51 protein-coding genes, 2 tRNA genes and 1 other RNA gene (1 of these 54 running past the window's edge) are annotated in these 57671 nt (G+C 63.3%); 20 read left to right on the top strand and 34 right to left on the bottom strand.

From position 1 onward, the window contains the following. Together sfsA and BM341_RS17185 are read right to left on the bottom strand one after the other, a co-directional pair. On the bottom strand, nucleotides 1-6 hold the 5' end (the start) of the coding sequence (gene sfsA, locus BM341_RS17190) for a DNA/RNA nuclease SfsA (protein WP_089797285.1). The gene continues 768 nt to the left of window position 1, outside the view; 6 of the gene's 774 nt are visible here — the first part of the coding sequence; it begins with the start codon at nucleotides 4-6; its stop codon lies off the left edge, out of view. A gap of 9 nt (nucleotides 7-15) precedes the next feature. Continuing rightward, complete coding sequence (locus BM341_RS17185; RefSeq protein WP_089797284.1) at nucleotides 16-1176, bottom strand: pyridoxal phosphate-dependent aminotransferase; 1161 nt, start codon at nucleotides 1174-1176, stop codon at nucleotides 16-18. Between the two features lie 219 nt (nucleotides 1177-1395). Here BM341_RS17185 and dksA point away from each other — a divergent pair, with 219 nt between their 5' ends. The 10 genes from dksA (at nucleotide 1396) to BM341_RS17140 (ending at nucleotide 13275) form a co-directional block, all read left to right on the top strand. Next, the gene (dksA, locus tag BM341_RS17180; RefSeq protein WP_089797283.1) at nucleotides 1396-1833 is read left to right on the top strand and encodes an RNA polymerase-binding protein DksA; all 438 of its coding nucleotides are present in this window, start codon (nucleotides 1396-1398) and stop codon (nucleotides 1831-1833) included. Nucleotides 1834-1923: 90 nt separating this feature from the next. After that, on the top strand, nucleotides 1924-2829 hold the full coding sequence (gene gluQRS, locus BM341_RS17175) for a tRNA glutamyl-Q(34) synthetase GluQRS (protein ID WP_089797282.1): 906 nt from the start codon (nucleotides 1924-1926) through the stop codon (nucleotides 2827-2829). Between the two features lie 45 nt (nucleotides 2830-2874). Then, a complete protein-coding gene (locus BM341_RS19290) occupies nucleotides 2875-3051 on the top strand; it encodes a hypothetical protein (protein ID WP_175507899.1) in 177 nt (58 codons plus the stop codon). Nucleotides 3052-3099: 48 nt separating this feature from the next. Further along, the gene (locus tag BM341_RS17170) at nucleotides 3100-6060 is read left to right on the top strand and encodes an ATP-binding protein (protein ID WP_089797281.1); all 2961 of its coding nucleotides are present in this window, start codon (nucleotides 3100-3102) and stop codon (nucleotides 6058-6060) included. Further along, complete coding sequence (locus tag BM341_RS17165; RefSeq protein ID WP_089797280.1) at nucleotides 6038-7426, top strand: sigma-54-dependent transcriptional regulator; 1389 nt, start codon at nucleotides 6038-6040, stop codon at nucleotides 7424-7426. Before BM341_RS17170 ends, BM341_RS17165 begins: the two co-directional genes overlap by 23 nt. An 863-nt stretch (nucleotides 7427-8289) precedes the next feature. Continuing rightward, nucleotides 8290-9684 (top strand): polynucleotide adenylyltransferase PcnB, encoded by a 1395-nt coding sequence (gene pcnB / locus BM341_RS17160; protein WP_089797279.1) that lies wholly within the window; start codon nucleotides 8290-8292, stop codon nucleotides 9682-9684. Next, nucleotides 9681-10175 carry a 2-amino-4-hydroxy-6-hydroxymethyldihydropteridine diphosphokinase gene (gene folK / locus BM341_RS17155; RefSeq protein ID WP_089797278.1) on the top strand — a complete coding sequence of 165 codons (495 nt, stop codon included), beginning with the start codon at nucleotides 9681-9683 and terminating at the stop codon, nucleotides 10173-10175. Before pcnB ends, folK begins: the two co-directional genes overlap by 4 nt. Nucleotides 10176-10285: 110 nt before the next feature. Beyond that, nucleotides 10286-11077, top strand: a complete 792-nt coding sequence (gene panB, locus BM341_RS17150) for a 3-methyl-2-oxobutanoate hydroxymethyltransferase (RefSeq protein ID WP_089797277.1) — start codon at nucleotides 10286-10288, stop codon at nucleotides 11075-11077. 27 nt (nucleotides 11078-11104) lie between these two features. Then, nucleotides 11105-11953, top strand: coding sequence for a pantoate--beta-alanine ligase (gene panC, locus BM341_RS17145; RefSeq protein WP_089797276.1), 849 nt, complete (start codon nucleotides 11105-11107; stop codon nucleotides 11951-11953). A 146-nt stretch (nucleotides 11954-12099) separates the two neighbouring features. Further along, on the top strand, nucleotides 12100-13275 hold the full coding sequence (locus BM341_RS17140; RefSeq protein ID WP_089797275.1) for an acetyl-CoA C-acetyltransferase: 1176 nt from the start codon (nucleotides 12100-12102) through the stop codon (nucleotides 13273-13275). Between the two features lie 178 nt (nucleotides 13276-13453). Here BM341_RS17140 and pnp read toward each other — a convergent pair whose 3' ends face one another. The 15 genes from pnp to rlmE all read right to left on the bottom strand — a co-directional run bounded on the left by pnp (nucleotide 13454) and on the right by rlmE (nucleotide 28920). After that, nucleotides 13454-15586 (bottom strand): polyribonucleotide nucleotidyltransferase, encoded by a 2133-nt coding sequence (pnp, locus tag BM341_RS17135; RefSeq protein WP_175507898.1) that lies wholly within the window; start codon nucleotides 15584-15586, stop codon nucleotides 13454-13456. A 224-nt stretch (nucleotides 15587-15810) separates the two neighbouring features. Next, on the bottom strand, nucleotides 15811-16080 hold the full coding sequence (gene rpsO, locus BM341_RS17130; RefSeq protein ID WP_089797273.1) for a 30S ribosomal protein S15: 270 nt from the start codon (nucleotides 16078-16080) through the stop codon (nucleotides 15811-15813). 79 nt (nucleotides 16081-16159) lie between these two features. After that, complete coding sequence (truB, locus tag BM341_RS17125; RefSeq protein ID WP_089797272.1) at nucleotides 16160-17077, bottom strand: tRNA pseudouridine(55) synthase TruB; 918 nt, start codon at nucleotides 17075-17077, stop codon at nucleotides 16160-16162. Beyond that, nucleotides 17077-17508, bottom strand: coding sequence for a 30S ribosome-binding factor RbfA (gene rbfA / locus BM341_RS17120; RefSeq protein ID WP_089797271.1), 432 nt, complete (start codon nucleotides 17506-17508; stop codon nucleotides 17077-17079). Before rbfA ends, truB begins: the two co-directional genes overlap by 1 nt. Nucleotides 17509-17526: 18 nt before the next feature. After that, nucleotides 17527-20055 carry a translation initiation factor IF-2 gene (gene infB / locus BM341_RS17115; RefSeq protein ID WP_089797270.1) on the bottom strand — a complete coding sequence of 843 codons (2529 nt, stop codon included), beginning with the start codon at nucleotides 20053-20055 and terminating at the stop codon, nucleotides 17527-17529. 90 nt (nucleotides 20056-20145) lie between these two features. After that, nucleotides 20146-21636 carry a transcription termination factor NusA gene (gene nusA / locus BM341_RS17110; protein WP_089797269.1) on the bottom strand — a complete coding sequence of 497 codons (1491 nt, stop codon included), beginning with the start codon at nucleotides 21634-21636 and terminating at the stop codon, nucleotides 20146-20148. Nucleotides 21637-21702: 66 nt separating this feature from the next. After that, a complete protein-coding gene (gene rimP, locus BM341_RS17105) occupies nucleotides 21703-22164 on the bottom strand; it encodes a ribosome maturation factor RimP (protein ID WP_089797268.1) in 462 nt (153 codons plus the stop codon). A gap of 229 nt (nucleotides 22165-22393) precedes the next feature. Next, nucleotides 22394-22470, bottom strand: a tRNA-Met gene (locus BM341_RS17100). Nucleotides 22471-22608: 138 nt separating this feature from the next. Continuing rightward, nucleotides 22609-22695, bottom strand: a tRNA-Leu gene (locus tag BM341_RS17095). A 28-nt stretch (nucleotides 22696-22723) separates the two neighbouring features. Continuing rightward, nucleotides 22724-23083: a preprotein translocase subunit SecG gene (gene secG, locus BM341_RS17090; protein WP_089797267.1), complete on the bottom strand. Its 360-nt coding sequence runs from the start codon at nucleotides 23081-23083 to the stop codon at nucleotides 22724-22726. Nucleotides 23084-23087: 4 nt separating this feature from the next. Then, complete coding sequence (gene tpiA / locus BM341_RS17085; protein WP_089797266.1) at nucleotides 23088-23837, bottom strand: triose-phosphate isomerase; 750 nt, start codon at nucleotides 23835-23837, stop codon at nucleotides 23088-23090. 90 nt (nucleotides 23838-23927) lie between these two features. Continuing rightward, the gene (glmM, locus tag BM341_RS17080) at nucleotides 23928-25277 is read right to left on the bottom strand and encodes a phosphoglucosamine mutase (RefSeq protein ID WP_089797265.1); all 1350 of its coding nucleotides are present in this window, start codon (nucleotides 25275-25277) and stop codon (nucleotides 23928-23930) included. Then, nucleotides 25270-26136, bottom strand: a complete 867-nt coding sequence (gene folP, locus BM341_RS17075; RefSeq protein WP_175507897.1) for a dihydropteroate synthase — start codon at nucleotides 26134-26136, stop codon at nucleotides 25270-25272. Before folP ends, glmM begins: the two co-directional genes overlap by 8 nt. Before the next feature lie 84 nt (nucleotides 26137-26220). After that, complete coding sequence (ftsH, locus tag BM341_RS17070) at nucleotides 26221-28194, bottom strand: ATP-dependent zinc metalloprotease FtsH (RefSeq protein WP_089797264.1); 1974 nt, start codon at nucleotides 28192-28194, stop codon at nucleotides 26221-26223. A gap of 111 nt (nucleotides 28195-28305) precedes the next feature. Continuing rightward, nucleotides 28306-28920, bottom strand: a complete 615-nt coding sequence (rlmE, locus tag BM341_RS17065; RefSeq protein WP_281246505.1) for a 23S rRNA (uridine(2552)-2'-O)-methyltransferase RlmE — start codon at nucleotides 28918-28920, stop codon at nucleotides 28306-28308. A gap of 252 nt (nucleotides 28921-29172) precedes the next feature. Here rlmE and yhbY point away from each other — a divergent pair, with 252 nt between their 5' ends. Next, nucleotides 29173-29499, top strand: coding sequence for a ribosome assembly RNA-binding protein YhbY (gene yhbY, locus BM341_RS17060; protein WP_089797296.1), 327 nt, complete (start codon nucleotides 29173-29175; stop codon nucleotides 29497-29499). A gap of 144 nt (nucleotides 29500-29643) precedes the next feature. On the opposite strand, the gene greA is transcribed toward yhbY, so the two are convergent. From greA to BM341_RS17030, 6 genes are all read right to left on the bottom strand, one after another. After that, a complete protein-coding gene (greA, locus tag BM341_RS17055; protein ID WP_089797263.1) occupies nucleotides 29644-30120 on the bottom strand; it encodes a transcription elongation factor GreA in 477 nt (158 codons plus the stop codon). Next, entirely contained in the window at nucleotides 30117-33347 is a 3231-nt protein-coding gene (gene carB, locus BM341_RS17050; RefSeq protein WP_089797262.1) for a carbamoyl-phosphate synthase large subunit, read from the bottom strand. Before carB ends, greA begins: the two co-directional genes overlap by 4 nt. Before the next feature lie 67 nt (nucleotides 33348-33414). Then, nucleotides 33415-34572 (bottom strand): glutamine-hydrolyzing carbamoyl-phosphate synthase small subunit, encoded by a 1158-nt coding sequence (carA, locus tag BM341_RS17045; protein ID WP_089797261.1) that lies wholly within the window; start codon nucleotides 34570-34572, stop codon nucleotides 33415-33417. A 351-nt stretch (nucleotides 34573-34923) separates the two neighbouring features. Then, complete coding sequence (gene dapB / locus BM341_RS17040) at nucleotides 34924-35730, bottom strand: 4-hydroxy-tetrahydrodipicolinate reductase (protein WP_089797260.1); 807 nt, start codon at nucleotides 35728-35730, stop codon at nucleotides 34924-34926. Between the two features lie 79 nt (nucleotides 35731-35809). After that, nucleotides 35810-36709: a DMT family transporter gene (locus BM341_RS17035; protein ID WP_245784313.1), complete on the bottom strand. Its 900-nt coding sequence runs from the start codon at nucleotides 36707-36709 to the stop codon at nucleotides 35810-35812. Further along, a complete protein-coding gene (locus tag BM341_RS17030) occupies nucleotides 36706-36984 on the bottom strand; it encodes a DUF2218 domain-containing protein (RefSeq protein ID WP_089797259.1) in 279 nt (92 codons plus the stop codon). The genes BM341_RS17035 and BM341_RS17030 overlap by 4 nt, the downstream gene beginning before the upstream one ends. A 185-nt stretch (nucleotides 36985-37169) precedes the next feature. On the opposite strand from BM341_RS17030, the gene corA reads away from it, so the two are divergent. Both corA and BM341_RS17020 read left to right on the top strand, forming a co-directional pair. Next, nucleotides 37170-38135: a magnesium/cobalt transporter CorA gene (corA, locus tag BM341_RS17025; protein WP_089797258.1), complete on the top strand. Its 966-nt coding sequence runs from the start codon at nucleotides 37170-37172 to the stop codon at nucleotides 38133-38135. A gap of 125 nt (nucleotides 38136-38260) precedes the next feature. Continuing rightward, a complete protein-coding gene (locus BM341_RS17020) occupies nucleotides 38261-39205 on the top strand; it encodes an HNH endonuclease (RefSeq protein WP_175507896.1) in 945 nt (314 codons plus the stop codon). Nucleotides 39206-39280: 75 nt separating this feature from the next. Here BM341_RS17020 and dnaJ read toward each other — a convergent pair whose 3' ends face one another. From dnaJ to grpE, 3 genes are all read right to left on the bottom strand, one after another. After that, on the bottom strand, nucleotides 39281-40432 hold the full coding sequence (gene dnaJ, locus BM341_RS17015; protein WP_089797256.1) for a molecular chaperone DnaJ: 1152 nt from the start codon (nucleotides 40430-40432) through the stop codon (nucleotides 39281-39283). Nucleotides 40433-40538: 106 nt separating this feature from the next. Continuing rightward, on the bottom strand, nucleotides 40539-42470 hold the full coding sequence (gene dnaK / locus BM341_RS17010) for a molecular chaperone DnaK (RefSeq protein WP_089797255.1): 1932 nt from the start codon (nucleotides 42468-42470) through the stop codon (nucleotides 40539-40541). Nucleotides 42471-42599: 129 nt separating this feature from the next. Beyond that, nucleotides 42600-43256, bottom strand: a complete 657-nt coding sequence (grpE, locus tag BM341_RS17005; RefSeq protein ID WP_089797254.1) for a nucleotide exchange factor GrpE — start codon at nucleotides 43254-43256, stop codon at nucleotides 42600-42602. A 258-nt stretch (nucleotides 43257-43514) separates the two neighbouring features. Here grpE and recN point away from each other — a divergent pair, with 258 nt between their 5' ends. Beyond that, a complete protein-coding gene (recN, locus tag BM341_RS17000; protein ID WP_089797253.1) occupies nucleotides 43515-45188 on the top strand; it encodes a DNA repair protein RecN in 1674 nt (557 codons plus the stop codon). 155 nt (nucleotides 45189-45343) lie between these two features. Here the strand turns inward: recN and fur are convergent, their stop codons facing one another. Further along, a complete protein-coding gene (gene fur / locus BM341_RS16995; RefSeq protein WP_089797252.1) occupies nucleotides 45344-45790 on the bottom strand; it encodes a ferric iron uptake transcriptional regulator in 447 nt (148 codons plus the stop codon). Nucleotides 45791-45862: 72 nt separating this feature from the next. On the opposite strand from fur, the gene BM341_RS16990 reads away from it, so the two are divergent. Beyond that, nucleotides 45863-46327 (top strand): outer membrane protein assembly factor BamE, encoded by a 465-nt coding sequence (locus BM341_RS16990; protein WP_089797251.1) that lies wholly within the window; start codon nucleotides 45863-45865, stop codon nucleotides 46325-46327. 42 nt (nucleotides 46328-46369) lie between these two features. On the opposite strand, the gene BM341_RS16985 is transcribed toward BM341_RS16990, so the two are convergent. Then, entirely contained in the window at nucleotides 46370-46675 is a 306-nt protein-coding gene (locus BM341_RS16985; protein ID WP_089797250.1) for an RnfH family protein, read from the bottom strand. Beyond that, entirely contained in the window at nucleotides 46665-47099 is a 435-nt protein-coding gene (locus BM341_RS16980; RefSeq protein ID WP_089797249.1) for a type II toxin-antitoxin system RatA family toxin, read from the bottom strand. Before BM341_RS16980 ends, BM341_RS16985 begins: the two co-directional genes overlap by 11 nt. Nucleotides 47100-47227: 128 nt before the next feature. On the opposite strand from BM341_RS16980, the gene smpB reads away from it, so the two are divergent. Further along, nucleotides 47228-47719: an SsrA-binding protein SmpB gene (gene smpB / locus BM341_RS16975; RefSeq protein WP_089797248.1), complete on the top strand. Its 492-nt coding sequence runs from the start codon at nucleotides 47228-47230 to the stop codon at nucleotides 47717-47719. Between the two features lie 111 nt (nucleotides 47720-47830). Next, nucleotides 47831-48210, top strand: a transfer-messenger RNA (tmRNA) gene (gene ssrA, locus BM341_RS16970). 341 nt (nucleotides 48211-48551) lie between these two features. Here ssrA and BM341_RS16965 read toward each other — a convergent pair. The 3 genes from BM341_RS16965 to BM341_RS16955 all read right to left on the bottom strand — a co-directional run bounded on the left by BM341_RS16965 (nucleotide 48552) and on the right by BM341_RS16955 (nucleotide 51547). Then, complete coding sequence (locus BM341_RS16965; RefSeq protein WP_089797247.1) at nucleotides 48552-49988, bottom strand: c-type cytochrome; 1437 nt, start codon at nucleotides 49986-49988, stop codon at nucleotides 48552-48554. After that, on the bottom strand, nucleotides 49985-51139 hold the full coding sequence (locus BM341_RS16960; protein WP_089797246.1) for a lipocalin-like domain-containing protein: 1155 nt from the start codon (nucleotides 51137-51139) through the stop codon (nucleotides 49985-49987). Before BM341_RS16960 ends, BM341_RS16965 begins: the two co-directional genes overlap by 4 nt. Before the next feature lie 159 nt (nucleotides 51140-51298). Then, nucleotides 51299-51547 carry a hypothetical protein gene (locus tag BM341_RS16955; protein ID WP_139233033.1) on the bottom strand — a complete coding sequence of 83 codons (249 nt, stop codon included), beginning with the start codon at nucleotides 51545-51547 and terminating at the stop codon, nucleotides 51299-51301. A 285-nt stretch (nucleotides 51548-51832) separates the two neighbouring features. On the opposite strand from BM341_RS16955, the gene BM341_RS16950 reads away from it, so the two are divergent. Next, a complete protein-coding gene (locus tag BM341_RS16950; RefSeq protein WP_089797244.1) occupies nucleotides 51833-53032 on the top strand; it encodes a saccharopine dehydrogenase family protein in 1200 nt (399 codons plus the stop codon). A 9-nt stretch (nucleotides 53033-53041) separates the two neighbouring features. After that, nucleotides 53042-54214 (top strand): carboxynorspermidine decarboxylase, encoded by a 1173-nt coding sequence (nspC, locus tag BM341_RS16945; protein WP_089797243.1) that lies wholly within the window; start codon nucleotides 53042-53044, stop codon nucleotides 54212-54214. 81 nt (nucleotides 54215-54295) lie between these two features. Here nspC and BM341_RS16940 read toward each other — a convergent pair whose 3' ends face one another. Continuing rightward, nucleotides 54296-55039 (bottom strand): sulfite exporter TauE/SafE family protein, encoded by a 744-nt coding sequence (locus BM341_RS16940; protein WP_089797242.1) that lies wholly within the window; start codon nucleotides 55037-55039, stop codon nucleotides 54296-54298. Nucleotides 55040-55163: 124 nt separating this feature from the next. Next, entirely contained in the window at nucleotides 55164-56165 is a 1002-nt protein-coding gene (gene gap / locus BM341_RS16935; protein ID WP_089797241.1) for a type I glyceraldehyde-3-phosphate dehydrogenase, read from the bottom strand. Between the two features lie 346 nt (nucleotides 56166-56511). Here gap and pyk point away from each other — a divergent pair. Further along, a partial coding sequence (gene pyk, locus BM341_RS16930) for a pyruvate kinase (RefSeq protein WP_139233032.1) occupies nucleotides 56512-57671 on the top strand: 1160 nt, incomplete at its 3' end.

Here is a 57671-nt window from a genome sequence, read left to right as displayed (position 1 = left end):
CTGCATCAGGGTTTCCTATTGGCGCGCCAGAAAACTCTCGAGTCGATCGACCGCTTCTTCCAGGCGCGCGATGCCGGTGGTGAAGGCGATGCGCACGTGATGCGCGCCACCCTCGAGGGCGAAATCGATCCCCGGGGTGATGGCGACGTTCTCTTCTTCCAGTAACCGCTCGCAGAAGGCCTGGCTGTCATGGCTGTAGCGCGAGATATCCAGCCACAGGTAGAACGCTCCCTGGGGCGCCAGTGACGGCGCCAGCCCCAGCCGCGCCAGTCCCGCCAGCAGCGCATCGCGACGCCGGCCGAGCTCGGCGCGCCGAGCTTCGAGAACCCCCCGGCACTCCGGGGTGAAGGCGGCCAGCGCCGCATGCTGCGCCGGGGTGGACGCGGCCAGGAAGATGTTCTGTGCCAGGCGGGTCAGCGGCTCTACCGCCGCTTCCGGCGCCAGCAACCAGCCCAGGCGCCAGCCGGTCATGCCGAAATACTTGGAGAAGCTGTTGACCACGAACGCGTCCGGGGTGATCGAGGCTACCGTCAGCGGCGCCAGATCATACGACAACCCCTGGTAGATCTCGTCGACCAGCAGCTCGCCATTGCGGTCGGCTACCGCCTCGACCACCGCGGATAGCGACTCGGCATCGAGCATGTGGCCGGTGGGATTGGAAGGCGTGGCCAGCATCGCCAGGCGGGTGTCGTCGCGCCAGTGGCGCGCTACCAGGCCGGCGTCCAGCTGCCAGCCGCTCTGCGGCCCTACAGGCACGGCATCGATCGAGGCGCCAGCCAGAGCCATGAAATGACGATTGCAGGGATAGTTGGGATCGGCCATCAGCACGCGATCGCCGGGGCCAGCCAATAATTGGCTTGCCAACAATAGCGCGCCCGAGGCACCCGGCGTGACGATAATACGGCCGGGGTCGACCCCCACGTCGAACTGCTCAGCGTAGTGGCCGGCGATGGCGCGGCGCAATGCCGGCAGGCCGGTTGCCGGGGTATAGCGGGTGTGCCCGGCCGCAAGTGCCGCCTGGCCGGCCGCCACCACCGGCTCGGGAGTGGGAAAGTCGGGCTCGCCCACTTCGAGATGGATCACGTCATGGCCGGCGGCTTCACGCGCCTGGGCGCTCGCCAGCAGGTTCATCACCCGGAAGGGGGCGATGCGCTCGACTCGCGAATGCCATGCCATGGCGGCCTCCTTGCGGTGTCATGACCGAGAAAGGGACAAGACGTCCGTCGCGCGGTCCAAAAGGTGTATGGTAACGACTTTCATTGTGCCAGCGCAGGACAAGGGACCTGAAGTGTTGCAAAACGTGTCCGTTTCCGATAAACAAGCATCCCTTTGGCGTGAGATACCGTGCATTGCGGCAGGTATTGATCAGCAGTCACCCAGTAACGAGGCAGTCCCATGCCAGTAGCCGACAAGAAAGTGGAAGCGCCCAAGAAATTCACCCCGTACGAGCCGGCGCAGGGTGAAGAGTACATGAACGAGCAACAGCTTGAGCACTTTCGACAGATTCTTCTGGGCTGGAAGCAGGAGCTCATGGAAGAGGTGGACCGCACCGTGCGTCACCTACAGGAAGAGGCGAACAATTACGCTGACCCGGCGGATCGCGCCACGCAGGAAGAGGGCTTCAGCCTGGAGCTGCGTACTCGCGACCGTGAGCGCAAGCTACTCAAGAAGATCAACGAGACGCTCGACAAGATCGACGAGGACGATTACGGCTTCTGTGAAGCCTGTGGTGTCGAGATCGGTATACGCCGGCTGGAAGCGCGCCCCACAGCGACCCTTTGTGTCGATTGCAAGACCCTGGCCGAGCTCAAGGAAAAGCAGCTGGGCGGTTGATCCCTCAATGCCGATGGCACCGCCGTGGCAACGCGACGGGCACCCCAGGGTGCCCGTTTGCATGTCCATCGCCCGTCTCGGGAGAAGCCTGTGACCGATTACCGCGGACGCTTTGCTCCGACCCCCTCCGGTCCGCTGCATTTCGGTTCCCTGGTCGCTGCCTTGGCGAGCTTCCTCGATGCCCGCCGGGCCGGGGGAGAGTGGTTGCTGCGCATCGAGGACATCGACCCGCCCCGCTGCCCGCCCGGAGCGGCCGAGACCATCATTGCCCAGCTCGAGGCCTTCGGCCTGCACTGGGACGGCCCGGTGCTCTGGCAACAGGGGCGCGAGGCTCACTATGCCCTCGCTCTCGAGCGTCTCGAGGGACTGGAGCTCGCCTACCCCTGCAGCTGCTCACGCCGCCAATGGCGCCAATACCCCGTTTATCCCGGCTGGTGTCGTAGTGGCGTTCGCGAGCCGGACAAACCCGTCGCCTGGCGACTGCGCAGCGATCTTGGCCGCCGCCCGGTGATCTGGCAGGACCGCCTGTTCGGTGAGCAGTGCTTCGATCCGGCGGCGTTGGGCGACGTGGTGCTCAAGCGCAAGGATGGTCTCTGGGCCTATCAGCTTGCCGTGGTGGTAGACGATGCCGATCAGGGCATTACCGATGTAGTGCGCGGTGCTGACCTGCTCGACAACACACCCTGGCAGCGTCAGCTGCAGCAGGCCCTGGACCTGCCCGAGCCGCGCTATCTGCATCTGCCGTTGATCATGGATGTAAACGATCAGAAACTCTCCAAACAGAACCTGGCCGCGCCGCTGCCGCTCGCGGATGCCAGGGTGCGCCCTCTGCTGCACCGTGCCTTGCTGGCCCTGGATCAGGCCCCGTCGCCTGCGCTTGCGGCGGCCCCGGTCAGCGAGCAACTCGACCAGGCCATCGCCGACTGGGACGTGGGACGCATCCAGCCCGAACGAAAACGCATAGCGATGGAGGGCGACACCGATTCGATGCGGTAAAAGCTTCGACCCATGCGAGGTCATAAGCCATAAAAGGAGAGTGCCTTGTACGTCTACCGCATCATGCTACTGCTGGTGTTTGGCGGCTATCTGCTCTCCCCGCTGCTGATGAGCGGCTGGGCCAGTCCCGGGGTGGCCTGGTATCGCCCCTTCGTGATCTGGGGCGTACTGATCGCCCTAACCCTCTGGCTGGAACAGAAGCGAAGGCTCGATGAACGCTAGCGCGAACCACTCAGGGATTAGAGGGACCGCCCCGCTGAGAGGCCCGCGATGACTCTCAGCCTGAGTGCCGTCATGCTGCTCGGCATCGGCTATCTGGGGCTACTCTTCCTGGGCGCCCTGGCGGTAGAGCGCGGCTGGGTTCCCGCTCGCATTTCCCGCCACCCGGCAGTCTATATCCTCGCCCTGGGCGTATACGCCAGTGCCTGGGCGACCTACGGCAGCCTGGAGCTTGCCGGTCGCGCGGGGTTCGGCTATCTGGCCTATTACTTGGGCGTGGCCGGTGCCTTCCTGCTCGCGCCGGTACTTCTGGTACCGATTCAGCGCCTGTCGCGCGCCTACCAACTGGCCTCGCTGGCCGATCTGTTTGCCTTTCGATTTCGTTCACGCTGGGTCGGCAGCCTGGTGACCCTCGTCAGTCTGTTGGCGGTGTTACCGCTACTGGCCCTGCAGGTCCAGACCCTGGGCGACACTATCTTCCTGATGACCGGCACCGGTGCGCCCTGGCTGTTTGCGCTCGTCTTCTGCGTGTTGATCGCGCTGTTCGCGATCGCCTTCGGTGCTCGCCATGCGCGTCTGCATGCTCGCCATGACACCCTGCTGGCGGCCATCGCCGTCGAGTCGTTGGTCAAGCTTGTCGCCATGCTGGTACTGGGGACCTATGCCCTTTTCGTGGTCTTCGATGGCCCCGCGGACCTGCAGGCCTGGCTTGATGGCCCCGGACGCAGCGTCCAGGCCGGGATCGAGCAGCTTGACCCGACACGATGGCGTACCCTGTTGCTGCTGTTCTTCGCTGCCGCCTTTCTGATGCCGCACATGTTTCACGTTACCTTCGCCGAAACCCTGTCGCGACGCACCCTGCTTCAGGCGGCCTGGTCATTGCCGTTGTTCCTGCTGCTCATGGCGCTACCAATTCCCTTGATCCTGTGGGGTACCCAACGGCTCGGGGAAGACGGCGCCGGCATTGGCGAGGCTTATTATGCCTTCGCGCTGTCGGACGCCGCATGGCTCCAGGGTACGGCCTTCATTGCCGGTCTGGCGGCGGCCAGCGGCACCATGATTGTTATTTCACTCGCCCTCTCGGGAATGATCCTCAACCACCTGGTACTGGTCGCCCTCCCGCCGGGCAAGCAGCTCGGCCTTTACCGTTGGCTGCGCTGGCTACGGCGGGGCCTCATCGCTGCGGTGATTCTCGGTGGCTGGCTCTTCTATCGCCTGGTGGGGGTCAAGCACGACCTGACTACCCTGGGCCTGGTGGCCTTCGTCGGCATGGCACAGTGCCTGCCGGGCATGCTGGCGCTGCTCTACTGGCCGGGCGCCAACCGCAAGGGCATGGTCAGCGGCCTGATCGTCGGTAGCCTGATCTGGCTGCTGGGCCTGTGGCCGCCCCTGGTCACCGCCCTTCCGGGGCTGATTTTGCTGCCGCCGGGTCTCGAGGAGCTCGCCGGCCAGGCGCCATGGTATCTCGTCACCCTGGTGTCGCTCACCGCCAATATCTTGACCTTGATCCTGGTATCACTGGCGACCCATACCTCGGCCGGCGAGCGCGCCGCCGCAGAGGCCTGCTCGGTCGACGCGGTCATCCGTCCCAAACGCTTTCCATTGATCGCCACCAGCGGCGAAGAATTCAAGCAGCAACTGGCCCGCGCCCTCGGCGAAGACATTGCCGAGCACGAGGTCGAGCGCGCGCTCACGGACCTGGGCCTCTCGCCGCAGGAGAGCCGTCCCTACGCGCTGCGGCGTCTGCGCGATCGTATCCAGGCCAACCTCTCCGGGCGGATGGGCCCGTCGGTGGCCCAGGACATCGTCGATCGCTTCCTGCCCTACCGCGGGGACGGGATAGCGGCCACCGAAGACATCCACTTCGTCGAGAGTCGCCTGGAAGCCTACCGAACCCGGCTCACCGGCCTCGCCCGCGAGCTCGACGGCCTGCGTCGCTACCACCGTCACACCCTGGCGCGCTTGCCGGTCGGTCTCTGCGCCTTCGGCGAGGACGGCGAGCTGCTGATGTGGAACGACGCCCTCGCCACCCTCACTGGCATTGACGGCGACAGCGTGATCGGCGCCCGCCGCGACAACCTGCCGGCGCCCTGGGGTGAACTGCTGGGTCGCATCCTCGCCGACCCCCATAGCCGCCTCTACAAGCAACCCGTCGAGCTTGCTGGTGAGTTGCGGCACCTGACGTTACACAAGGCCGAACTCGATGCCGGCGAGGACGGGCACGGTGGCAAGGTGGTGCTGATCGAAGATCACAGCGAGATGAAGTGGCTAGAGGACGAGCTCGTGCATGCGGCGCGTCTGGCCTCGATCGGCCAGCTGGCCGCCGGCGTCGCCCACGAGATCGGCAACCCCATCACGGGCATCTCTTCGCTGGCCCAGAACCTGCGCTACGACACCGACGATCCCCGGGTCCTGGAAACTGCCGGCCAGATCCAGCAACTGACCGAACGGGTCTCGCGCATCGTCGCCTCGCTGGTGGGTTTTGCCCACGGCGGGCGTCACGTCTCGGGGCATACGCTCAGTGCGGTCTCGATGGCCGACATCACCGACGAGGCGCTGCACTTGATCCATCTTGCCCGCTCGGGTGAGGATGTAGTGTTCGAGAATCGCTGCCTTGTCGAGCCGAGGGTCCTGGGCGACGCTCAGCGGCTACTGCAGGTGATGGTCAACTTGCTGGGTAACGCCCGCGATGCCAGCGCCGCGGGCGATCGGGTCATCATCGAGGCCGAACCAGCGGGGGAATGGCTGCAAGTCAGTGTCACCGACGAAGGTGAAGGAATCGACGACAGCGTTCGTGACCGTCTCTTCGAGCCCTTCACGACCACCAAACCCCCTGGCGAGGGCACCGGGCTCGGCATGGCGCTGGTCTACAGCATCATCGTCGAACACGGCGGAAAGATCGACATCAATTCCCCACCGCCAGGCCAGGCAACGGGCACGCAAATCTGCCTCTGGCTGCCCCTCAACCGACAGGAGGTTGCACACGCCGATGAGCCGGATTCTGATCGTTGAAGACGAAGCTATTATTCGCAGTGCCCTGAGGCGATTGCTCGAGCGCCACGATCATCGCATCAGTGAAGCCGGATCGGTGGCCGACGCTCTAGAACTCGACCCCCAGCGCTTCGACATGGTGATCAGCGACCTGCGCCTGCCTGGTGAACCCGGCACCGACCTGATCCGGCATGCCGACCCGGTACCGGTGTTGATCATGACCAGCTATGCCAGTATGCGCTCGGCCGTGGAGGCCCTGAAGCTCGGAGCCGTGGATTACATCGCCAAGCCCTTCGATCATGACGAACTCCTCGAAACGGTGGCCAGGGTGCTGCACCAGCAAGCCGACCGGCACAGCACCCCACCCGATATCACTCAGGCGAGCGGTAGCGCACAACCGATGATCGGTAATTGCGCCGCCATGCAGGTGGTCTATACCCGCATTCGCAAGACCGCACCCGCCGACGTGACCGTACTGATCCAAGGCGAATCAGGTACCGGCAAGGAGTTGGTGGCCCGCGCCATCCACCAGCAGAGCAAGCGCGCCATGGCGTCCTTGATCTGCGTAAACTGTGCGGCGATACCGGAAACACTGATCGAATCCGAACTGTTCGGCCACGAAAAAGGCGCCTTCACCGGCGCCAGCGCCGCCAGAACCGGCCTGGTGGAAGCGGCCGGAGGCGGTACTCTGTTTCTCGACGAGATCGGCGAGCTGCCGCTGGATGCCCAGGCCCGCCTGCTTCGTGTGCTCCAGGAAGGCGAGATCCGCCGGGTCGGCTCAGTGGAGACGCGTCATGTCGACGTGAGGCTGATCGCCGCTACCCATCGCGACCTGCGCGCGCTGTCGAAGACCGGCGAGTTCCGCCTCGATCTGTACTACCGCCTCAATGTCATGCAGATCGACCTGCCGCCACTGCGCGAGCGCGATGACGACATCCTCGAGATCGCCGATGTGCTGCTGGACAAGGCCTGCCATCGCCATGATCAGCCGGGACTCAGGCTTTCCCAGGCCGCGCGCCGCACCATCCATGACTATCCCTGGCCCGGCAATGTACGCGAGCTGGAAAACGCCCTGGAGCGCGGCGTCATCCTCGCCGAGGGTCATCTGATTCATCCCGACGATCTGGGCCTCGTGCCCCCTACGCGCTCCTTGAGCAAACCGTCAGCTGGCGGTCACGACCTCATGGATACCACCGAGCCGGCAAGTGATGACGAGGAGGATTTGTCACTTGAGGATTATTTCCAGCATTTCGTGCTGGAGCACCAGGATCAGATGAGTGAAACCGAGCTCGCACAGAAGCTCGGGATCAGCCGCAAGTGTCTCTGGGAGCGTCGCCAGCGGCTCGGCATTCCCCGCAAGAAAACACCTCGACGCACCGCCGGATGAGGCGATATGCGGCTTCGACCAAAGGGCAAGGGCCAACGACCGACCCCTCTAACAGCGTGACCCTCATGCCGTGGAGCCGACCTGCACCAACTGTTACCTTCTCACCCACCAGCCGCCCCATTCTGGCTCAAAGGGGGTAACACTCAGCGCTTCGGTGATGTGTAACCCGCCAGTAACCCAAGATAATATATTGTTTTTAAAAGAATAACCACTACCTGGCATACCCCCTGCAACTTAGTAGTCAAGAAAAACAAATCCACTTGTCTCTGTCTGCCGACAACAACAACCAGGCGGCCAACGTGACAAGGTCCGATTCGCAACAACAACAACAATGACCTCGGATAGCGATGCTACGGTAGCGAATGCCGGTCGGCTGCCCCTTGGGGTGATAATAACAATGACCGTTTCGCCAATCCTTCGGGCCTAATGACAACAAGACCTCGAAGCACCGGAGCCACCAGGACGCGACGCACTTCCTACGGCCACCAAAAAGAACAATTGCCGTCAATGTGCACTCCCGGCAACAACACCAACAACCCGGGGGAAAGGCATTACCTGTTGCCGTCGTGGTTGGATTATTGTTTTGAATACGAGGCGGTTGCCCTCGGGAGCACCAATAACGACAACAACACCGCTTGCCTGATATCCCTTGGTGACTGCGGTACGTATTCAAGGCGATGCGCCATCACGAAGAAGAATCAGCGGTAAGGATGCTGCAGACTTGCTTAGGGGAGACCATAAGGTCTCCCCTTTCTGTATTACACTCATGTCAACCCAGCACCACATTCTTACGACGCTTTGCAAGGTGTCGGGGGTCGGCTACACTCAACGCTTTTCCGTGACCCGCGAGTCGATATCGCCGCATGTTCAAAGGATTTACCCGCTTTCTGCAGGGTCCAGGTGAACGCCTGAAGTCCCTGTTCGATCCACAGACCGCTCCCGCCGTTAGCTCGGGGCCACGCCTCATACCCCGCGAAGACCATCCGGTATCGCGACAGCATTTCAGTGACGCCGCGCTCAAGGTCCTCTATCGCCTGCACAATGCTGGTCACCAGGCATTTCTGGTCGGCGGCTGCATCCGCGATTCGCTGCTCGGGCGCATGCCCAAGGACTTCGACGTGGCCACCGACGCCACGCCGGAACAGATTCGCGAGTTGTTTCGTAATTCGCGGATCATTGGTCGACGCTTTCGCATCGTGCACGTGCGCTTTGGCCGTGAAGTCATCGAGGTCACCACCTTCCGCGGCAAACCGGGCGACGACCATGGCGATCATATCGCCCAGCAGTCTGACGCGGGCCTGCTGCTGCGCGATAACGTCTGGGGCAATCTCGAGGAAGATGCGTTGCGGCGGGACTTTACCATCAATGCCCTCTACTACAGCATCGCCGATTACTCGATTCATGACTTTGCCGAGGGAGTGGAAGACATCCAGGCGCGCACCCTGCGTCTGATCGGAGACCCGGCCACCCGTTATCGCGAGGATCCCGTGCGCATGCTGCGGGCGGTTCGTTTCGCCGCCAAGCTCGATTTCGATCTCGATCCGGCGACCGAAGCCCCTATTCACGAACAAGCACACCTGTTGTTGCAGATTCCACCGGCGCGCCTGTTTGATGAAATACTCAAGCTGTTCATGGCTGGCCACGGGGTCGACACCTTCCACTTACTACGCGATTTCGGTCTATTCGCGATGCTGTTCCCCGAAGCCGACGAGGCCATGAACGAGCTGGCCTGGGCCGAGCGACTGGTCGAGCAGGCGCTGGCCAGCACCGACCGGCGCATCCGCGAGGAACGTCCGGTGACCCCGGCGTTCCTGTTTGCCGCGCTGCTCTGGGGGCCGGTGCAACAACGTCAGGCCATGCTGGAAAACGACGGCATGCCGCCGATTCCAGCCCTGCAGGCCGCTTCCCAGCAGGTTATCTCGCGCCAGTTGCAGCACATCTCGATTCCCAAGCGATTCAGTATGCCGATGCGCGATATCTGGGACCTGCAGCAACGCTTACCCCTGCGCCGTGGACGCCGCGTCTTCCAGACCCGCGAGCATCCGCGTTTCCGGGCCGCCTACGACCTGCTGTTGCTTCGTGAAGCCGCGGGCGAGCTGGAGCCAGGCCTGGGCGACTGGTGGACCGCCTTCCAAGATGCCGATGAACACGAGCAACGCCGCCTGCTGGGCAAGGTCGGTGCCGACCCCGCAGGCAGTGGCGCGCCTCGCAAGCGCCGCCGCCGTCGCAAGCCGCGAAGCCCCTCGAGCGAGACATGAGCGACCAGCGTGCCTGGATCGGCCTGGGCAGCAATCTCGATGACCCACTCGACCATGTCGTACGTGCCTTACAGGAAATCGATCGACTGCCCTTGACGCGGCGACTTGTCGCCTCGAGCTGCTACAAGAGCCGCCCAGTTGGCCCCGCGGATCAGCCCGATTTCATCAATGCCGTGGCCATGGTCGCCACGCGACTATCGCCCTTAGCACTGCTCGACCAGCTTCAGGCCGTAGAACAGCGTCATGGACGCGTACGCCAGCGCCACTGGGGACCGCGTACCCTTGACCTCGACCTGCTGCTTTTTGACGACTATCGATTGACGTGGCCCCGATTGACCCTGCCCCACCCAGAGCTCGCCTATCGTGCCTTCGTGCTGCTGCCACTGGCAGACGTCGCCCCCGAGCTGCGGCTTCCCGATGGCCGTTCAGTGGCTCGGTTGGCCGCCGCGCTGGGTGATCACGGCGTATCGCCGATGTTACCTGGCGCCTGAAAAACGCAGAACGTGTTACCTATCGACTCTTCGGGGCGGTTTGGGTAACAATCATGGGCACCACTCGGGCGGCAATCGACACCGACCGCCGACAACGACGAGAGCACGCCATGAAAACCGTCACCCTGAGCACGCTAAAAAGCTTGAAGCACGCCGGAGAGCCCTTTAGCTGCCTGACGGCCTACGATGCCTCATTCGCCCGCGCTGCCGGCGAGGCGGGCATCGAAGTCCTGCTGGTAGGCGACTCCCTGGGCATGGTCCTGCAGGGTCATGCCAGCACGCTCCCGGTGACCGTCGACGACATCTGCTACCACACGCGCTGCGTCGCCCGCGGCAAGACTGCCAGCCTGATGATGGTCGATCTTCCGTTCATGAGCAACGCCAGTCTCGAGCGCCTGCTTGAGGATGCCGGCGCGTTGATGCGCGCCGGCGCCGAGCTGGTCAAGGTCGAAGGTGAGGCCTGGATGGCCGAGGGCATCCGTGAACTGACCCGGCGTGGCGTTCCGGTCTGCGCCCATCTGGGCCTGACGCCTCAGTCGGTCTATCAGCTGGGGGGTTACAAGGTGCAGGGTCGCGAAGCCGAGCGGGCAACCCAGATCCTCGAGGATGCCCGTACCCTGGTGGAAGCCGGCGCTTCGGTAATACTGCTCGAGTGCGTGCCGGCAAGCCTGGGGCGCGCCGTGACCGAGGCACTGGACGTGCCGGTGATCGGCATCGGCGCGGGCAGCGATACCGATGGCCAGATTCTCGTCATGCACGACGTACTGGGCGTGACCCACGGTCGAACACCACGCTTCGTCAAGAACTTCATGGCCGAGGCCGCCGATATTCAGGGCGCGTTTCGCCGCTACCATGAAGACGTCAAGGCACGCCGCTTCCCCGCCGAAGAGCATAGTTTCTGACCACCGGTTCCCAGGAGATCCACCAGGATGCATACCCTGCGAGAGATCCCCGATCTGCGCACGACACTGAATCACTATCGCCGGCATGGCCAACGCATCGGGCTAGTGCCCACCATGGGCAACCTGCATGCCGGCCATCTGGCGCTGGTCGCGGCCGCCCGCGAGCGCTGCGATGTGGTGGTAACGACTATCTTTGTCAACCCACTACAATTCGGGCCGGGCGAAGACCTGGCGGCCTATCCGCGCACCCTGTCCGATGACCAGGCCCAGCTTGAGGCCGCCGGTTGCGACCTGCTGTTCGCCCCGGCGGTCGATGCCGTCTATCCTCGCCCTCTCGAAAGCCAGACGCGCATTCGCGTCCCCGAGATCAGCGAGGGCCTCTGTGGCGGCTCGCGGCCGGGACATTTCGATGGTGTCGCCACCATCGTCGCCATGCTCTTCAATCTGGTGCAGCCCGACCTGGCCTGCTTCGGCCAGAAGGATTATCAGCAGCTGGCGGTGATCCGACGCCTGGTCGCCGACCTGCACTTTCCAGTCGAAATAGTCGGAGTCCCCATTGTGCGCGCCGAGGACGGCCTGGCGCTTTCCTCTCGCAACGGCTATCTCGAGACACACCAGCGCATCATCGCACCACGGCTCTATTCGATCCTGTGCGAGCTACGCCAGCGCCTGGAGGACGGCGCCGATGTCGACTCGACGCTCGCTGAGGGACTGGCATGCCTCGAGGAGACCGGCTTCGTGCCCGATTACCTGGAATTGCGTGCCGAGGACCTAGGGCCGGTGACGGCGACTACGCACGACGCCATCCTGCTCGCCGCCGCCCGACTGGGTACGACGCGCCTGATCGATAACCAGCCCCTGGTATTGCCCCGCTGAGCGCAGCCTTGCATCGAGACCAGCGCTAGCGGCGAGAAAATTCCGTCTATTGCACGTATTCGCCATCTTGGGCATTGCCGCAGCAAGCCAGGGTCCCCTATGCTGAGATAACGCAAGTCCGCTATTCACGTTCAGGAGATTTTCCCATGCAAGAAGTGGTGATCGTTGCCGCGCGCCGCACGGCCGTCGGTGCCTTCGGTGGCTCCCTCGCCGGCATTCCCGCCAGCGACCTGGGCGCTCATGTCATCAAGGACATTCTCGCCAGCACCGGCGTTTCCGGTGATCAGGTCGACGAGGTCCTGCTCGGTCAGGTGCTGACCGCAGGGGTGGGTCAGAACCCCGCCCGCCAGGCTTCCATCAAGGGTGGCCTGCCGGATGCCGTGCCCGCCATGACCATCAACAAGGTCTGCGGATCGGGTCTCAAGGCCCTGCACCTGGCGACTCAAGCGATCCGCTGCGGCGATGCCGAGCTGATCCTTGCCGGCGGACAGGAGAACATGTCCGCCTCACCGCACGTGTTGCCCAACTCTCGCACCGGCCAGCGCATGGGCGACTGGAAGGCCATCGACACCATGGTCCACGACGGCTTGTGGGACGCCTTCAACCATTACCATATGGGCATCACCGCCGAGAACCTGGGCGAGAAGTACGGCATCAGCCGCGAGGAGATGGACGAGTTCGCCGCCGCGTCGCAGCAGAAAGCCGCCGCGGCCATCAAGGAAGGCAAGTTCAAGAGTCAGATCGTGCCGGTGGAGATTCCCCAGCGCAAGGGCGACCCGCTGGTCTTCGATACCGATGAGAATCCGCGTGAAGTGACCGCCGAGAAGCTTTCGGGCATGCGTCCGGCCTTCAAGAAAGACGGCAGCGTAACCGCCGGCAATGCCTCCGCCCTCAACGACGGCGCCGCGGTGGTGATGATCTGCTCGGCCGAGAAAGCCAAGGCCCTGGGACTCGAGCCGCTGGCGCGCATTGCTGCCTACAGCAACGCCGGCGTCGACCCCGCCATCATGGGCATCGGTCCGGCGCCGGCCACCCGCCTGTGTCTCAAGAAGGCCGGCTGGAGCCTTGACGACCTGGACCTGATCGAGGCCAACGAGGCATTCGCCGCCCAAGCCATTTCCGTCAACAAGGAACTCGGCTGGGATACGTCCAAGATCAACGTCAACGGCGGCGCCATTGCGCTTGGCCACCCGATCGGCGCCTCTGGCTGTCGTATCTTCGTCACCCTGCTGCATGAAATGATCGCTCGGGATGCCAAAAAGGGCCTGGCGACATTGTGTATCGGCGGCGGGCAGGGCGTGGCGCTGGCCATCGAGCGGTAAGCGCCTAGCGCCTAGCGCCTAGCGCCTAGCGCCTAGCGCCTAGCGCCTAGCGCCTAGCAGAAAGCGTGCCCCGGGATTGACTCCCGGGGCACGCCTTTTTTGAGTTTACTACACATAAAAAACCGCCGCCAGGGCAGGACCCTGGCGGCGGTTTTGCTTGCAGCTCGGCGCTCGGCGTTTATAACTCGGCGTCAGCCGCTTCGGCCTCGAAAGCGGCTTTCTCTTCCGGGGTCATCTCCTTGATGGTGAGCTTCACGCGGTTGCGGTTGTCGATGTCGAGTACCTTGACCACGACCTCGTCGCCCTCGTTGAGGAAGTCGCGCACATCGTTGACCCGCTCGGGGACGATCTGGGAGATGTGCACCAGGCCATCGGTGCCCGGCATGATATTGACGAAGGCGCCGAAATCGGCAATGCGCACCACCTTGCCGCGGTAGAGCTTGCCGATTTCCGCCTCGGCGGTGATTGCCAGCACGGTGTCGATGGCGCGCTTGGCAGCCGCCTTGTCCTCGGCGTAGATGCGCACGGTGCCGTTATCATCCAGATCAATCGAGGCACCGGTGTCCTCGCAAATCTTGCGGATGGTGGCGCCACCCTTGCCGATGACGTCGCGGATCTTCTCCGGGTCGATCTTGATGGTGGCCATCGATGGGGCGTTCTCGGAGACTTCGGCACGGCTCTGGGCGAGGACCGTATTCATCTGCTCGAGGATGTGCAGGCGCGCCTCATGGGCCTGCTGGAGCGCGACCTCCATGATTTCCTCGTTGATGCCCTCGATCTTGATGTCCATCTGCAGGGCGGTGACACCCTCGACGCTACCCGCGACCTTGAAGTCCATGTCGCCAAGATGATCTTCGTCACCAAGGATGTCGGTGAGGACGGCGAAGCCGTCATCGTCCTTGACCAACCCCATGGCGATGCCGGCCACCGGCGCCTTCATCGGCACGCCGGCGTCCATCAGCGCCAGTGACGAGCCGCACACCGAGGCCATGGAACTCGAGCCGTTGGACTCGGTAATTTCCGACACCACGCGGATGGTGTAGGGAAAGTCGGCTTCGTCGGGCAGCATCGCCTGCACGCCGCGGCGCGCCAGGCGGCCGTGGCCGATTTCGCGGCGCTTGGGACCGCCCATGAAACCGGCCTCGCCCACACTGTAGGGCGGGAAGTTGTAGTGCAACAGGAAGCGGTCCTTGCGCTCGCCTTCCAGCGACTCGATCAGCTGGGCATCGCGCAGCGTCCCGAGGGTGGCGATCACGATTGCCTGGGTCTCGCCGCGCGTGAAGATGGCCGAGCCATGGGTCTTGGGCAGGCTGCCGACTTCGATATCCAGCGGACGCACGGTCTTCAGGTCGCGCCCGTCGATCCGCGGCTCGCCCTTGACCACTCGCGAGCGTACGATGCGCTTCTCCAGCCCCGCGAAGGCGGCTTTTACCTCGTCGACATCAAACTTGCCCTCGCCTTCACCGGCCAGCTGCTCGACGGCCTCCGCCTTGAGTACTGAAAGGGCGTCCTGGCGGATCATCTTGTCGGTCAGGCGGTAAGCGTCGCCCACCTTGTCTTCGAAGGCTTCCGCTACCGCCGTCTTCAGGGCGGTATTCTCGACAGCAGGCTGCCAGTCCCACTTCGGCTTGCCGGCCTCGGCGGCGAGTTCCTTGATGGTCGAGATGGCGACCTGCATCTCTTGATGGGCGAAGAGCACCCCACCCAGCATCTCGTCCTCGAGCAGCTCCTTGGCCTCCGACTCGACCATCAGCACGGCCTTCTCGGTACCTGCCACCACCATGTTGAGTTCGGAGCCAGCGAGCTCCTCGACGGTGGGGTTGAGAAAGTAGCCCTTGTCGTCGTTGAAGCCGACGCGTGCCGCGGCAATCGGGCCATTGAAGGGCACGCCGGATATCATCAGCGCGGCGGAGGTGCCGAGCATCGCGGCGATGTCCGGGTCATGGTTGCGGTCGGTGGAGAGCACCGAGCAGACCACCTGTACCTCGTTCATGAATCCCTTGGGGAACAGCGGGCGAATCGGCCGATCGATCAGCCGCGAGGTCAGGGTTTCCTTCTCGGTGGGGCGTCCTTCGCGCTTGAAGAAGCCGCCGGGAATTTTGCCGACCGCGTATGTCTTTTCCTGATAGTGGACGGAGAGCGGGAAGAAGGGCTGTGCAGGGTTGGCCTCCTTCCTGGCGACCACGGTGCAAAGCACCACGGTGTCGTCCATGGTGACCATCACGGCACCGGTGGCCTGGCGGGCAATGCGCCCGGTTTCCAGGGTGACGGTGCTACGACCGTACTCAAATGTTTTCTTGACCGGATTCACGGCGACTTCCTTCAACTTTTCGATGTTTTGATCATTTCGGCTCGGCGACCATTTTAGGGGGTCATGGGCGGGAGAACCACCATATCGACGGATGGTAACTCATCGCGCCTTTTGCCCCAGAAACGAGAAACGGGCAGCCCCGCAGGGCTACCCGTTTCATCGTCGTCACTGGCGAAAAGGCCGGGGCCACGCAGCATAAGCGCAGAGGTGCCCCCTTTTTCAGCTTAGCGACGCAGGCTGAGGCGCTGGATAAGTGCCTGATAGCGCTCGAAGTCCTTGCGCTTCAGGTAATCCAGCAGCTTGCGACGCTGGTTAACCATACGGATCAGGCCACGACGCGAGTGGTGGTCCTGCTTGTTAGTCTTGAAGTGATCCTGCAGGCCGTTGATGTTGGCGCTCAGCAGAGCCACCTGAACTTCGGGGGATCCGGTATCGTTGTCGCCACGACCAAATTCGTTGACGATTTCGGCTTTCTGTTCAGCGGTCAGTGCCATCTGTCTCTCCAGTAAGCAATATGCCTGAGTGGTGAAAAGAGTGAGACCACGCATATTTGCAGTCTCGAACGTTTCTCCTTCAATCGACTGCCGTGTTGAGCAGTCGTTTCGGCGCCACCTCCTGTGGCCCCGTTACCGTGCCGAGGCCCAGAAAGACCTCGTCATGGTAGAGTCTCGCGATCTCGCCTACCGCCAGCCCGTCGGTGTCAACACCGGCCGGTTGGCCGTGGTTCAGTCGTCGGCCCGCCTCGCCGTCCACCTTGAGCGCTGGCAGATGCGCAACAAGGGCATCCACGGGCAGCAATGTCGCCTCGCGCTCGCCCTGGCCAGGCAGCTCCTCGAGTGTCTCGAGGCTCAACATGTCCGCGGCCTCGAAGGGCCCGGTTGCCAGGCGACGCAGCGCACTGATATAGCCGCCACAGCCCAAGGCACGGCCGAGATCCTCGGCCAGGGTACGGATATAGGTACCCTTGCTGCAACGCACCTCGAGCTCGAAGGCCTCGCCCTCGAAAGCGAGGAGGCGCGCATCATACACCGTCACGCGACGCGCTGCACGCGCTACCGTCTTGCCTTCCCGCGCCAGCTCGTAGAGCTTGCGCCCTTGGTGCTTGAGCGCCGAGTGCATGGGCGGCACCTGATCGATGTCGCCGCGAAAGCCTTCGAGCGCTGCCTCGATATCGGCCTCGACGAGAGGCGGCACCGCGAAGCGCTCGACCCGCTCGCCTTCGGCATCGCCGGTGTCGGTGAACGCCCCCAGTTCGACGCAGGCGCGATAAACCTTGTCGGCCTCCAGCAAATACGCCGAAAACTTGGTCGCCTCACCGAAGCAGACCGGCAACAACCCCGTCGCCATAGGGTCCAGCGTCCCGGTATGGCCGGCTTTCTGCGCCTGGAACAGGCGTCGCGCCTGTTGCAAGGCGTGGTTGCTCGACAGACCCTTGGGCTTGTCAAGCAGCAGAACACCATTCACAGGGAGGCCACGGCGACGACGCGCCATCAATCACGACCCTCCCGGTCATCCAACGCCTCGCCCGGCTCGTCCCGCGAGCCATCTTCGACGTCCTGACGCAGACGATCGCTTTGTACCGCTTCGTCGATCAGCGATGACAACCGCTGGCCGCGCACCACGCTCTCATCAAAGTGAAAGCGCAGTTCGGGCACATGGCGCAGCTTGACGCGCCGGGCGATCTGGCTGCGCAGGAAGCCGGCGGCCTGCTTGAGAACCTTGAGGTTCTCCTTGATCCGCGCGGCATCCTCCTCTCCCAGCAGCGTCACGTGAACGTCGGCATAGCCGAGATCACGGCTTACCTCGACGCCACTGACGGTGACCATGCCCAGGCGCGGGTCCTTGACCTCACGCTGGATGAGTACTGCCAGCTCCTTCTGGAGCTGATCAGCGACTCGGTCGGTACGCTTGAACTCGCGCATTAAGGCCTCCTCGAGCGGTTAGAGCGTGCGCTCGACCTTGATCTGATCGAAGACCTCGATCTTGTCGCCGACCTGGACATCGTTGTAGTTCTTCACGCCGATACCGCATTCCATGCCATTGCGCACTTCCTGGACGTCGTCCTTGAAGCGGCGCAGTGACTCGAGCTCGCCCTCGTAGATCACCACATCCTCGCGCAGCACGCGGATCTTCTTGTGGCGATGCACCGTGCCCTCGATCACCATACAGCCGGCGATGGCACCGATTTTCGGTGCGCGGAAGACGTCACGAACCTCGGCAATGCCGACGATCTCTTCCTTCCACTCCGGCGCCAGCATGCCGCTCATGGCCTGCTTGACCTCGTCGATCAGCTGGTAGATGACGCTGTAGTAGCGCAGATCCAGCCCTTCACGCTCGATGATCTCGCGGGCCGCGGCGTCGGCACGCACGTTGAAGCCGACCACGATGGCGTCACTGGCCAGCGCCAGGTTGGCGTCGGTACCGGTGATACCGCCCACGCCGGAAGATACCACGGCCACTTCCACCTCGTCGGTGGAGAGCTCTTCCAGTGCGCCCTTGATGGCTTCCAGCGAGCCCTGCACGTCGGCCTTGAGCACGATGTTGACCTTGGCGGCAACATCCTGCCCCATCTGGCTGAACATGTTCTCCAGCTTGGCCTTCTGCTGACGCGCCAGGCGCACCTCGCGGTACTTGCCCTGACGGAAGTTGGCGACCTCGCGGGCCTTCTTCTCGTCGGCCAGCACCATGAAGTCGTCACCCGCCTCGGGTGTACCGTCGAGCCCCTGGATCTCCACCGGCATGGACGGGCCGACCGCGTCGACCTGCTTGCCGAGTTCGTTGGTCAGGGCGCGCACGCGGCCATAATGGAGGCCGGCGAGCACGATGTCGCCCTTGCGCAGGGTACCGTTCTGGACCAGCACGGTGGCCACCGGACCGCGACCCTTGTCGAGACGCGACTCGACGACCACGCCCTTGCCGGGCGCTTCCGGAACGGCCTTTAGCTCGAGCACCTCAGACACCAACAGGATGGACTCCAGCAGGTTGTCGATGCCCTCGCCGGTGTGCGCGGAGACGTGGACGAACTGCGTATCACCGCCCCACTCTTCCGAGATCACGCCGTGCTGCGAGAGCTCGTTCTTGATCCGGTCCAGGTCGATACCCGGCTTGTCGATCTTGTTGATCGCCACCACCATGGGCACTTCGGCGGCCCGCGAGTGCTCGATGGCCTCGATGGTCTGGGGCATCACGCCGTCGTCGGCGGCCACCACCAGCACGACCACGTCGGTCGCCTTGGCACCGCGAGCACGCATGGCGGTGAACGCCGCGTGGCCTGGGGTATCCAGGAAGGTCACGCCACCATGGTCGTCTTCCACGTGATAGGCGCCGATGTGCTGGGTGATGCCACCGGCTTCCCCGGTCGCCACCTTGGCCTTGCGGATATGGTCGAGCAGTGACGTCTTGCCGTGGTCGACGTGACCCATGACCGTAACGACCGGCGAGCGGGTGATTTCCTCGCCCTCGTAGGAGATGCCCTCGAGCACCTCGGTCTCCAGCGCATCGTCCTTGACCAGCTTGGGCGTGTGGCCCATTTCCTCGACCACGATCGCCGCGGTGTCCTGATCGATGGTCTGGTTGATGGTCACCGCGGCGCCCATGGTGAACATGGCCTTGATGACTTCATTGGCCTTGATCGACATCTTGTCGGCCAGATCGGCGACGCTGATCGACTCGGGGATCGATACCTCGCGCACGATCGGCTGGGTCGGCTTCTGGAAGCCATGCTTGCCGCCGCTCTGGCCACCGCCACCACGACGACTGCCGCGGCGCTCGGCACGCTTGACCTTCTTGCCGCCTCCCCGGCGGCGCTCGTCGCGATCGCCACGCTCGTCTTCACGGTCGCTGCGCCCCTTCTTGCCGGCGCCCGCCTTGGTGGTCGCTTTCTTGACCGCGGCGCGGCGCACGTCGCTTCGGCCTTCCTTGGGCGGTGCCGGCGGTTCGCTGGGAGAGGGCGCGCTATCGTCCAACTCTGGCACCGGAATGTCCGGCTGGGTCACGGCCTTTTCGGCCTCGAGCTTGGCCGCAGCCTCGCGAGCCGATTCTTCAGCGGCGCGTGCCCGGGTCTCCTCGGCCTCACGAGAATCGCGCTCCTCCTGGGCCTGGCGCGAATCGGCCATGTCACCCACCAGCTGGCGAGGACCGGTTTCCTGCTCCGGCTCGGGCGCAGGCGCCTCCTCTTCGGCACGCTTGACGTAGGTACGCTTTTTGCGCACCTGTACCTCGATGGACTTGCCTCGCTCACCGGTCTTGATGCGGCTCTTGGTCTTGCGCGTCAGGGTAACGCGATTCCTCGCGCCCGGACCGCCACCATGGCTCTTGGTGAGATGGTCAAGCAATTGACGCTTGTCCTCCTCGGACACGGCGTCGCCTTCCGACTTGTGTTCAAGTCCGGCATCTTTCATCTGTTCGAGCAGGCGAGGCACATCACGCCCCACTTTTGCTGCAAAATCCTTAACGGTCATTTCTGACATTACGACCCTCCTCAGCCCGTGACCTAATACTGTTCGCAATCGAATGATTCATGATTCGAATGATTCGACATCGAGCTAGATGCTCTTGAATTATTCGCCTTCGAACCACGGCGCACGGGCAGTCATGATCAGTGCCGCGGCGCGCTCCTCGTCCATTCCTTCGATGTCCAGCAGATCATCGACGGATTGTTCGGCAAGATCTTCCATGGTGACGATCTTTCGGCTGGCCAGGATGTAGGCCAGGTGACGTTCCATGCCGTCCATTTCCAGCAGGTCGTCGGCCGGCTGGGCGCCATCGAGCTCCTCTTCGGAGGCGATGGCCAGGTTCAACAACTCATCCTTGGCGCGGGCGCGTAGCTCTTCGACCGTTGCTTCATCGAACTCTTCGATCTCAAGCATTTCTTCCACCGGCACATAGGCGACTTCCTCGATCGAGGTAAAGCCTTCCTCGACGAGCAAGCGCGCCACATCTTCGTCAACTTCCAAGTGCTGGATGAAGTGTTCGACCAGGCTGTCGATCTCCTGGTCGCGCTTGTCCTCCGCCTCGTCCTCGGTCATGACGTTGAGACGCCAGCCGGTAAGCTCAGAGGCCAGGCGAACGTTCTGACCGCTGCGGCCGATGGCCTGGGCCAGGTTGTCCTCGGCGACGGCCACGTCCATCGCATGGGCGTCCTCGTCGACGAGGATCGAGGCGACCTCTGCCGGTGCCATGGCGTTGATGACCAGCTGGGCGGGATTGTCATCCCACAGCACGATATCCACCCGTTCGTTCTGCAGCTCCGAGGAGACCGCCTGAACGCGCGAGCCACGCATGCCAACACAGGCACCGACCGGGTCGATGCGCCGGTCATTGGTCTTGACGGCGATCTTGGCCCGCGAACCCGGATCACGCGCCGCGCCCTTGATCTCGATGAGCTGCTCGGCGATTTCCGGCACCTCGATCATGAACAGCTCGATGATCAGCTCCGGACACGTGCGCGACAGGATCAGCTGGGCGCCGCGCGCTTCAGGGTCGACCTTGACCAGCAGGGCACGCACCCGCTCGTTCATGCGGTAGCGCTCGCCCGGGATCATCTCGCTGCGCGGCAGGAACGCCTCGGCGTTGTCGCCCAGATCGATGATCAGGCCATCACGCGTCGTCTTCTTGACGATACCGGCGACGAGCTCGCCTTCTCGCTCGGCGTAGATGCGAACGACTTCGGCTCGCTCTGCCTCGCGGACCTTCTGCACAATGACCTGCTTGGCGGTCTGGGCGGCGATCCGGCCGAAGGAAGCATTCTCGATACGCTCCTCGACGACATCACCCAGCCCCAGCGGCGGGTCGCGGCGCTGGGCATAGGAGAGCTTGATCTGGGCATCGGGGCCGTCGAAGTCGTCGTCCTCGATCACTTCCCAGCGGCGAAACGTCTCGTAGTCGCCCGTGCTGCGGTCGATGTGTACCCTAACGCTGGCTTCTTGATTCTCGAAGCGCTTGCGCGATGCGCTGGCAAGTGCCGCCTCGACGGCCTCGAAAATCACCTCGCGGGGCACGCCCTTCTCGTTGGAGATCGCATCAACGACCGTCAGTATTTCTCTACTCATGCCTTTGCCTCGCCAGAAAACCTGTCCTTGACCACCATCTTCATATGTCGACCCCGGGTGCTGAGCTCAATCATCGAAGCGGGGCACCAGACGCGCTTGATCGATGGTGTCGATGGGAAAGCAGTATTCTTCGCCGTCGAGTTGCAGCAGCACATCATCGCCCTCGACGCCGGCCAGCAACCCCTGGAATTTGCGTCGCCCATCGAAGGGAGTGCGCAGCTTGATGTTCACCTGGTGGCCGCGATAACGCGTGAAGTGGTCGAGCGTAAAGAGCGGCCGATCCATGCCCGGCGAAGACACCTCGAGGCGATATTCGCCATGGATGGGATCCTCGACATCGAGCACCGCGCTCACCTGGCGACTCACATCGGCGCAATCGTCGACCGTCACGCCATCGTCATGCTCGATGTAAATCACCAGCCGTGTGTGCTTGCCCTGGGACAGGTAATCGATGCCCCACAGCTCGAGGCCCATGGAAGTCACCACGGGCTCGATCAGCGCTTGCAGTGCCGCATCCTTGATTGCCACGGAAAAACTCCTACAGCCGTTGCATCAGGCACCTGGCCGGGAGTCAGAAGAGTCAGGTGGCTGATGGACATGGAACGGATCAACACCCGTCATGCCCTGCATCGCCGGGTTGTCTGCTAACAAAAAGCCCCTTCACAGGAAGGGGCTTTTACAAGAAACCTGTAGTACCTCTTCCTCTTCGGCGGCGCTATCTGACTTCGATGAGACCCGAAGACGCCTGCCAGGAAGATGGTAGCGGGGACCGGATTTGAACCGATGACCTTCGGGTTATGAGCCCGACGAGCTACCAGACTGCTCCACCCCGCATCAATCTAGGTCGAGGACTTTACGCCTGCCGGTGTTTCGCGTCAAGACGTATCGCACTCTATATTGCCTTATTGCCAATCCTGCTACTGACAATGCGATGGACGCTTCGACTGGCGTTGCCCCCATCGTTATATCGGGTGGTGCCGAAGGCGGGACTTGAACCCGCACGACCATAAGGTCACTACCCCCTCAAGATAGCGTGTCTACCAATTCCACCACTTCGGCATCAGGGAGGCTGGATTTCAGCAAGACCTCAGTCGCTGCTTTCCTCTAGCACTGGCGCGGTATTATCCACGTCGTCGCTGTCATCGTCAAGGGTTGGCACGCCCTGCTGACGCTCGACCAGCTCGGCATCTGGGATGCCTGCCTGGGGCGCGTCACCTGCCTGGCTGGCGAACCAGGCCAGGGCCAGCGACGTCACGAAGAACGCTACGGCAAGCACGCCGGTGAACTTGGCCAGAAAGCCGCCACTGCCGCGCGAACCGAACACGGTCTGGGAGGCGCCGCCCCCGAAGGCGGCACCGGCTTCGGCACCCTTGCCCTGCTGCAGCAGGATAAGCGCAACCAGGGCGATGGCAATCGCCACGTGGATCATGAGAATAGCAACTTGCATGGATTCAACCTGCTGACTGACAGATGGCTAGAAAATCGTCGACCTTGAGCGAAGCACCGCCCACCAGGCCGCCGTCGATGTCCGGCTGGGCAAGCAGCTCGGCGGCGTTGCTCGCCTTCATGCTGCCGCCATAGAGCAACTGCATGCCCTCGGCCAGGGGCGCCGAGTAACGCGCCAGGCGAGCGCGAATGACCTCATGCACGGCCTGCGCCTGCTCTGGTGAGGCCGTGCGTCCGGTGCCGATGGCCCACACCGGCTCGTAGGCGATCACCAGACGCTGGCGCTGATCCGCTTCGAGGGCGTCCAATACCGCCTCGAGCTGGCCGAGCACCACCGCCTCGGTCCGTTCGGCCTCCCGCTCCTCAAGGGTCTCGCCCAGGCACAGCATCGGCACCAGGCCTGCGGCAAGCGCGGCCCTGACGCGCGCCAGCACGGCCGTGTCGTCCTCATGGAATAATGCGCGCCGCTCCGAGTGCCCCACCAGGACATATTGCGCCCCGAGTTCGGCGAGCATATTGCCGCTCACCTCACCGGTAAAGGCGCCGGAGGGCTGATCGCTGAGGGTCTGGGCGCCCACTACCAACGGTCCCGCCTTGAACGCCTTGTTTGCCGCCTCGAGATAGGGAAAAGGCACCATCAGCGCCGCGCTCACTCCGCCCGGCAATGCGTCGCTGGTGACCTGGCGACCGAAGTGTTCGATCAGCTCCCGAGAGCCGTTCATCTTCCAGTTACCGGCGATCAATGGCGTGCGCATCGGGTGTCCTCTTTCAAGGTGGTGCGAAATGGTATAGGAGTGCTCTGGCCAAGACAACCACAGCCGCGGCCGGGCCGCCCAGGTCGGCTACTAGCTCAGCAACCCCTCGACCTCGCCTGCCAGGCGACGCGCCAGCCCATCCACATCAAGGTGAGCGCGACCCTCGACCATGACGCGAATCAACGGCTCGGTACCGGACGCCCTCAGCAACACCCGCCCTTGATCGCCGAGCTCCGACTCCACGGCGCTTACCGCTTGCTTGAGCGCGTCCTTTTCCAGCATCGCCTTGGCATCGCTGCCCGGCGTCAGGCGAACGTTGACGAGCACTTGCGGCGCTTTTTCCAGGCCCGACAGCAGGCGGCTGAGCGGCTTTTCCTCGCGCACCATGATCGCCAGCACCTGAAGCGCGGAGACGATGCCATCGCCGGTGGTCTGAACATGGCCGCAGACGATATGGCCCGACGACTCCCCGCCGAGCTGCCAGCCGTTCGAGGCCAGTCGCTCGATGACATAGCGATCGCCCACCTTGGCGCGCTCGAAGGGAACCTGTAAGGCCTCGAAGGCCGCCGCCAGCCCGAAGTTGCTCATCACGGTGCCGACCACGCCACCGCCCAACTGGCCACGGGAATGGCGATCGCAGGCGATCAGGTAAAGGATATCGTCGCCATCGATCTCGCGCCCGTCGGCATCCACCAGCAAAACCCGATCGCCGTCGCCATCGAAGGCCACCCCGAGATCGGCGCCTTGCTGGATCACCTCGGCCCGCAACCGCGCCGGATGCGTGGAGCCCACCTCCTGATTGATGTTGAAACCATCGGGGGTGGCGCCGATCACGCTGACTTCGGCACCCAGCTCACGAAACACGCTGGGTGCAATGTGGTAAGTCGCGCCGTTGGCGCAGTCGATCACCATGCGTAGACCATGCAGACTGAGCCGGTCGGGGATGGTCGACTTGCAGAATTCAATGTAGCGCCCGGCGGCGTCATTGACGCGCACCGCCTTGCCCAGGCGGTCAGCGGGAACGGTGGTCAGCGGCTCCTCGATCATGGCTTCGATTCTTGCCTCGACCGCATCGTCGAGCTTGACACCCTCGGCGGAGAAGAACTTGATGCCATTGTCGGCAAACGGGTTATGCGAGGCCGAGATGACGATGCCGGCATCAGCACGAAACGTGCGCGTCAGGTAAGCGATGCCCGGCGTGGGCATGGGGCCGAGCAGCATCACATCGACACCCGCTGCCGAAAGCCCGGCCTCCAGCGCCGACTCGAACATGTAACCGGAAATCCGCGTGTCCTTGCCGATCAGTACCCGGGCGCGCCCCGTCTCGCGCGCCAGCACTCGTCCCGTGGCCCAGCCCAGCTTGAGCATGAAATCCGCGGTAATCGGCGCCTCGCCCACGGTGCCGCGGATGCCGTCGGTGCCAAAATAACGTCTAGTCATGTTCGAAACCTTCCTTGAGTACCGCCCAGGTCATGTTCACTGCGTCCACCGTGGGACCGACATCGTGGACACGCAGGATTCTCGCTCCCCGCTCGACAGCCAGGGCCGACAGAGCCAGGCCGCCGGGGAGCCGCTCTTCGACCGGGCGTGCCAACACCTTGCCGATCATGCTCTTGCGTGACGTGCCGACCAGCAAGGGCAGTCCGAGACGCTCGAGACGCTCCATGCGGTTCAGCAGGCGCAAGTTATGCTCCACGGTCTTGCCGAAGCCGAAGCCAGGGTCCAGCAACAGACGCTCGCGACGCAGGCCCGCCGCTTCGCAAGCCGCGATACGCGCCTCGAGATAGTCGGCGACCGCTTCCTCCACGGGCCTATCATAGCGGGGCGCCTGCTGCATGTCGTGGGGCTCGCCTTGCCGATGCATCAGGCAGACCGGCAGGCCCGTCCCTATGGCGCCTTCCAACGCCCCGTCACGCTCCAGCGCACGGACATCATTGATCATTCCCGCGCCCAGCGAGGCACTCTCGCGCATCACCTCGGGGGCGCTGGTGTCCACCGACACCAAGGCGTCGAGTTCGCGAACCAGTGCTTCGACCACCGGCGCCACCCGGTCAAGCTCCTGTTGAGGGCTGATCGTCGCGGCGCCTGGACGGGTCGACTCGCCGCCCACGTCGATGATCGCGGCCCCCTCGGCGAGCATGCGCTCGGCATGACGCAAGGCGTCGTCGAGCACCAGGTGCTGCCCGCCGTCGGAGAACGAGTCGGGGGTCACGTTGAGTATTCCCATGACGCGTGGGTAGGAAATATCGAGGCGATGCCGCCCACACGGCAGGTGTATCGATGCGGTACTGGCCATCATGCTGCCTGAATCAAGGAATGAATGAACACCAGACGTGAGAAGGCGCCCCGCGGGGCGCCTGCCTGATACGCGCTACCTGAGATTTCAGCTGCCAGCCGGCCCCCCCAGCGGGTCGGAAGGCCGGCGGCGGGGGCCGTCGTCGTTCTCGTCGCCATCGGCCTGGCCGGGTGCCTCGGGTGCGGCCTGCGAGCCAGAGTCACCGGCCGAAGGCGCGCCACTGCTGGGGTCGTCCCAACCCTCGGGAGGGCGTGGATCACGCCCTTCCATGATGTCCTTGAGCTGGGTGGCGTCGATGGTTTCGTATTTCATCAGCGCCTCGGCCATGGCGTCCAGCTTGTCGCGGTTGTCCTCGAGGATCTGCTTCGCCTGGGCGTAGCAGCCATCGATGATCTTGCGGACTTCCTTGTCGAGGCGGGTGGTGGTTTCACCGGACTTGAGCTTGCCGCCCTGGCCGGGTCCGCCGAGGAACTGGTGTGACTCGTCCTCGTCGTACATGATCGGCCCCATTTCATCGGAGAGCCCCCACTTGGCGACCATGTTATGCGCAAGCTCGGTGGCACGCTTGATGTCGTTGGACGCCCCGGTGGTCACGCCGTTGGGTCCGAGCGTCATTTCCTCGGCGATACGGCCACCGAACAACGAGCAGATCTGACTGATGATCTGCTGACGCGACAGGCTGTAGCGATCGGCCTCGGGCAGGAACATGGTGACACCCAGCGCCCGGCCACGGGGAATGATGGTGACCTTGTAGACCGGGTCATGCTCCGGCACCACTAGCCCGATGATCGCGTGGCCCGACTCGTGGTAAGCGGTATTGAGCTTCTCCTTCTCGGTCATGACCATGGACTTGCGCTCGGCGCCCATCATGATCTTGTCCTTGGCGAGCTCGAGTTCATCCATGCCCACCAGGCGCTTGTTGCGACGCGCGGCGAACAGCGCAGCCTCGTTGACCAGGTTGGCCAGGTCGGCGCCGGAGAAACCAGGCGTGCCGCGGGCGATCAGCGAGGGCTTGACGTCATCGGCCAACGGTACCTTGCGCAGGTGCACGTTGAGGATATGCTCGCGCCCCCGCACATCGGGCAGTGCTACCACTACCTGGCGGTCGAAGCGGCCCGGGCGCAGCAGCGCCGGGTCGAGCACGTCGGGACGGTTGGTCGCGGCAATGACGATGATGCCTTCGTTGGCCTCGAAACCGTCCATCTCGACCAGCAGCTGGTTGAGGGTCTGCTCGCGCTCGTCGTTGCCGCCGCCCATGCCGGCGCCGCGTGAACGGCCCACGGCATCGATCTCGTCGATGAAGATGATGCAGGGCGCCTGCTTCTTGGCCTGTTCGAACATGTCACGCACACGCGAAGCACCGACACCCACGAACATCTCGACGAAATCGGAGCCCGAGATCGAGAAGAACGGTACCTTGGCCTCACCGGCAATCGACTTGGCCAGTAGCGTTTTACCGGTGCCGGGCGGGCCCACCATCAGCACGCCGCGCGGAATGGTGCCGCCCAGGCGCTGGAACTTGGTTGGGTCACGCAGGAAGTCGACAAGTTCCTCGACCTCCTCCTTGGCTTCGTCGCAGCCGGCCACGTCGGAGAACGTGGTCTTGATCTGATCCTGCGAGAGCAGCTTGGCCTTGGACTTGCCGAAGCTCATCGGCCCGCCCTTGCCAGTACCACCGCCTTGCATCTGACGCATGAAGAACATGAAGATGCCGAGAATCAGCAGAATCGGGAAGCTGGCAATCAGCAACCGCGTCCACAGGCTCTGCTGCTCGGGCTCTTTGCCGACGACGGTTACGTCGTTGGCAAGCAGGTCGTCCATGAGCTTGGGATCTTCCGCCGCCGGGCGGATCGTCTGGAACTGCGAGCCATCCGTGCGTTCACCACTGATGGTGTAGCCATCGATGGTGACACTGCGGACCTGCTGGTTCTGCACCTGCTCGACGAACTGAGAATAGTTCATCGTCTGCGGTGCGGTGTCGACGCTGAAGTTGTTGAACACCGTCAGCAGGACCGCCGCGATGACCAACCACAGAATCAAGTTCTTCGCCATGTCGTTCAAGGGAACACCCTCACTTCTGGAATCGTGTCGGCTGGTATGCTTATTGACTTCGACACTACATGAGCCGGTCGCGTTCAGCCACCGCCGACGTTGGATTGAGCGACTTGAGGTTCAGCCGCGAAAGCCTTCCGCCAACAAGTACACCTCCCGGGAGCGTGCTCGAGAGGCCTCGGGCTTGCGAGTCACCACGCGCGTAAAGCTGCCTCGAAGCGCCTTGAAGAAGGCATCGAACCCTTCGCCCTGAAACACCTTGGTCAAAAAACGACCACCCGGGGGCAGGGTCTGTTGCGCCAGGTCCAGGGCCAGTTCGGCAAGATGCATCGCCTGAGGTTGATCGATGGCTGCCATACCACTCATATTGGGGGCCATGTCGGACATCACAAGGTCTACCGGACGATCATTTAGGATCGTCAGGATCGCCTCGAGCGCCGCCTCTTCGGTAAAATCGCCTTGAACGAACTCGACGCCCGCCAGCGCATCCATCTCCAGGAGATCCGAAGCAACCACCAGGCCGTGCTCGCCTACCTTTTCCGCAGCCACCTGACTCCAACCGCCCGGCGCAGCACCCAGATCGATCACCGTCATGCCGGGCCGGAAGAGCCGATCCTTCTCGTCCAGCGCCAGCAACTTGTAGCTGGCGCGGCTGCGATAGCCATCCTGCCAGCGCTGCTGCACATAACGATCATCGAAGTGCTCCTTCATCCAGGCGGCACTGGTCTTGCTCACCGGCTTGCGGTCAGCACGCTTGTCGGCGCGGCGGCCCGCGTCCTGTCGAGAAGAAGGGGGTGTGGCCACGGCATTACCTGCGAAAAAACGAGGAAAAGAACGAACAGGTGGTCGGGCAGATGGTGAAGACGACAATCAATGGTGACCTTCAAACCCGGTAGCGGCAAGACATCCGAAGCATCACGCCTTTCGTCCGACGGTGTTTCGCCTTACCATGGGCGGCTGCGCGCAACCGGGAAGACGCAAGATACCATGAGCTTGTCACAGGCACAAAAGAAAGCATTTCGCAGCATCGGGCACCATCTCGACCCCGTGGTCACGGTCTCCGAGAACGGCGCGTCCGAGGGCGTACTGGCCGAACTCGAGCGGGCACTCAGCGACCACGAGCTTATCAAGGTCAAGCTGGCCCTGCCGGAGCGCGACGATCGCCGCGCCATGCTCGACGAGCTGGTCAAGACGAGTGGCGCCGAGACCATACAGACCATCGGCAAGATGGCACTGCTCTATCGGCGCAATCCGCAGGCCAATCCGAAGCTCTCCAACATCAAGCGATTCGAGGAGCATCACGGACGGCGTTAGAACGCCGAGCGCCGAGCAGGAAGATGGCAAACACCCAGGAGAAATCCAGAAAAAACCCGCCAAGTATGTTTCCCGGCGGGTTTTCTCGTTTTCTACCTCGACACCTGCCGCCCGTTACTGACCTGCTAGGCGCTGACCGAAGGGCTACAGGTGCTCGACGCTGCCGACCTCGTATTCGACTTCTCCGCCCGGGGTCCTGACCACCACCACGTCGCCTTCTTCCTTGCCGATCAGGGCACGGGCGATGGGGGATGTGACCGAGATACGGCCGGACTTGATGTCGGCCTCGTCCTCGCCGACGATGCGGTAGGTCACCTCGTCATCGGACTCCAGGTTGATCAGCTCCACGGTCACGCCAAAGATCACCTTGCCGGTCTTGGGCAGCTTGGTGACATCGATGACCTGGGCGCTCGAGAGCTTGCCCTCGATCTCCTGGATGCGGCCCTCGATGAAGCCTTGCTGTTCACGGGCTGCATGGTATTCGGCATTCTCCTTCAAGTCGCCATGCTCGCGAGCCTCGGCGATGGCAGCGATCACCTTGGGCCGAGCCTCGCTCTTGAGGTGCTCCAGCTCGTCTCGCAGGCGCTTCTCGCCGGCGACGGTCATCGGGACCTTGTTCATTGCGTTGCTCCTGCATGCAGTTCCTGTAACCGCCGCACGGTAATGGCATTGCCATACTCGAGCGCCATGCAAACGGCATTGGCCCCTGCCAGCGTCGTGGCATAGGGAACCTTGCGGGCGAGTGCAGTGCGACGGATCACCGAGGAGTCGTTGATGGCCTGGCGGCCCTCGGTCGTGTTGACGATATAGGCGACCTCGTCGTTCTTGAGCAGATCGACGATATGCGGACGGCCTTCATAAACCTTGTTAACGACCTCTACCGGCAGACCGGCCGCTTCGAGTGCCGCCACCGTGCCGCGAGTCGCACATAGGGTGAACCCCAATGTTAGCAGAGATCGGGCCACCTCGAGAACTCCGTCCTTGTCGGGATCGCGTACCGAGAGAAACGCCTTGCGCGCACCAGTCAGCGGCGGAATCGCCTCCCCGGCGCCCAGCTGCGCCTTGTAGAACGCCTCGGCGAAGGTCTCGCCACTACCCATCACCTCACCGGTCGACTTCATTTCCGGCGACAGGATCGGGTCGACCCCTGGGAACTTGTTGAACGGGAACACCGCCTCCTTGACGCTGAAGAAATGCGGCACGATCTCACGCTCGAAGCCTTGATCGGCCAGGGTCTTGCCGGCCATGCAGCGTGCGGCGATCTGGGCCAACGAGATGCCGATGCACTTGGAGACGAAAGGCACGGTGCGCGAGGCGCGCGGATTGACCTCGATGATGTAGACCTCGCCATCCTGCCAGGCCAGTTGCACGTTCATCAGGCCCTTGACGCCGAGCTCCACGGCCATCTGCCTGACCTGGCTGCGCATCTCGTCCTGCACGTGCGCCGGCAAGGAGTAGGGCGGCAGAGAACAGGCGGAATCGCCGGAGTGCACGCCGGCCTGCTCAATGTGCTGCATGATGCCTCCGATCACCACCTGCGTCCCGTCGCTGACCGCGTCGATGTCGATCTCGACGGCCGCATTGAGGAAGTGGTCGAGCAGCACCGGCGAGTCGTTGGAGACCTTGACCGCATGGGTCATGTAATTCTCGAGCTCGGAGGCGTCATAGACGATCTCCATGGCCCGACCGCCCAAGACGTAGCTCGGGCGCACCACCAGCGGGTAGCCGATCGCCTCGGCCTTGGCGAAGGCCTCTTCAAAGCTGCGCGCCGTGGCATTGGGGGGCTGCTTGAGGCCCAGCTTGTCGATCATATGCTGGAAGCGCTCACGGTCCTCGGCGCGGTCGATGGCGTCCGGCGTGGTGCCGATGATCGGCACCCCGGCGGCCTCGAGCTCGCGCGCCAGCTTGAGCGGCGTCTGGCCGCCGAACTGCACGATCACCCCGACCGGCTGCTCCTTGTCGGCGATCTCGAGCACGTCTTCAAGCGTCACCGGCTCGAAGTAGAGGCGATCGGAGATGTCGTAGTCGGTGGAGACGGTTTCCGGGTTGCAGTTGACCATGATGGTTTCATAACCATCCTCACGCATCGCCAGCGCCGCATGCACGCAGCAATAGTCGAACTCGATGCCCTGGCCGATGCGGTTGGGCCCGCCGCCCAGCACCATGATCTTCTGGCGGTCACTGACCTCGGCCTCGCACTCCTCCTCGTAGGTGGAATACATATAGGCGGTATCCGAGGCAAACTCGGCGGCACAGGTATCGACGCGCTTGTAGACCGGGCGGATGCCGAACCGCTGGCGGGTCTTGCGAAACTCCTTCTCGGCGACCCCCAGCAGGCTCGCCAGGCGCGCATCGCTGAAGCCCTTGCGCTTCAGGCGATAGAGCTCCGTGGCGCTGAAGTCGGACAGCGACCGCTTGGCCACGGCCTGTTCGGTCAGCACCAGATCCTCGATCTGCACCAGGTACCAGGGATCGATATTGGTCAGCGTGAAGACCTCGTCGACGCTCATGCCGGCGCGCAGGGCATCGGCAATGAAGAAGATACGCTCGGCACCGGCGGCCTGAAGCTCGCCCTGGATAACCGCCATGTTGTCAGGCGTGAAGTCGGTAATAATCGGATCAAGGCCATCGTTACCGGTTTCCAGCCCACGCAGCGCTTTCTGCAGCGACTCCTGGAAGGTACGACCAATCGCCATCACCTCGCCCACCGACTTCATCTGCGTCGTCAGCCGATCGTTGGCCTGTGGGAATTTCTCGAAGGTGAAGCGCGGAATCTTGGTAACCACATAGTCGATGGAGGGCTCAAACGACGCTGGCGTACGCCCACCGGTAATATCGTTCTGAAGCTCATCCAGGGTATAGCCGATGGCTAGCTTGGCAGCGATCTTGGCGATCGGAAAACCAGTCGCCTTTGAAGCCAGCGCCGAGGAGCGCGATACCCGCGGGTTCATCTCGATGACCACCAAGCGGCCGGTCTCGGGATCCATGCCAAACTGCACGTTGGAGCCGCCGGTCTCGACGCCGATCTCGCGCAACACCGCGAGGCTGGCGTCACGCATGATCTGATACTCTTTATCGGTCAGCGTCTGGGCCGGCGCCACGGTGATGGAGTCACCGGTGTGCACGCCCATGGGGTCGAAGTTTTCAATCGCGCAGACGATGATGCAGTTGTCGTGCTTGTCGCGCACGACCTCCATCTCGTATTCCTTCCAACCCAGCAGCGACTCGTCGATCAGCAACTCGTGGTTGTTGGAGAGCTCGAAACCGCGCGTACAAATCTCCTCGAACTCTTCCTTGTTGTACGCCACGCCGCCGCCGGAGCCGCCCATGGTATAGGAGGGGCGAATAATGGTGGGAAAGCCGAGTTCCGCCTGAATCTCCCACGCCTCGTCCATGGAGTGCGCGACTTTCGCCTTCGGGCACTCAAGACCGATACGCTTCATGGCCTGATCGAACAGATCGCGGTCTTCGGCCATATTAATCGCATCGGCGTTGGCACCGATCATCTCCACGCCGTACTTTGCCAGCACGCCATGCTTTTCCAGTTCAAGCGCGCAGTTCAGCGCCGTCTGACCGCCCATGGTCGGCAGCACCGCATCGGGGCGCTCGGCTTCGATGATCTTTTCCACCGTCTGCCAGGTGATCGGCTCAATGTAGGTGGCATCAGCCATGGCCGGGTCGGTCATGATGGTCGCCGGATTGGAGTTGACCAGGATGACTCGGTACCCCTCCTCGCGCAGTGCCTTGCAGGCCTGGGCGCCGGAGTAGTCGAATTCGCACGCCTGTCCGATGACGATCGGACCGGCGCCGATGATCAGGATGCTCTGGATGTCGGTACGCTTGGGCATGGGACTTTCCGCAAAATAAGGGTGACGAATGACGACGGTTCTCGGGGCAATGTTCCCGGGGCAATGCCTAGCGACGGGCCTTCATCATGTCGATAAAGCGGTCGAACAGCGGCGCCACATCGCGCGGACCCGGGCTCGCCTCGGGGTGTCCCTGGAAGCTGAAGGCCGGGCGGTCGGTGCGCTCGATGCCCTGCAAGGTGCCGTCGAACAGTGAACGGTGCGTGGCACGCACGTTGGCCGGCAAGCTGGCCTCGTCGGCGGCGAAGCCGTGGTTCTGACTAGTGATCATCACGCGGCCAGTATCGAGGTCCAGCACCGGATGGTTGGCGCCATGGTGGCCGTGGCTCATCTTCACCGACCTGGCGCCACTGGCCAGCGCCAGCAGCTGATGCCCCAAGCAGATGCCGAAGACCGGAATCTCGGTTTCGAGGATTTCCCGGATCGCCGTGATCGCATAGTCGCAGGGCTCGGGGTCGCCGGGGCCGTTGGCCAGGAAGACGCCATCCGGTTGCATCGCCAGCACGTCGCTGGCCGGCGTCTGGGCCGGCACCACGGTCAGGCGACAGCCGCGGGAGGCGAGCATGCGCAGGATGTTGCGCTTGGTACCGTAGTCGTAGGCCACCACGTGATAGGGCCGCTCGGCCTTTCCATCAGGGCCGGCCGCGTCGGCGTAGCCCTCGCCCAGCGTCCATTCGCCTTCGTGCCATTCATAGGGCGTCTGACAGGACACCACCTTGGCGAGATCCATACCCTTGAGACCCGGAAAGGCCCGCGCGGCGGCCAGGGCACGCTCGGCGGCGTCATCGCCTTCGGCGTCGCTGCCGGCCAGGATCGCCCCGTTCTGAGCACCCTTGTCGCGTAGGATGCGCGTCAGGCGGCGCGTGTCGATATCGGCGATGCCCAGTACATTCTGGCTCTTGAGGTAATCGCTGAGCGATTGCTCGGAGCGAAAACTGCTGACGACCAGCGGCAGGTCGCGAATCACCAGGCCGGCGGCGGCGATGCCGTCGGACTCGACGTCCTCGGCATTGATGCCGGTATTACCGATATGCGGATAGGTGAGGGTGACGATCTGTCGTGTGTAGGAGGGATCGGTGAGGATTTCCTGATAGCCGGTCATGGCCGTATTGAACACTACCTCACCGCTCGTTTGCCCATCGGCGCCAATGGCCGTGCCGTGGAATAGGCTGCCATCTTCCAAGGCCAGTATCGCGGGTCTGTTCAACGCAAGGTCCTCCCATGTTCATCTCGGAATGCGGCGTTGGCTGGGGCTGAGCTTCGTGGCTGCTGTTGGCCGCCCCGCGGATGGCCGTCCCGCAAAAAAGCGGGACGAACCCGATTAAGACCGGTTTCATCCCGCTTATTGTCATTCGCTCGGAATGCCTGGGCCGAAGTAACAAGCGCTCGTGAGGGCTTTCACCCAAGCACCCGGCCAAAATTTTTGAAATGTTACAGGATTCGCCGCCCCGCGGCTACCCTCTCAGCCGCCAATATCAAGGCCGGGTAGCCCTTCAGCCCCATGCCTCTCATCTAGGGTTTCTCAGCCACGGCTTGCCGAACCCGGCTGCAAGCCCGGTCACTTCAAGTCCAGCACATCCAGCATGTCGTAGCGGCCATTGTCCCGGTCGGCCAGCCAGCGCGCGGCACGCACCGCACCCTTGGCGAAGGTCATGCGGCTACTGGCCTTGTGGGTGATCTCGATGCGCTCGCCCTCGGTGGCGAACATCACGGTGTGCTCGCCGACGATGTCGCCGGCCCGCACGGTCGAAAAGCCGATCTCATCCGCGCGGCGCGGCCCACACTGGCCCACCCGCTCGAAGACGCCATGCTCCTTGAGGCTGCGACCCAGCGAATCGGCTACCACCTCACCCATCTTCAACGCCGTGCCGGAGGGCGCGTCGACTTTGTGGCGATGGTGCGCCTCGATCACCTCGATATCGTAGCCCTCGTCGCCCAGCGCCTTCGCTGCGGTTTCCAGCAGCTTCAGCGTCAGATTGACGCCAACGCTCATGTTGGGCGCAAACATCATCGGCAGCCTGTCGCGGTAGCCATCGAGCTCATCGAGCTCGGCATCGCTGAGTCCGGTCGTGCCGATGACGATGCGCTTGCCGTGCTCGGCGCAGAACGCCAGGTTGGCAAGCGTCACCTGCGGCGCGGTGAAGTCGATCAGCACGTCGAAGTCGTCAACGATCACCGCCAGCGACTCCACGGCGCCGACGCCCAGCTTGCCGAGGCCGGCCAGTTCGCCGAGGTCGGCGCCGACAAGCGAGCTACCCGGCTCGACGACGCCGCCGGCCAGCGTCGTGCCGGCATCCTGCGCTACGGCGTTGACCAGAGTGCGGCCCATGCGGCCGGCGACACCGACAATGGCGATACGAGTCATGCGGGCTCCTGTGAAGCAGGTGTGGCGAAAGAGGAAAATGACAAGGGCGAGAGTATAGCAGAGGGTTCAGCGCAGCCGTTCAGTCGGCCCCACGCCGCATCAGCAGCGCCATGGCCGCAAGCACCAGCAAGCTCCCCGGCAGCCACGCCCAGCCGATACGCGACGGCGCCTGGATGAACAGCAGCAGCATGGAGACGAAGGGCACCAGATAGCCGTAGGCGGTGACCGCTCCCGGCGAAAGGACTGCGGTTGCCCGCTGCAGCAGCCAGAAGGTCAGAGCGGTGGAAAAGACCCCGAGATACACCAGCAGCAGCAGGTCCTGCCAGCGCATCGTCGCCAGCGGCCCGACCGGCTCGAGGACCAGCCCCAGCAGCCCGATCAGCAAGCCGCCGAGCCCCAGGCTCCAGAAGGTTCGCACCGCTGCCGAGTCGGGCAGCCGGCCGGTGACCAGCCCCCATTTGCTCAGCACGGGGTACAGGGCCGTGGACACACAGCCGAGAAAGAACACGCCCTCGCCGATGCCGAAGCGCAGCCCGCCGCCCTGCTCCAGCGACTCGGCGACCGCCAGCCCCAGCGCCCCCGCCGCGCCCAACAGCAAGATCCCCGGCAGGCGCCAGGCCAACGGCTCGACCCCGAAGCCCAGCCCCAGGCCATAGCTCAGCAAGGGTACCGTCACGAAGAGCGTGGACATGGAAACGGCAGTGGCATGATGCGCGGCCCAGAACATGGCGCCGAAAAATCCCGCCAGGCAAAGCCCCATCGCGCCGTAGAGCGGCACGACGCGCAAAGCCGGCACAAAGCTCGGCGAGCGATGTGCCAACCACCAGAGCCCGCCACAGGCGATGGCGAAACGCAGCGCAGTGAGCTGCAGCGGCGGCAGCTCGCTCATCAAGCCCACGGCCGGAAACGACAGCCCTACCAGCACCGCCCATAGCAGCATGCCCAGGTGAGCGGCATGCGGCGAAGCGCTGACCCTCACGTCTCCCAGACGATCTCCAGTGACACCCCCGACAGCCCCTCCAGCGTCGCATTCACCTTGCCCTCGAGCCGATCCAGGGTCTCGACATCCAGCGACTCGACGGCCACGATTAACCGGTCCGGCTCGGCCTGCAGCAGGCAACTGCCCTCATCGAAGGTAATACGCGCCTGCGTCTCGTCGCGATCGACCGGTTGGACACTCGCCCAATCCCGGCATAGGCGATCGACCAGCCCCTGGGCATCCTCGGCAGGAATTTCGGCTCGTGAAATCGGCATGGGACTCTCCGCTCAGTTGGGGTGAATGCTCAGAGTAGGACGACGCTACCCCAGAACGCCAGCCTGCCGACACGCCTCGCCTCTCTCACTGCGCATGCCGACCGTGTGGAAGGGGACGGCAGGTGGGGAGCCTCAGGGTCTATGCTCTTCCACAGGGCTCAATCACCCAGCGGGAGAACTCGGCAATGATCGTCAACTGCGTGGCCTACGAGAAGGGACGCCGCTTACAGGACATCCAGACCCACGAGATCGTCGACTATCTGGGGGCACCGGACCGTTTCGTGTGGGTGGCGCTGCACAACCCGGACGAGGAGGAGATGGCCACCTTCCAGAAGGTGTTTGATCTGCATGAACTGGCCGTGGAGGACGCTCTTAACGGACATCAGCGCCCCAAGGTCGAGGAGTACGGCGAAGCGCTGTTCATGGTCATGCACATGATTACGATGTGCGACGATCAACTGGAGACTGGCCAGGTGGCGGTGTTTGCAGGGCCGGGTTATGTGCTGTCGGTGCGCCTTCATCCGGGCCGGGGCTTCGCCGAGGTACGTCAGCGCTGCGAACACGAGCCGAAGCTGCTGCGCCATGGGCCGGCGTTCGTGCTTTATGCCCTGATGGACACCATCGTCGACCGCTACTTTCCAGTCATCGAGGCGCTGCAGGCCGAACTCGAGAGCATCGAGGACGAGATTTTCGTCAGGGGCACGGCCCGCCGGAGCCTGGAGCGGCTCTACAAACTCAAGCGCCAGACCATGAAGCTCAAGCATGCCGCCATGCCCCTGGGCGAGGCTACGGCGCACCTGTTCGGCGGCCGGGTACCGGCGCTGTGCCGCAAGACCCGCGAATACTTCCGGGATGTCTACGACCACCTGCATCGCATCGAGTCGGCGGTGGATACCATCCGCGAGATGACCATCACCGCGATCCAGGTCAACCTCTCGATGGTGGCCATCGACGAGGGCGAGGTCCACAAGCGCCTGGCGGCCTGGGCGGCCATCTTCGCGGTAGCCACGATCCTCGCCGGCATCTGGGGCATGAACTTCGTCCACATGCCGGAACTGGACTGGCGACTCGGCTACCCCCTGGCCCTGCTGGTGATGGGAGGCACCTGCGGCCTGCTGTACCAACGTTTCCGGCGCGCCGGATGGCTGTAGCAAGGGTTGTCACCTGCACGACAGTATGTGAGTGATATAGGACGAACGCTCGCCTGTGCAGTATGGCATGGCAGACCGGAGTGCCATTGGGGCTGCGGGAACAGGAAACGCGAGAAGGATTAGAGATGGATACGCGGCTTGGCTGCCTGGTACAGCTCAAGGTCGATCAGAGTACGGGGCGGCCCGCGCCACACCAGCCATGCCTGCTGCTGGCAATCATCTGCGAGATTCAGGCGGGCCATATCGCTTCTCCACGAATCTTGATCAATACTCGCCTGATCGCCCGTTACCACGATATTTTCGAGACGGTGACGGGAGAGCGGCACCGAGCCCGTCCATGGATGCCGATGTGGGCGCTGAGAAACCGGGAAGGCCCCACTGGCAAGCTCTGGCGACCCGATTACGTCCAGGCTGTGCAAGAAGTTGCCGACCAGATGGGGCAGCCGAAATCCATGAATCAGCTCGAACAACGCTTTGGGGCTGCCCAGCTTGATCCGGCCCTGTTCTCGGCAATGAAGGACTCCACCACAGCCCGGGAAGCCTGTGCGCTGCTGGCCAACCGGTACCTGTCCACGGACGAGGATGCCTATGCGCTACTCCAGGCATATCTTGAGACGGCATTTGCCTGTGGAGAATACGAGAAGGCGCCCGAAAGCCTGACCGGAACTGTTCGGGAAGCCAGCCAGCAGTATGCCCGCTCTGCTGCCTTTCGAACCCTCGTGCTGGATGCCTATGACTATCGCTGCGCGGCTAGCCGGCGACGCTTCATTACCCCGGACTTTCGCTTCCTAGTCGAGGCCGCCCATCTGATGCCCTTCGCCACGAGCCGCGACGATCGCCCCGGCAACGGCCTGGCCCTGACGCCGGACCTGCACTGGGCGATGGACAACCACTTGATCGCACCCGGCACGGATCGAAACTGGCACGTCAGCCCTATGGTCGATGCGCTGATGGAGGACAACCAATGGCTTTGGCGGCTGGACAAGCAGCCATTGGTGCTGCCAAGAGATGAGCGTTTCCATCCTCATGAAGATGGCCTGGCATGGCGAATGGACCACCTGCAGCGCTGATCGGCAAAGCCAGAACGCGAAAGGGCCCCAGCATCGCATGATGCCGGGGCCCTTTCATTGCCGCGCGAACTCGCCTTACGGCTTCATGTCCTCGAAGAACCGCTTCACGCCGTCGAAGAAATTGCTCTTCTTCGGCGAGTGGCTGTTGCTGCCGCTCAGGCTGTCCTGGAACTCGCGCAGCAGGTTCTTCTGGTGCTCGCTGAGCTTGACCGGAGTCTCGATGACCACCTTGCACAGCAGATCGCCCGGCAGGCCGCCGCGTACCGGCTTGATGCCCTTGCCCTTGAGCCGGAACACCTTGCCGGTCTGGGTTTCCGGCGGAATCTTCAGCTTGACCCGACCGTCGAGCGTCGGCACTTCGAGCTCACCGCCGAGCGCGGCATCGACGAAGTTGATCGGCACCTCGCACTGCAGGTGACGGCCATCACGCTGGAAAATGTCGTGCGGCTTGATGTTGGCCTGCACGTAGAGATCCCCCGGCGGGCCACCGTTGATGCCGGCTTCGCCCTCGCCGTTGAGGCGGATGCGATCACCGGTATCGACGCCCGCCGGAATCTTCACCGAGAGCGTGCGCGTCTCGCGTACCCGGCCTTCGCCATTACACTTGTGGCACGGCACCTTGATGTGCTGTCCGCTGCCGTGACAGGTCGGACAGGTCTGCTGCACGGCGAAGAAGCCCTGCTGCATGCGCACCTGGCCCATGCCATTACAGGTCGGGCAGGTTTCCTTCGAGGAACCCGGCTCGGCGCCCTCGCCATCGCAGCGCTCGCATTCCACATGACGCGGCACGCGGATGTCCACAGTCGTACCGGCCACCGCGCTTTCGAGGTCGAGCTCGAGGTTATAGCGAAGATCGCTGCCTCGTGCCGGCGCATTGGGGTGCCGGCGCCCGCCGCCACCGCCGAAGATATCGCCGAAAACGTCGCCGAAGATGTCGCTGAAGCCACCGGCTCCCGCGCCGGCGCCACCGAAGCCACCGCCGCCGAAACCGCCGGCCTGGCCTTCAACGCCGGCATGACCGAACTGGTCGTAGGCGGCCCGCTTCTCCTCGTCACTCAGAATCTCGTAGGCTTCGGAGACCTCACGGAATTTCGCCGCCGCCGTATCGTCGTCGGGGTTGCGGTCGGGGTGGTATTTCTGGGCGAAGCGCCGATAGGCCTTCTTGATGTCTTTCTGGTCGGCCCCACGCTCGACGCCCAGCACCTCGTAATAATCGCGTTTGGACATGGGTCCATGCGCCTCCTGGTCTACGCAGTTAACGCCCTGGCCGCGGAAACGGCAACGCGGGAGTCAGGCCCCCGCGCTACCGTCGTCCAAGGCATGGCCGTGGCGGTTATTGCTTTTTCTGGTCGTCGTTGACTTCTTCGTACTCAGCGTCGACCACATCATCTTCCTGCTTGGCGCCGGCCTCCTGGCCTTCGCCACCGCCCTGCTGGGCCGCCTCGGCCTGGGCCGCGTACATCTTCTGGGCCAGGTTGCCGGAGGCCTCGGTCAGCTTGTCAAGCTTGGCCTGGATATCGTCCTTGTCATCCCCCTTGATGGCCTCTTCGAGCTCCTTGGCGGCGCTCTCGATGGCCTCTTTCTCTTCCTCGCTGGCGTGCTCGCCGGCTTCCTGCACGGTTTTGCGGGCGGCATGGACCATGCCGTCGGCCTGGTTACGCAGCTGCACCAGCTCCTCGAACTTCTTGTCCTCGTCGGCGTGCGCCTCGGCGTCCTGGACCATCTGCTCGATCTCGTCCTCGGACAGACCGCTGGAGGCCTTGATGACGATCGACTGTTCCTTGCCGGTCGCCTTGTCCTTGGCCGAGACGTTAAGGATGCCGTTGGCGTCAAGATCGAAGGCGACCTCGATCTGCGGCACGCCGCGCGGTGCCGGCGGAATGTCGGCCAGGTCGAAGCGACCCAACGACTTGTTGCCGCTCGACTGCTTGCGCTCGCCCTGCAGCACGTGAATGGTCACGGCCGTCTGGTTGTCATCCGCGGTCGAGAAGGTCTGGGTCTTCTTGGTCGGGATGGTGGTGTTCTTCTCGATCAGCGGGGTCATCACGCCACCCAGCGTCTCGATACCCAGCGTCAGCGGAGTGACGTCGAGCAGCAGCACGTCCTTGACGTCACCGCCCAGCACGCCGCCCTGAATCGCAGCACCCACGGCCACGGCTTCATCCGGGTTGACGTCCTTGCGCGCTTCCTTGCCGAAGAAGTCGGCCACGCTCTTCTGCACCATGGGCATGCGCGTCTGGCCGCCGACCAGGATCACGTCGTCGATCTCGGAGGCGGACAGGCCGGCATCGGCCAGCGCGGTCTTGCACGGCCCCATGGAGCGCTTGACCAGCTCCTCCACCAGCGACTCCAGCTTGGCCCGGGTCACCTTGACGTTCAGGTGCTTGGGGCCGGTGTTGTCGGCGGTGATGTAGGGCAGATTGACGTCAGTCTGCTGAGCGCTGGACAGCTCAATCTTGGCCTTCTCGGCGGCTTCCTTGAGGCGCTGCATGGCCAGGTTGTCGCCGGACAGGTCGATGCCGCTGTCGGACTTAAACTGAGCGACCAGGTAGTTGATCAGCTGCATGTCGAAGTCTTCGCCACCCAGGAAGGTGTCGCCGTTGGTGGCCAGCACCTCGAACTGGGTTTCGCCGTCGACATCGGCCACTTCGATGATGGAAATATCGAAGGTACCGCCACCCAGGTCATAGACCGCGATGGTCTTGTCGCCGCGCGACTTGTCCATGCCGTAGGCCAGCGCAGCCGCGGTCGGCTCGTTGATGATGCGCTTGACCTCAAGACCGGCGATGCGGCCGGCATCCTTGGTGGCCTGGCGCTGGGAATCGTTGAAGTAGGCCGGCACGGTAATCACCGCCTCGGTGACTTCCTCACCCAGGTAGTCTTCCGCGGTCTTCTTCATCTTCTTGAGAATTTCCGCGCTGACCTGCGGCGGTGCCAGCTTCTTGCCCTTCACTTCCACCCAGGCGTCGCCATTGTCGGCCTCGGTGATCTTGTAGGGCACCATCTTGATGTCCTTCTGAACGACGTCGTCCTTGAAACGACGCCCGATCAGACGCTTGATGGCGTAAACCGTGTTATGCGGGTTGGTGACCGCCTGGCGCTTGGCCGCCTGGCCGACCAAGGTTTCGTTATCCTCGGTGTAGGCAATGATGGACGGCGTGGTGCGAGCGCCTTCGGCGTTCTCGATCACCTTCGCGCTGTCGCCATCAAGCACGGCCACGCAAGAGTTGGTGGTCCCCAGGTCAATACCAATGATGCGTCCCATAGGAGCTCCTCAAAAGTCGTTTCAGTGTTACCGGAAATTGTGTTCTGCGGTATTTACCGCGGAGTTGTCGTGTATCTGGGGGGCCGCCGTCAGCTTTTCAAGGCCTGCGACCCGCAATTATTGATTCCCTCAGCTCGCCGCCTGGCTGACGACGACCATCGCCGGGCGTACCAGACGTCCGTTGAGCAGGTAGCCCTTCTGCATCACATCCATGACGCTGTTGGGCTCGAGGTCCGGATTGGGAACCATCGCCATGGCCTCGTGATACTGCGGATCGAAGGGCTCGCCATGGGGCTCCACGGGCTCGACGCCGAACTTGCCCAGCACATCGAGTTGCAGCTTGAGCGTCATCGACACGCCTTCGCGGTGTGCGTCGCTGGCGCCGTCTTCCATGGCCTCGAGTGCCTTTTCGAGGCTGTCGACGACCGGCAGCAGTTCCTTGACGAACTTCTCGAGGGCGAACTTGCGCGCCTTGTCGGCTTCCTGCTCGGCGCGGCGGCGCACGTTCTGCGCCTCGGCGGCAGCGCGCAGCGATTGATCCTTGGCCTCGGCCAGGCTCTGCTCAAGCTCCTCGACCCGCGCGGCCAGCACTTCGGCCTCGGGGTTGTCGACCGTCTCGTCGGGCTCGAGACTCTCGGTCGGCTCGGCGATCTCTTCGGCCTCGTCGGCGCCTTCGATCGCCGCGTCCTGCTCAACCTCATCGGGCTTGCGGTCGGCCTGCGGCTCGTCTTCCCGCTCCTGGCGGGCGAGTTCCTCATCCAGTGGGGTCTGGGGATCGTTGGCCATATACATCTCCTGAAATGCGCATATCGGGTTATCAGTGCGGCCATCGCGCCGCTGCATAAACCATAAACATTGCCGATCGATGGGCGTGCCACCGAAGAACATGGGTCTGTCGAGGTATATGGGGCTGGTGGCGTCGATCTCAAGCCGTCATCGCGCGACGCCTTGACCTCGTGCATTGCTGGCGGCCATCGACTACTGTATAAAAAACCAATACCGAAATGCACAGGCCGCCATTCCGGGCAGCCTTCGGGAGTGATCATGCTGACAGAGCTTTCCCTTCGCGATTTCGCCATCGTCGACCACCTCGAGCTGGATCTTTCCGGCGGCATGACCGCCATCACCGGCGAAACGGGCGCCGGCAAGTCGATTCTGCTTGGCGCGCTGGGCCTGTGTCTCGGCGAGCGCGCCGATGCCGGCAGCGTGCGCCACGGCCGCGAGCGAGCCGATCTGACCGCCCGCTTCGACCTTGGACAGCTGCCGGCCGCCCGTGCCTGGCTCGAGGCGCGCGAGCTGCCCGCGGATGATTGCCTGCTGCGCCGCGTGCTCACCAAGTCGGGGCGCTCCAAGGCCTGGATCAACGGCCAGCCGGCGACCATCGCCGACCTCAAGGCGTTGGGCGAGCGGCTCATCGAGATACATAGCCAGCATGCCCATCAGGCACTGCTGCGCGAAGAGACCCACCTGCGCTTGCTCGACGACTTCGCCGGTCAGCGCCAGGCGGTGGCCGCCCTGGGCGACACTTTCCGCCGCTGGCAGGCCACACGACGGCGCCTCAAGCGTCTGGCCGAGGACGGCGACGAACTGAACGCCCGGCGGCAACTGCTGCGCTACCAGGTCGATGAACTCGACCAGCTGGCGCTCGCCGAGGGAGAACTCAAGGCGCTGGAAAACGAGCAGGAGGAGCTCGCTCATGCCGAGGAGCGGCTGCGCGAAACGCAGTTCGCCGCCGAATGCTGCGACCACGACGACGGCGGTGCCATGACGCTGCTCAACCAGGCGATCAGTCGATTGACGGCCCTGCCGGGGAGCGACCGCGGCCGCCTCGCCGATTGCCTGGGCATGCTCGGCGAGGCGCGCATTCAGGTCGAAGAGGCAGCACGCGAGCTCAATCACCTCGCGGGCGTCACGGAACTCGACCCCGAGCGCCTGGCGTGGGTCGAGGAACGGCTGAGCGAGGTACATCGCATCGCGCGCAAGCATCATGTGATGCCCGAGGAGTTGACCACGCTGCATCAGCGGTTGCAGAAAAGCCTCGAGGGGCTCGAAGGCAACGACGGCGACCTGGAAACCCTGGCCGCCGAGGCGGAATCCCTGCGTGACTCCTGGAAAGAGCAGGCCCGCACGATCGGTGAGGCACGCCGCCAGGCCGCGCCGCGCTTCGCCAAGGCCGTCCAGGAGCAGCTGACCTTTCTGGCGATGGCCAAGGCACGCTTCGAAGTCGAGATTCAGGAACGCGACACCCCGGCGCCCGAAGGGCTCGAGACGGTACGCCTGTTGATCAGCGCCAACCCCGGCCAGCCGACACGGCCGTTGTCCAAGGTCGCCTCTGGCGGCGAGCTTTCCCGGATCAGCCTGGCCATCCAGGTCGTGGCAGCGCGTCATTCGACCATTCCGACCCTGGTCTTCGACGAGGTGGACGTGGGGGTGTCGGGTGCGACGGCCGAGATCGTCGGCCAGCTGCTGCGCCGCCTCGGCGAACAAGGCCAGGTGCTGACCGTGACCCACCTGCCCCAGGTAGCGGCACAGGCCCACCAGCACCTGCATATCGAGAAGCAGGCCGAGAAAGACACCACGCTAACCCGCATGGCACTGCTCGACGAGGCCGGGCGGGTCAGCGAGCTGGCGCGTATGCTGGGCGGCGTGAATCTTTCCGATCGCACGCTCGCCCATGCCCGGGAGATGCTGGACGCCAGCCAACACCCCCACCATTGACGCTGCCGTCCCATTCCACAGACGATAGCTTGAGCCGACGACACTCGTTGAACGTTACTTACGAAAAGACTTCGAAACGACTTTTGCTAAACGACAGCGGCCCCGATCGATGATCGGGGCCGCTGACAGTCAGGCGGGCAGCAATTCTGGCTACGTCACTTCTTCTGGATGCCTTCCTGGCGCGTTGCCCGTGAGCCGGACGGCCGCACATAGAGCACCAGGGCATGGTCAACCAACTCGAAGCCATGCTCTTCGGCGAGTTCCTGCTGGCGCCGCTCGATGGTTTCATCGAAGAACTCGATGATCTCACCGCTTTCCAGGCACACCATGTGATCATGGTGCTCTTCCTGGGAGATTTCGAAGACCGCGTGACCGCCATCGAAATTGTGCCGCACCACCAGACCCGCCGACTCGAACTGAGTCAGCACGCGATAGACGGTGGCCAGGCCAACATCTTCACCCGCTTCGAGAAGCGACTTGTAGACGTCCTCGGCACTCAGGTGGTGCTGTCCCGGTGCATTCTCGAGAATCTGAAGTATCTTGACGCGCGGCAGGGTCACCTTGAGACCGGCCTTGCGCAGTTCATGGTTCTTGTCGGCCATGGTCGCTCTTCGCAGTATCGGGTAGGGTCGGGTATGATCGACCGAATCCACGATAGTGAAGAACGGGCGCAAATGCAAAAGCTGACTGGAATCATCACCCTGTCTGCCGTCCTGCTGCTCAGCAGCGGCTGCAGTTACTTCGGTGTCTACAAGCGTGACTTGCCACAGGGCAATCTGGTGACCACCAACATGGTTAGCCAGCTGCAAACCGGCATGAGCCGCGACCAAGTGGTCGACGTCATGGGACGCCCGCTTCTCGAGGCGCCCTTCGACGCCAACGAGTGGGACTATGTGTTTCGACTCGATAAGGCCTATGACGAGGTCGAGCAGCGCCGCGTGACCCTGACCTTCGATGACGACCGGCTTGTCAATATAGAGCGCCAAGGCAACCTGGACAGCGACATCGAACTGGGCACAGACGATGAACTCGGCCCGCGTAACGACGAGTCGGCGATGGACGCCTTCCCCGCCACCGAGGCGATGCCCGAGAACGAGGGCAGGCTTCCCATGGGGGGCGAACCCGCTCAAGAGCCCTGAGCCAGCTGAGCCGGAGGATGGACCGCTCGGCGCGCCCGAGAATCAGCGCGTGGGTCGTGACGCGCGCGCGACCCGGGCGGCCTTGGGATCGATCAGCAGCGGTCGGTAGACCTCGACACGATCGCCCGCCTGAAGCACGTGGCGCTCAGGCGCTTTCAACAACGCGCCGAAGATTCCCAGGTCAGCCTCGCGGAAGGTAGCGGCCTCGCACTCTGGGAAATGCGCCTCAAGGCGGGCCAGCATGACCGCCTCGCGCGCTGTGGTGCCGTCGGGAACCGACAGGGAAATGATGCACTGCTCGCTGGGCAACGCATAGGCGACTTCGATATCGATGGGCTCAGTGGCCATAGATATCGTCGGCGCGGCGGGTGAACGACTCTACCAACTGGCCCGCAACCTGCTGGAAGAGCTTGCCAAAGGCCATGCCCAGCAGTCGGTTAGCGAATTCGAATTCCATCTCCAGGCTGACCTTGCAGGCCTTATCGCCCATCGGCGTAAACAGCCAGCGGCCATTGAGTCGCTTGAAAGGCCCGCTGACCAGCGACATCTCGATGCGCTCGGGCGTAAAGAGATCATTGCGGGTCGTGATGCTCTGCTCGATGCCGGCGCGCCCCAGCGTCATCTCACCGATCAGATGGTCCGCGTCCTGTTCGATCAGGCGCGAGCGACGGCAACCCGGAAGAAACTCCGGATAGCGCTCGAAATCGTTGACGAGGTCGAACATCTCCCGCGGGGTGTGCCGCACCATGGCGGAACGATTGACCGTTGGCATTGAGCTCTCCGCTGACTTCACAGTGCCCAGGGCGTATCATGAGCGGTTATTTCGGGCCTTGAATGGTACCACGCTTCCCTCCACATCGAAGGGGGAGCCGCCACCGGCAGACACAGGAACGAGGTTTCATGGCCAACAAGAAAGGCAAGGGCAAGGGCCCCGGCAGCAACGTCATCGCCTTGAACAAGAAGGCGCGGTTCGAATACCACATCGAAGAAACCTTCGAGGCGGGCCTAGTGCTGGCCGGCTGGGAAGTGAAGAGCCTGCGCGCCGGCAAGGCACAGCTGACCGATACCTACATTCTGATCAAGAATGCCGAGGCTTGGCTACTGGGCAGTCATGTCCTGCCGCTCAACACCACCAGCACGCATGAAGTGGCCGACCCCACCCGCACGCGCAAACTGCTGCTGCACCGCAAGGAGATCGCCAAGATCTTCTCGCGCACCCAGGACAAGGGGCACACCTGCGTGCCGCTCAAGCTCTACTGGAAAGGCAACAAGGTGAAGTGCGAGCTGGCGCTGGTGACCGGCAAGAAGCAGCACGACAAGCGCGCCACCGAAAAGAATCGCGACTGGCAACGTCAGAAAGGTCGCATCATGCGCGAACAAAACAAGACGTGAGGTGTCATAGAATCGATGCGGTAAGACACGGCGCAAAATCAGCGGCGATTGTGAACAAAACAAGTCGTGAGGTGTCATAGAATCACCTGTCCTGTTAGACTAGGTAGTTAAGGGGGCGACATGGCTTCGACGCCGGTGACAACCCTTGCGGTGCATGCCGAGAGCGTGATGTATCTCGTAAATACAACATCACGAACTAATAGTCGCAAACGACGACAACTACGCTCAGGGCGCGCTGGCAGCCTAACAGCTGTTAGCTTCTAGCCCGGCCCCAAAGTGATGTGCCCATTCATCACGGCGGGGATACGAGCGACGATTGATGGGATCGCGACTGACGGCGTCTTCACGTCAGTTGCTAAAACTTTGAAGAATCGCGTTGCTGGAGCCTGCTCGTCGGCGCCAGTAGCGTTAAACCAAATGACGAAACTAAGCATGTAGAGCCAATGGGCGAGTACCGGCGGACGCGGGTTCAATTCCCGCCGCCTCCACCACTCAAGCATACGAATCAAGCACCTACGGGTGCTTTTTTCGTTTTGAAGATCTCATCAATTCTGGACAGTAAGCTGCCCCAGGAATGGGGCGAGCGGATCCGCCTTCGACGCCATCAACGCCGGGAAAACCTGTCCGCATCACCCGCAGAATAGTCGAGCGCGGCGGCGAGAAATTCACACTCGAGCGCGATGGCGTGCCAGAACGCCGGGGCAAGCTGTGCCACTGTCGCTCCCTGTTCGCCAAGCACGCCGATCTCCGGGGCCAAGCCAGGCCACACCATCGGTGGAGCCCGCTTCAGTTTGCAGGCGAAACCAGTCATCCAACATCGCGACGCGCGCCATTACAGCGATTTGAGATATTCGATCACCGCGCGGCGCTCCTCCTCGCTCAGTGCGTCACCGAAGTAATGGCCGCCGTTGTCGTAGCCAGGCAGCGTTGTGTCGTAGATATGCACCCGCTCGGCCGGGTCGTCGGCGGCATCTTTGCCAGCCTCCAGCACCTCGTGGCGCCAGCCCATCGCCTCCGCGTCATATTCCCGTGTCTCGGCATGGCGCCAGTAGCGGGGGCGCGATCGGCTGTCGAGCAGCGCCGCGAGGCTCGGCACCGAGCCGTTGTGCAGATAGGGCGCCACCGCCCAGATTCCGTCCAGCGGCGGGGCGATATATCCCGCCGCCGGCGCCGCCCGCACCGTGCCGCCATACGGCGAGCGATCCACCCATTCGTAGAAACGGTCGAGGCTGCCATCGGTCATCGTCGTGGCATAGAGCGGATCGGTCTCGATCTGGTCGAGCGAGATGACTAGATTGGGATAGCGGGGGGATTCGCCATAAGTGCCGTGGCAGCTCGCGCAATTCGCCTCGAACACGGCCCGGCCCTCGGTGGCGAGCGCCTCGTCGGTCTCGCCCGGAAAGGCGGGAGGCGCGAGGCTTTCGATATAGGCGCGTATGTCCGGGGCGTAGACGCCGATCTCTCGCAGTTCCTCAACCGTGTCGGCGCACAGGAGCGATGCAAACAGCATGTAGCGCGAATGGTCGCCCCGGCCGATGGTGGTGTAGAACATGGCGTTCTTTTTGCCCATCCACCACCAAGGCGGGGTGCGCAGCGGTACCGGTCTTTCGGACGGCGGCTCGAGCAGCGGGGTGTCGGACCAGGCCATGGTTTCGGGGTCGCGGTGTGTCATCAGCGCCCAGCTGAGGTTGGTGGCCGGATTCATGCCGATGGTGCCGATCCGGATATAGGGCGCGATGCCCTCGATCCGGTCGGCCCAGTGCTGCCAGGCGGCGGTCTGTGCCGGGCCGCGCACGTAGCGGCCGGCCTGATTGACCACACTGCGCGCATCAACAGTGAAATCGGCGAATGTATCGCTCAGTCCCACCACCACCTCGTCGCCTAACCGCGCCGCATGGCAGACCAGGCAGTTGTTCGAGACGATCTCGACGCCGTCGGCATTGACATGGGCGGTAAGGAAATAGGGCAGCTCGGCGTTACGGCCTTCTCGACCGGGCAGCAGATCCCCCGGGTCGGTTTCGGGCGCCAGACGGCGCCAGGCCTCGTACGGCATGCCGCAGCTGACATAGGGTTCGTTGACCAGCGCCTGGTAGCCCGCTATCGGATCGCCCGGACGCTGCTCGGTCGCCGGAACCTCCCCGGTGGGCGAGCGGTGCCGCTCCGGGTCGGCTCCGGATAAGGAAGGCAGAAAACCGCCCAGCCAGGCGATTGCCAACCCCGCGACAGCCAGGGTGACAACAGTGCCAGCGATCACGATCCGCTGCTTCATGGCGCTCCCCCTGCCATCAGTTCGTAACCCGTCAGCTGCAACGTCCCCAGCCCGGAGACCGGCCGGTCGCCATGTTGTCCTTGCGCTTGTACCAGACCCGACCAGACACTGACCATAAAATCATGTTCCTGAGCATCCATGACCGGCGTTATGGAGAGTTGCAGATCTCCGAGCCGCAGTTCCCAATCCACAGGCCAGGCGGCCTCCGCTCCCTGCCAGCGGCGCGCCAGTTCCAGCTGCGCTGCGTCGTCGAAGGCGACGACAGTGCCTTCCGCATCGATCAGGAGCGCCTCCACCGTCGGCGTGCCTGCCCCGTCGAGGCGGCGTGACCGGACGACCGAAAGCTCCGACCCGTCGTTGAGCTGCACTTGCAGCCGGTCCGATGCCACGGGCGACCCACCGGGGATCGGCAGCTCGCCCCACAGATGCTCGAACCAGGCGGTACCGGAAACCGAGCGCTGGCCCGACTGCGTCTCGAGGGTACCTTCGGCGCGCAGCCGGCTGAAAGCGTAGCCGCGGAAGGGAAACGCGTTGCCGTCCACCCGAAGGGGCTCCTTTTCGGGCATCAGGTTCAGCTCGACCCGGATATCGCCCGGTCCCGTGTTCAGGGTCCACTGGCCCGGAACCGCCTGGACCGGAAATTCGAGCGACCAGGTGTCGAGGCGCAGCTCCCCGAGGTTCGCCTCATATCCTGCAAGACCTGCCATGCCGCGAGCGAACCGCTCCTGCGCGACGACGGTCGAGCCAGCCGCCTCGATCAGCACGACGTGGCCGCGGTAGAGTTCCCGCGCCTCCCAGGACGAGGTCGGCGGCGGCGCATCGGGTCCGGCGAGACCGATGCGAAAAAGCAGGAACTGGACCCCGACGGGCAGGCCATCCTCATCCGTAAGGTGCGCCGACACTTGCCATAGCTCCGTGCTGGCTTCGGAGTGCACGCCATGATCCGCCGGAAGCGCCAGCTCCCACGGACCCGCCAGCCGGTCGAATTCTTCTGCCGCGATGACCGCTGCAGCCGAAACCCAATCAGATCCCTGCGACGGCGCAGACGGGGTCGGCTCGGAACCCCGCAGTGAGGCGAGAAAGTATGAAACGGCAGCTGCAGAAATCGCTATTACCACTGCAACAACGCCCCAGCTGCGCCGTGTCATCATCTTCGTTCACTCCTTCGTCTTCCAAGACCTCGCGAGATCCGGCGATGGCCTTACCTCGCAAAGCGATCGGCAGAGTAGGGGTATTTTTTTCGTTTATTAGCCAACCCTTGCTGCCCAAGCATTAACGTACCAAGGCACAGAGGTGAACCGGGTCTCGGCTTAGACAAACTCGGGATCGTCGGTCCGGACGGTTACTGCGTCGCCCCCTTCCGATACCACGATCGAGAACTCACCGCCGCCCAGATACGTGACCGCATGGCCTTCCCGCGTCGTGAAGGAGGGCAACCCGTGATGGGTGGCCCCGGCGTGTTGCAAGTCGCTGAGGTCGCGAACACTGACGAACATGTCAATGATGTACTCTCGGCCCTGGTCATCGAAGGCCATGATGGTCTTTTCTTGCGGATTCACCGTGGTTACCTCACGTCTGTGCATGGCGTTAACGTTCATCGCAGGGGCGCCTCGGGCTGTCCAACAAATGCGGCCACCGCGACGCCTCCTTTAAGTGTCTCTACCACCACTTTAGCCGAAAGCCTGGCAAGAAAAGCACTTGCTACCGGCCTCGCTGGGCGCCATCATCAGCGCCCTGGAAGCACGCGAGACCAGGGTGGCGTCGGCTCCGGGTATGCTGCGGCAGCCCAAATTTCGATAAGACCCTATCCTTATTGTCATTTCCCGATCTGGAATCGAGACACCATGAGCAAAGTCCTGATTATCGGCGCCGGTGGCGTCGGTGGCGTTGTCACTCACAAATGCGTCCAGCACCCCGAGGTCTTTTCGGAGATCTGCCTGGCAAGCCGCAACGAAGCGAAGTGCAAGGCGATCGCCGCGCAGCTGGATCGCCCGATCCAGACCGCCCAGGTAGATGCCGACAACGTCAAGGCCCTGGTCACGCTGATCGAGTCCTTCAAGCCGGACGTGCTGATCCATGTAGCCCTGCCCTATCAGGACCTGACTATCATGGAGGCCTGCCTGCAGACCGGCGTGCCTTACCTGGACACCGCTAACTACGAGCATCCCGACGAGGCCAAGTTCGAGTACAAGGAGCAGTGGGCTTACCAGGACCGCTATGCCAAGGCGAACCTCATGGCCACGCTGGGCTGCGGCTTTGACCCCGGTATGACCAACATCTACTGCGCCTGGGGCCAGAAGAATCTGTTCGACGAGATCCACCGGATCGACATCCTAGATGCCAACGGCGGCGACCACGGCTATCCGTTCGCCACCAACTTCAATCCCGAGATCAATATCCGCGAGATCACCGCCAACGGTCGCTACTGGGAAAAGGGCGAGTGGAAGGAGACCGCACCGCTGGCCGAGAAGCGCACCTTCAACTTCGAGGGCATCGGCGAAAAGGACCTCTACCTGCTCTATCACGAGGAGATGGAGTCGCTGTCCCAGAACATCCGCGGGCTCGAGCGCATCCGCTTCTGGATGACCTTCTCCGAGAAGTACATCACTCACTTGAAGGTACTCGAGAACGTCGGCATGACCAGCATCGAGCCGATCGAATTCGAGGGTCGCCAGATTACCCCGCTGCAGTTTCTCAAGGCCGTCCTGCCCGACCCGGCGTCGCTCGGCCCGCGCACCAAGGGCAAGACCAACATCGGCGTGATCCTCGATGGCATCAAGGACGGCAAGCGGCGCAAGGTGCATATCTACAACATCTGCGATCATGAGGCCTGCTATCGCGAGGTGCAGTCCCAGGCGATCTCCTACACCACCGGCGTACCGGCGGTGACCGGCGCCATGATGATGCTTCAGGGCCTGTGGAAAGGTGATGGCGTGTTCAACGTCGAGCAGCTCGACCCGGACCCTTTTATGGAACGCATCGGCGAGATGGGCCTGCCCTGGCAGATGGTCGAACTCGACCCCGACACCGACCCGCTGGCCTGATTGCGCGCTATGGATGCAACAGCCTACCCCTTCGATGCTTACCCCTTCGACATTGGGGCCTGCCCGTCGCCCGCCTATGTGGTGGACGACGCGCTCCTGCGCCGTAACCTGGAGCTGCTCGCGCGAGTCCAGGAGTTGAGCGGTGCGCGCATCCTGCTGGCGCTGAAGGGCTTCGCCATGTGGGATACCTTTCCGCTGATCAACCAGTATCTGGTCGGCACGACTGCTAGCGGCCAGGACGAGGCACGCCTCGGCGCCGAGACCTTCGGCGGCGAGGTGCACGTCTACTCGCCGGCGTTCACCGAGGCGGAAATGAGCGTGGTGCTGCGCTACGCCGACCACCTGAGCTTCAACTCGCCGGGGCAGTGGCGACATTTCCGCGAGACCGTCGCGGCCGCGCCGCGCAGCATCTCCTGTGGCTTGCGGGTCAACCCGGAACACTCCACCGGGGAGGTGCCGCTCTACGACCCCTGCGCGCCAGGCTCACGGCTCGGTACTCGCGCCGCGGATCTCACGCCGGCGGACCTCGAGGGGCTCGAGGGGCTGCATTTTCACGCCCTATGCGAGCAAAACAGCGACGCCTTCGAAGAGACCCTCGCAGCTTTCGAGAAAAAGTTCGGCCACTACCTACCCAGCATGCGGTGGATGAACTTCGGCGGCGGCCATCACATCACCCGCGCCGACTATGATGTTGAGCGGCTGGTACGGGTGGTACGCGACTTCAAGGCGCGCCATCCGCACCTTACGGTCTACCTGGAACCCGGCGAGGCGATCGCGCTCAACACCGGCTTTCTGGTCTGCAGCGTACTGGATATCGTCGAGAACGACGGCTCCATCGCCATCCTCGACACTTCGGCCACCGCCCACATGCCGGACGTGCTGGAAATGCCCTATCGCCCCGAGATCATCGGCGCGGGCAAACCCGGAGAGAAGGCCCACACCTATCGCCTGGGGGGCCTGACGTGTCTGGCCGGCGACGTGGTGGGCGAATACAGCTTCGACGCCCCGCTTGCGATCGGCGACCGGCTCGTGTTCACCGACATGGCCCACTACACCATGGTCAAGACCAGCACCTTCAATGGCATGCGCCTGCCGTCGATCTGCCGGGTCGATGAGACGAGCCGCAAGGTGCGCACGGTGAAGACCTTCGGTTACGAGGACTACAAACAGCGGCTGAGCTAGCCCCAAGCACCTCAACATCTTCTGGCGAGACGCTTGCACCACCTACGACAAGCCCCTGCGGGGGCTTGTCGTGTTTATCTCCTATCCCAGCGATTTCACGATCAACTGCACACCCACCACCGCCATCGCCGCCGTCACCAGCCGATAAAAGAGCACTTCGCTGACCCGATGCTGCAGCCACAGTCCGCTGCGCACCCCGAACCAGGCCAGCGGCACCAGCAGCAGCGAGGCCCAGGCGCTGGTCAGATTGATCTCGCCGAGCCAGAGGTAAGGGCCGAGCTTCATCAAATTGACGGTCGCGAACACGATGGCCACGGTAGCGATGAAGGCTTCCTTGCTCAGCCGACGAGGGATCAGGTAGAGATTGACCGGTGGCGCCCCGGCATGGGCCAGGAAGCTCGTGAAGCCGCAGCCGATCCCCGCGGGCAGCGACCACCAGGCGGAGATGGGTCGCGATACCGCCGGACGCAACAGCATATAAACGGCGAAGACCAGCGACAGTATTCCCAGCAGCAAGCGCACGCCGTCCTCGTTCAGGCTGCCGATCAACAATGTGCCCAGCAGCACGCCAACCGTCAGGCCCGGAATTAATCGCCGCACCTCGGCGGCATCGTGATGTCCCCACCAGGCCTTGACGGTGAAGACGTCCATCACCAGCAGCAAAGGCAATAACAGGCCGGCGGCCTCGACAGGTCCGATCGCCAGCGCCATCAGCGGCACCGAGAGCGTGCCGAAACCACCGGCGAAGCCTCCCTTGGAGACCCCGGTCAGGTAGGTGGAAAGGGCGATCAGCGCCCAGGCGGACCAGGCATAGTCGGGTAGCATGGCATCTTTCCTGTCGCAAACGTGAAGACGCCGGAGCGGTTTCCCACTCCGGCGCCCATGCATCTGAGACCCGATACGTGTCGAGGTCAAGCCGTCTGGTCACACCAGACGGATAATCACCATTTCACTTGGCAGCATGCATCGCCAGGCCCGTATCCAGCATGCGGTTGGAGAAGCCCCATTCGTTGTCATACCAGGCCATTACCTTGACCAGACGCCCATTCACGCGGGTGTGGTTAGCATCGAAGGTCGATGAGTTGGCATCATGGTTGAAGTCAATGGACACCAGCGGCTCGGCATTGACCGCCAACACCGGGGAATCGGCAGCGGCCTTCTCGACGATGGCGTTTATCTCTTCTCTGGTAGTGTCACGGCCGGCGGTAAACGTCAGATCCACCAGCGATACGTTGATCACCGGCACGCGAATGGCCAGACCGTCGAACTTGCCCGCCAGCTCCGGCAGCACCAGCCCCACCGCCGCCGCGGCGCCCGTCTTGGTTGGAATCATCGACTGTGTCGCGCTTCGCGCTCGGTAGGGGTCCTTGTGGTAGACATCGGAGAGATGCTGATCATTGGTGTAGGCATGCACGGTGGTCATCAGGCCGTTCTCGATGCCCACACTGTCGTTGAGCGCCTTGGCCACCGGCGCCAGGCAGTTGGTAGTACAGGACGCACTGGACACCACCGTGTGCTCGACGGTCAGCGATTGCTCATTGACGCCATAAACCACGGTGGCATCGGCGTCGGGGCTTGGCGCGGAGATCAATACGCGGATGGCACCGGCAGTGATGTGCTGAGCCGCGGCCTCGCGTTTGGTGAAGAGTCCCGTGCACTCCATCACCAGGTCGACGCCCAACGACTTCCAGGGCAGCCGGCTGGGGTCGCGCTCCGAGAGAATGGCGATACGGTCGCCATCCACGGTCAGACTCTCGTCATCATGCTCGACGGCAAAAGGAAAGTGACCGTGCACGGAATCATGACGAAGCAGATGGGAATTGAGCGCGGGGTCACCGAGATCATTGATGGCGACCACCTGCACGCGGTCCCGGTAACCATTCTCGTATAGCGCGCGCAGCACGTTGCGGCCGATGCGGCCAAAGCCGTTAATAGCTATCTTGAGCATCATGACGTGAGCCTCCTCGTTCCAGTGAAAGAAGTAGCGGTACTGGTCGAGCCGTCGGTAGGTGATAAGACATTGTAGATCACTGCCCTCATACGCCTGCGGCTCTGTACTTGGGCATAATGTGACGCAGGATCGGGACGGACTCAATATTTTTTTAGTAATTTTACAACATAAATATTCTGACTCGACTCTTCTCGTCTCGGCAGCTCCGTCATTTTCGTTTTTTTCCAATAGAAACACCCAATACAAGCGCTGTCATAAGAACGACACCGTTTTGTGATGTAGTAAAGTTACAGTCAAAGCGTTATCGTGGCCCGATAACAATCCTGTCAGCATCAAGGAGGCCAATATGCCGACCAACACCCCGCACACGCCCATCCGCCGCACCAAGATCGTCGCCACCCTGGGACCGGCCAGCGACCGCGACGGCGTGCTCGAGGCGATGCTGAACGCCGGCGTCGACGTGGTGCGCCTCAATTTTTCCCACGGCTCGGCGGAGGACCATCGCCAGCGCCTGACGCGGGTGCGCGAGATCGCCGACCGCCTGGGCAGAAGCGTCGCCGCCCTGGGCGACCTGCAGGGCCCTAAGATTCGCATCGCCCGCTTTGCGAACGGCGCGGTGACGCTGGCCGAAGGCCAGGCCTTCGTGCTCGACATGGCGTTGGACGGCGACGCCGGCACCGCCGAGCGGGTCGGTTGCGACTACAAGACATTGGCCGACGACGTCACCGCCGGCGACCGCCTGCTGCTCGACGATGGCCGCCTGGTGCTCGACGTCACCCGCGTGGCGGGCCAGCAGATCCACACCCGCGTGGTTGTGGGCGGCAAGCTCTCCAACAACAAGGGCATCAACAAGCAGGGCGGCGGCCTGTCGGCGCCGGCGCTGACCGACAAGGACAAGGCGGATCTCAAGACCGCGGTGGCGATCGGCGTCGACTACCTGGCCGTGTCCTTTCCCCGCAGCGCCGCCGACATGGCCGAGGCCCGCGAGCTGCTCGGCGCGGCCGGCGCCGAGATCGGCCTGGTCGCCAAGCTCGAGCGCGCCGAGGCGGTGGCCGACACCGCCACCCTCAACGGCATCATCGAGGCCTCCGAGGCGGTGATGGTGGCCCGCGGCGATCTGGGCGTGGAGATCGGCGACGCCCAGCTGATCGGCACCCAGAAGCGCATCATCAAGCAGGCCCGCACGCTGAACCGCGCGGTGATCACCGCCACGCAGATGATGGAATCGATGATCGAGTCGCCGCTGCCCACCCGCGCCGAGGTGTTCGACGTCGCCAACGCGGTGCTCGACGGCACCGACGCGGTCATGCTCTCCGCCGAAACCGCGGCCGGCGACTTCCCGGTGGAGACCATCGAAGCCATGAACCGCGTCTGTCTCGGCGCCGAGCGCGAGCGCGTGATTCAGGAGTCGGGGCACCGCATCCACGAGGGCTTCAGCCAGATCGACGAGACGATCGCGCTGTCGGCCATGTACGCCGCCAATCACCTCGCGGGGGTGGGCGCCAT

The sequence above is a fragment of the Halomonas korlensis genome (assembly GCF_900116705.1).
GTDB lineage: Bacteria > Pseudomonadota > Gammaproteobacteria > Pseudomonadales > Halomonadaceae > Halomonas > Halomonas korlensis.
This window is presented reverse-complemented; position numbering and strand designations above follow the sequence as displayed.

Coding starts and splice junctions, on each gene's coding strand:
- dnaJ (WP_089797256.1), bottom strand. CDS start 40,432: ATGTCCAAACGCGATTATTACGAGGTGCTGGGCGTCGAGCGTGGGGCC.
- infB (WP_089797270.1), bottom strand. CDS start 20,055: ATGTCAGAAATGACCGTTAAGGATTTTGCAGCAAAAGTGGGGCGTGAT.
- BM341_RS17170 (WP_089797281.1), top strand. CDS start 3,100: ATGACTCTCAGCCTGAGTGCCGTCATGCTGCTCGGCATCGGCTATCTG.
- nspC (WP_089797243.1), top strand. CDS start 53,042: ATGGATGCAACAGCCTACCCCTTCGATGCTTACCCCTTCGACATTGGG.
- pcnB (WP_089797279.1), top strand. CDS start 8,290: ATGTTCAAAGGATTTACCCGCTTTCTGCAGGGTCCAGGTGAACGCCTG.
- grpE (WP_089797254.1), bottom strand. CDS start 43,256: ATGGCCAACGATCCCCAGACCCCACTGGATGAGGAACTCGCCCGCCAG.
- BM341_RS17030 (WP_089797259.1), bottom strand. CDS start 36,984: ATGCCGATTTCACGAGCCGAAATTCCTGCCGAGGATGCCCAGGGGCTG.
- nusA (WP_089797269.1), bottom strand. CDS start 21,636: ATGAGTAGAGAAATACTGACGGTCGTTGATGCGATCTCCAACGAGAAG.
- BM341_RS16940 (WP_089797242.1), bottom strand. CDS start 55,039: ATGCTACCCGACTATGCCTGGTCCGCCTGGGCGCTGATCGCCCTTTCC.
- BM341_RS16990 (WP_089797251.1), top strand. CDS start 45,863: ATGCAAAAGCTGACTGGAATCATCACCCTGTCTGCCGTCCTGCTGCTC.
- BM341_RS16965 (WP_089797247.1), bottom strand. CDS start 49,988: ATGAAGCAGCGGATCGTGATCGCTGGCACTGTTGTCACCCTGGCTGTC.
- dapB (WP_089797260.1), bottom strand. CDS start 35,730: ATGACTCGTATCGCCATTGTCGGTGTCGCCGGCCGCATGGGCCGCACT.
- truB (WP_089797272.1), bottom strand. CDS start 17,077: ATGGCGCGTCGTCGCCGTGGCCTCCCTGTGAATGGTGTTCTGCTGCTT.
- dnaK (WP_089797255.1), bottom strand. CDS start 42,470: ATGGGACGCATCATTGGTATTGACCTGGGGACCACCAACTCTTGCGTG.
- fur (WP_089797252.1), bottom strand. CDS start 45,790: ATGGCCGACAAGAACCATGAACTGCGCAAGGCCGGTCTCAAGGTGACC.
- BM341_RS16980 (WP_089797249.1), bottom strand. CDS start 47,099: ATGCCAACGGTCAATCGTTCCGCCATGGTGCGGCACACCCCGCGGGAG.
- BM341_RS16985 (WP_089797250.1), bottom strand. CDS start 46,675: ATGGCCACTGAGCCCATCGATATCGAAGTCGCCTATGCGTTGCCCAGC.
- corA (WP_089797258.1), top strand. CDS start 37,170: ATGATCGTCAACTGCGTGGCCTACGAGAAGGGACGCCGCTTACAGGAC.
- rpsO (WP_089797273.1), bottom strand. CDS start 16,080: ATGGCACTGACCGCTGAACAGAAAGCCGAAATCGTCAACGAATTTGGT.
- recN (WP_089797253.1), top strand. CDS start 43,515: ATGCTGACAGAGCTTTCCCTTCGCGATTTCGCCATCGTCGACCACCTC.
- tpiA (WP_089797266.1), bottom strand. CDS start 23,837: ATGCGCACGCCATTGATCGCCGGTAACTGGAAGATGAACGGCTCTCGG.
- panB (WP_089797277.1), top strand. CDS start 10,286: ATGAAAACCGTCACCCTGAGCACGCTAAAAAGCTTGAAGCACGCCGGA.
- gap (WP_089797241.1), bottom strand. CDS start 56,165: ATGATGCTCAAGATAGCTATTAACGGCTTTGGCCGCATCGGCCGCAAC.
- rbfA (WP_089797271.1), bottom strand. CDS start 17,508: ATGCGCGAGTTCAAGCGTACCGACCGAGTCGCTGATCAGCTCCAGAAG.
- BM341_RS17165 (WP_089797280.1), top strand. CDS start 6,038: ATGAGCCGGATTCTGATCGTTGAAGACGAAGCTATTATTCGCAGTGCC.
- BM341_RS17140 (WP_089797275.1), top strand. CDS start 12,100: ATGCAAGAAGTGGTGATCGTTGCCGCGCGCCGCACGGCCGTCGGTGCC.
- BM341_RS17185 (WP_089797284.1), bottom strand. CDS start 1,176: ATGGCATGGCATTCGCGAGTCGAGCGCATCGCCCCCTTCCGGGTGATG.
- smpB (WP_089797248.1), top strand. CDS start 47,228: ATGGCCAACAAGAAAGGCAAGGGCAAGGGCCCCGGCAGCAACGTCATC.
- folK (WP_089797278.1), top strand. CDS start 9,681: ATGAGCGACCAGCGTGCCTGGATCGGCCTGGGCAGCAATCTCGATGAC.
- dksA (WP_089797283.1), top strand. CDS start 1,396: ATGCCAGTAGCCGACAAGAAAGTGGAAGCGCCCAAGAAATTCACCCCG.
- secG (WP_089797267.1), bottom strand. CDS start 23,083: ATGCAAGTTGCTATTCTCATGATCCACGTGGCGATTGCCATCGCCCTG.
- carB (WP_089797262.1), bottom strand. CDS start 33,347: ATGCCCAAGCGTACCGACATCCAGAGCATCCTGATCATCGGCGCCGGT.
- yhbY (WP_089797296.1), top strand. CDS start 29,173: ATGAGCTTGTCACAGGCACAAAAGAAAGCATTTCGCAGCATCGGGCAC.
- BM341_RS16950 (WP_089797244.1), top strand. CDS start 51,833: ATGAGCAAAGTCCTGATTATCGGCGCCGGTGGCGTCGGTGGCGTTGTC.
- greA (WP_089797263.1), bottom strand. CDS start 30,120: ATGAACAAGGTCCCGATGACCGTCGCCGGCGAGAAGCGCCTGCGAGAC.
- panC (WP_089797276.1), top strand. CDS start 11,105: ATGCATACCCTGCGAGAGATCCCCGATCTGCGCACGACACTGAATCAC.
- BM341_RS17020 (WP_175507896.1), top strand. CDS start 38,261: ATGGATACGCGGCTTGGCTGCCTGGTACAGCTCAAGGTCGATCAGAGT.
- BM341_RS16960 (WP_089797246.1), bottom strand. CDS start 51,139: ATGATGACACGGCGCAGCTGGGGCGTTGTTGCAGTGGTAATAGCGATT.
- glmM (WP_089797265.1), bottom strand. CDS start 25,277: ATGACTAGACGTTATTTTGGCACCGACGGCATCCGCGGCACCGTGGGC.
- folP (WP_175507897.1), bottom strand. CDS start 26,136: ATGATGGCCAGTACCGCATCGATACACCTGCCGTGTGGGCGGCATCGC.